56 protein-coding genes and 2 tRNA genes are annotated in these 51,245 nt (G+C 67.5%); 36 read left to right on the forward strand and 22 right to left on the reverse strand.

Annotation, left to right across the window (positions count from 1 at the left end):
* From ACM9NP_RS10630 to ACM9NP_RS10640, 3 genes are all read right to left on the reverse strand, one after another.
* Nucleotides 1–1,309, reverse strand: a 1,309-nt coding sequence (locus ACM9NP_RS10630) for an MFS transporter (protein ID WP_415646483.1), incomplete at its 3' end; no start/stop codon positions are given.
* Nucleotides 1,310–1,404: 95 nt separating this feature from the next.
* The gene (locus ACM9NP_RS10635) at nucleotides 1,405–1,878 is read right to left on the reverse strand and encodes a VOC family protein (RefSeq protein WP_415646484.1); all 474 of its coding nucleotides are present in this window, start codon (nucleotides 1,876–1,878) and stop codon (nucleotides 1,405–1,407) included.
* A 24-nt stretch (nucleotides 1,879–1,902) separates the two neighbouring features.
* Nucleotides 1,903–2,310: a DoxX family protein gene (locus tag ACM9NP_RS10640; RefSeq protein WP_415646485.1), complete on the reverse strand. Its 408-nt coding sequence runs from the start codon at nucleotides 2,308–2,310 to the stop codon at nucleotides 1,903–1,905.
* A gap of 81 nt (nucleotides 2,311–2,391) precedes the next feature.
* On the opposite strand from ACM9NP_RS10640, the gene ACM9NP_RS10645 reads away from it, so the two are divergent.
* Nucleotides 2,392–2,877 carry a MarR family winged helix-turn-helix transcriptional regulator gene (locus ACM9NP_RS10645; RefSeq protein ID WP_415646486.1) on the forward strand — a complete coding sequence of 162 codons (486 nt, stop codon included), beginning with the start codon at nucleotides 2,392–2,394 and terminating at the stop codon, nucleotides 2,875–2,877.
* A gap of 82 nt (nucleotides 2,878–2,959) precedes the next feature.
* On the opposite strand, the gene ACM9NP_RS10650 is transcribed toward ACM9NP_RS10645, so the two are convergent.
* Nucleotides 2,960–3,799: a siderophore-interacting protein gene (locus ACM9NP_RS10650; RefSeq protein ID WP_415646487.1), complete on the reverse strand. Its 840-nt coding sequence runs from the start codon at nucleotides 3,797–3,799 to the stop codon at nucleotides 2,960–2,962.
* Nucleotides 3,800–3,883: 84 nt separating this feature from the next.
* Nucleotides 3,884–4,690, reverse strand: coding sequence for a nucleotidyltransferase domain-containing protein (locus tag ACM9NP_RS10655; protein WP_415646488.1), 807 nt, complete (start codon nucleotides 4,688–4,690; stop codon nucleotides 3,884–3,886).
* A 311-nt stretch (nucleotides 4,691–5,001) separates the two neighbouring features.
* On the opposite strand from ACM9NP_RS10655, the gene tsaD reads away from it, so the two are divergent.
* The 3 genes from tsaD (at nucleotide 5,002) to proC (ending at nucleotide 8,289) form a co-directional block, all read left to right on the forward strand.
* Nucleotides 5,002–6,015, forward strand: coding sequence for a tRNA (adenosine(37)-N6)-threonylcarbamoyltransferase complex transferase subunit TsaD (gene tsaD, locus ACM9NP_RS10660; protein WP_415646489.1), 1,014 nt, complete (start codon nucleotides 5,002–5,004; stop codon nucleotides 6,013–6,015).
* 21 nt (nucleotides 6,016–6,036) lie between these two features.
* Nucleotides 6,037–7,245 carry an ornithine--oxo-acid transaminase gene (gene rocD / locus ACM9NP_RS10665; RefSeq protein WP_415646490.1) on the forward strand — a complete coding sequence of 403 codons (1,209 nt, stop codon included), beginning with the start codon at nucleotides 6,037–6,039 and terminating at the stop codon, nucleotides 7,243–7,245.
* 237 nt (nucleotides 7,246–7,482) lie between these two features.
* Nucleotides 7,483–8,289, forward strand: coding sequence for a pyrroline-5-carboxylate reductase (gene proC / locus ACM9NP_RS10670; protein ID WP_415646491.1), 807 nt, complete (start codon nucleotides 7,483–7,485; stop codon nucleotides 8,287–8,289).
* 34 nt (nucleotides 8,290–8,323) lie between these two features.
* Here the strand turns inward: proC and ACM9NP_RS10675 are convergent, their stop codons facing one another.
* Nucleotides 8,324–8,683 carry an MmcQ/YjbR family DNA-binding protein gene (locus ACM9NP_RS10675; protein WP_415646492.1) on the reverse strand — a complete coding sequence of 120 codons (360 nt, stop codon included), beginning with the start codon at nucleotides 8,681–8,683 and terminating at the stop codon, nucleotides 8,324–8,326.
* Between the two features lie 249 nt (nucleotides 8,684–8,932).
* Here ACM9NP_RS10675 and ACM9NP_RS10680 point away from each other — a divergent pair, with 249 nt between their 5' ends.
* Nucleotides 8,933–9,304, forward strand: coding sequence for a VOC family protein (locus tag ACM9NP_RS10680; RefSeq protein ID WP_415646493.1), 372 nt, complete (start codon nucleotides 8,933–8,935; stop codon nucleotides 9,302–9,304).
* Between the two features lie 8 nt (nucleotides 9,305–9,312).
* On the opposite strand, the gene ACM9NP_RS10685 is transcribed toward ACM9NP_RS10680, so the two are convergent.
* The 3 genes from ACM9NP_RS10685 to ACM9NP_RS10695 all read right to left on the reverse strand — a co-directional run bounded on the left by ACM9NP_RS10685 (nucleotide 9,313) and on the right by ACM9NP_RS10695 (nucleotide 12,059).
* Nucleotides 9,313–10,107, reverse strand: coding sequence for a nucleotidyltransferase domain-containing protein (locus tag ACM9NP_RS10685; protein ID WP_415646494.1), 795 nt, complete (start codon nucleotides 10,105–10,107; stop codon nucleotides 9,313–9,315).
* Between the two features lie 103 nt (nucleotides 10,108–10,210).
* Nucleotides 10,211–11,023 carry a DUF3097 domain-containing protein gene (locus tag ACM9NP_RS10690; protein ID WP_415646495.1) on the reverse strand — a complete coding sequence of 271 codons (813 nt, stop codon included), beginning with the start codon at nucleotides 11,021–11,023 and terminating at the stop codon, nucleotides 10,211–10,213.
* 34 nt (nucleotides 11,024–11,057) lie between these two features.
* Complete coding sequence (locus tag ACM9NP_RS10695; protein ID WP_415646496.1) at nucleotides 11,058–12,059, reverse strand: GNAT family N-acetyltransferase; 1,002 nt, start codon at nucleotides 12,057–12,059, stop codon at nucleotides 11,058–11,060.
* Between the two features lie 71 nt (nucleotides 12,060–12,130).
* Here ACM9NP_RS10695 and ACM9NP_RS10700 point away from each other — a divergent pair, with 71 nt between their 5' ends.
* Nucleotides 12,131–12,382 carry a hypothetical protein gene (locus ACM9NP_RS10700; RefSeq protein ID WP_415646497.1) on the forward strand — a complete coding sequence of 84 codons (252 nt, stop codon included), beginning with the start codon at nucleotides 12,131–12,133 and terminating at the stop codon, nucleotides 12,380–12,382.
* Here the strand turns inward: ACM9NP_RS10700 and ACM9NP_RS10705 are convergent.
* The gene (locus ACM9NP_RS10705; protein WP_415646498.1) at nucleotides 12,379–13,383 is read right to left on the reverse strand and encodes a hypothetical protein; all 1,005 of its coding nucleotides are present in this window, start codon (nucleotides 13,381–13,383) and stop codon (nucleotides 12,379–12,381) included. The genes ACM9NP_RS10700 and ACM9NP_RS10705 overlap by 4 nt on opposite strands.
* 165 nt (nucleotides 13,384–13,548) lie before the next feature.
* On the opposite strand from ACM9NP_RS10705, the gene ACM9NP_RS10710 reads away from it, so the two are divergent.
* The 3 genes from ACM9NP_RS10710 (at nucleotide 13,549) to ACM9NP_RS10720 (ending at nucleotide 15,912) form a co-directional block, all read left to right on the forward strand.
* Entirely contained in the window at nucleotides 13,549–14,328 is a 780-nt protein-coding gene (locus ACM9NP_RS10710; protein WP_415646499.1) for a YaaA family protein, read from the forward strand.
* Nucleotides 14,329–14,450: 122 nt separating this feature from the next.
* On the forward strand, nucleotides 14,451–15,728 hold the full coding sequence (locus ACM9NP_RS10715; RefSeq protein WP_415646500.1) for a cytochrome P450: 1,278 nt from the start codon (nucleotides 14,451–14,453) through the stop codon (nucleotides 15,726–15,728).
* Between the two features lie 108 nt (nucleotides 15,729–15,836).
* Nucleotides 15,837–15,912: transfer RNA gene (locus tag ACM9NP_RS10720), tRNA-His, on the forward strand.
* 524 nt (nucleotides 15,913–16,436) lie between these two features.
* Here ACM9NP_RS10720 and ACM9NP_RS10725 read toward each other — a convergent pair.
* Complete coding sequence (locus tag ACM9NP_RS10725) at nucleotides 16,437–16,838, reverse strand: VOC family protein (RefSeq protein WP_415646501.1); 402 nt, start codon at nucleotides 16,836–16,838, stop codon at nucleotides 16,437–16,439.
* A 67-nt stretch (nucleotides 16,839–16,905) separates the two neighbouring features.
* On the opposite strand from ACM9NP_RS10725, the gene ACM9NP_RS10730 reads away from it, so the two are divergent.
* Together ACM9NP_RS10730 and ACM9NP_RS10735 are read left to right on the forward strand one after the other, a co-directional pair.
* Nucleotides 16,906–17,664, forward strand: coding sequence for a TetR/AcrR family transcriptional regulator (locus ACM9NP_RS10730; protein WP_415646502.1), 759 nt, complete (start codon nucleotides 16,906–16,908; stop codon nucleotides 17,662–17,664).
* Nucleotides 17,665–17,748: 84 nt separating this feature from the next.
* Nucleotides 17,749–18,432 carry a DUF6333 family protein gene (locus tag ACM9NP_RS10735; protein WP_415646503.1) on the forward strand — a complete coding sequence of 228 codons (684 nt, stop codon included), beginning with the start codon at nucleotides 17,749–17,751 and terminating at the stop codon, nucleotides 18,430–18,432.
* 102 nt (nucleotides 18,433–18,534) lie between these two features.
* Here the strand turns inward: ACM9NP_RS10735 and orn are convergent, their stop codons facing one another.
* Entirely contained in the window at nucleotides 18,535–19,146 is a 612-nt protein-coding gene (gene orn / locus ACM9NP_RS10740) for an oligoribonuclease (RefSeq protein WP_415646504.1), read from the reverse strand.
* An 83-nt stretch (nucleotides 19,147–19,229) separates the two neighbouring features.
* Here orn and ACM9NP_RS10745 point away from each other — a divergent pair, with 83 nt between their 5' ends.
* Both ACM9NP_RS10745 and ACM9NP_RS10750 read left to right on the forward strand, forming a co-directional pair.
* Nucleotides 19,230–20,108, forward strand: coding sequence for a MurR/RpiR family transcriptional regulator (locus ACM9NP_RS10745; RefSeq protein WP_415646505.1), 879 nt, complete (start codon nucleotides 19,230–19,232; stop codon nucleotides 20,106–20,108).
* A 288-nt stretch (nucleotides 20,109–20,396) separates the two neighbouring features.
* A complete protein-coding gene (locus ACM9NP_RS10750) occupies nucleotides 20,397–21,368 on the forward strand; it encodes a sigma-70 family RNA polymerase sigma factor (RefSeq protein ID WP_415646506.1) in 972 nt (323 codons plus the stop codon).
* Nucleotides 21,369–21,453: 85 nt separating this feature from the next.
* On the opposite strand, the gene ACM9NP_RS10755 is transcribed toward ACM9NP_RS10750, so the two are convergent.
* Nucleotides 21,454–22,305, reverse strand: coding sequence for a C40 family peptidase (locus ACM9NP_RS10755; protein WP_415646507.1), 852 nt, complete (start codon nucleotides 22,303–22,305; stop codon nucleotides 21,454–21,456).
* Between the two features lie 458 nt (nucleotides 22,306–22,763).
* Here ACM9NP_RS10755 and mscL point away from each other — a divergent pair, with 458 nt between their 5' ends.
* A complete protein-coding gene (mscL, locus tag ACM9NP_RS10760; protein WP_415646508.1) occupies nucleotides 22,764–23,153 on the forward strand; it encodes a large conductance mechanosensitive channel protein MscL in 390 nt (129 codons plus the stop codon).
* Nucleotides 23,154–23,159: 6 nt separating this feature from the next.
* Here the strand turns inward: mscL and ACM9NP_RS10765 are convergent, their stop codons facing one another.
* Together ACM9NP_RS10765 and ACM9NP_RS10770 are read right to left on the reverse strand one after the other, a co-directional pair.
* Nucleotides 23,160–23,996 carry a spermidine synthase gene (locus ACM9NP_RS10765; protein ID WP_415646509.1) on the reverse strand — a complete coding sequence of 279 codons (837 nt, stop codon included), beginning with the start codon at nucleotides 23,994–23,996 and terminating at the stop codon, nucleotides 23,160–23,162.
* Nucleotides 23,993–24,643 (reverse strand): MerR family transcriptional regulator, encoded by a 651-nt coding sequence (locus tag ACM9NP_RS10770; RefSeq protein ID WP_415646510.1) that lies wholly within the window; start codon nucleotides 24,641–24,643, stop codon nucleotides 23,993–23,995. Before ACM9NP_RS10770 ends, ACM9NP_RS10765 begins: the two co-directional genes overlap by 4 nt.
* Before the next feature lie 353 nt (nucleotides 24,644–24,996).
* Here ACM9NP_RS10770 and ACM9NP_RS10775 point away from each other — a divergent pair.
* From ACM9NP_RS10775 to ACM9NP_RS10785, 3 genes are all read left to right on the forward strand, one after another.
* Nucleotides 24,997–25,072 (forward strand) — tRNA-Arg (locus tag ACM9NP_RS10775).
* Nucleotides 25,073–25,406: 334 nt separating this feature from the next.
* The gene (locus ACM9NP_RS10780; protein WP_415646578.1) at nucleotides 25,407–26,258 is read left to right on the forward strand and encodes an oxidoreductase; all 852 of its coding nucleotides are present in this window, start codon (nucleotides 25,407–25,409) and stop codon (nucleotides 26,256–26,258) included.
* 23 nt (nucleotides 26,259–26,281) lie between these two features.
* The gene (locus ACM9NP_RS10785; RefSeq protein ID WP_415646511.1) at nucleotides 26,282–26,827 is read left to right on the forward strand and encodes a GNAT family N-acetyltransferase; all 546 of its coding nucleotides are present in this window, start codon (nucleotides 26,282–26,284) and stop codon (nucleotides 26,825–26,827) included.
* Here ACM9NP_RS10785 and ACM9NP_RS10790 read toward each other — a convergent pair.
* Nucleotides 26,824–27,318 carry a hypothetical protein gene (locus ACM9NP_RS10790; RefSeq protein ID WP_415646512.1) on the reverse strand — a complete coding sequence of 165 codons (495 nt, stop codon included), beginning with the start codon at nucleotides 27,316–27,318 and terminating at the stop codon, nucleotides 26,824–26,826. The two genes, ACM9NP_RS10785 and ACM9NP_RS10790, sit on opposite strands and share 4 nt — an antisense overlap.
* Before the next feature lie 47 nt (nucleotides 27,319–27,365).
* Between ACM9NP_RS10790 and ACM9NP_RS10795 the strand changes: the two genes are divergently transcribed.
* The 6 genes from ACM9NP_RS10795 to ACM9NP_RS10820 all read left to right on the forward strand — a co-directional run bounded on the left by ACM9NP_RS10795 (nucleotide 27,366) and on the right by ACM9NP_RS10820 (nucleotide 33,175).
* Nucleotides 27,366–28,364, forward strand: coding sequence for a hypothetical protein (locus ACM9NP_RS10795; RefSeq protein ID WP_415646513.1), 999 nt, complete (start codon nucleotides 27,366–27,368; stop codon nucleotides 28,362–28,364).
* Between the two features lie 116 nt (nucleotides 28,365–28,480).
* Nucleotides 28,481–29,494, forward strand: coding sequence for an Rv2578c family radical SAM protein (locus ACM9NP_RS10800; RefSeq protein ID WP_415646514.1), 1,014 nt, complete (start codon nucleotides 28,481–28,483; stop codon nucleotides 29,492–29,494).
* Between the two features lie 103 nt (nucleotides 29,495–29,597).
* Entirely contained in the window at nucleotides 29,598–30,245 is a 648-nt protein-coding gene (locus tag ACM9NP_RS10805; RefSeq protein ID WP_415646515.1) for an ABC transporter permease, read from the forward strand.
* Nucleotides 30,238–31,401 (forward strand): ABC transporter ATP-binding protein, encoded by a 1,164-nt coding sequence (locus tag ACM9NP_RS10810; protein WP_415646516.1) that lies wholly within the window; start codon nucleotides 30,238–30,240, stop codon nucleotides 31,399–31,401. Before ACM9NP_RS10805 ends, ACM9NP_RS10810 begins: the two co-directional genes overlap by 8 nt.
* Nucleotides 31,398–32,180, forward strand: coding sequence for an ABC transporter permease (locus ACM9NP_RS10815; RefSeq protein ID WP_415646517.1), 783 nt, complete (start codon nucleotides 31,398–31,400; stop codon nucleotides 32,178–32,180). Before ACM9NP_RS10810 ends, ACM9NP_RS10815 begins: the two co-directional genes overlap by 4 nt.
* Nucleotides 32,180–33,175, forward strand: a complete 996-nt coding sequence (locus ACM9NP_RS10820) for a glycine betaine ABC transporter substrate-binding protein (protein ID WP_415646518.1) — start codon at nucleotides 32,180–32,182, stop codon at nucleotides 33,173–33,175. Before ACM9NP_RS10815 ends, ACM9NP_RS10820 begins: the two co-directional genes overlap by 1 nt.
* A gap of 381 nt (nucleotides 33,176–33,556) precedes the next feature.
* On the opposite strand, the gene ACM9NP_RS10825 is transcribed toward ACM9NP_RS10820, so the two are convergent.
* Nucleotides 33,557–34,225 carry a helix-turn-helix domain-containing protein gene (locus tag ACM9NP_RS10825; protein WP_415646519.1) on the reverse strand — a complete coding sequence of 223 codons (669 nt, stop codon included), beginning with the start codon at nucleotides 34,223–34,225 and terminating at the stop codon, nucleotides 33,557–33,559.
* Nucleotides 34,226–34,385: 160 nt separating this feature from the next.
* Here ACM9NP_RS10825 and ACM9NP_RS10830 point away from each other — a divergent pair, with 160 nt between their 5' ends.
* Entirely contained in the window at nucleotides 34,386–35,456 is a 1,071-nt protein-coding gene (locus ACM9NP_RS10830) for a hypothetical protein (protein WP_415646520.1), read from the forward strand.
* Nucleotides 35,457–35,787: 331 nt separating this feature from the next.
* Nucleotides 35,788–36,330, forward strand: coding sequence for a hypothetical protein (locus tag ACM9NP_RS10835; protein ID WP_415646521.1), 543 nt, complete (start codon nucleotides 35,788–35,790; stop codon nucleotides 36,328–36,330).
* A gap of 19 nt (nucleotides 36,331–36,349) precedes the next feature.
* Here ACM9NP_RS10835 and ACM9NP_RS10840 read toward each other — a convergent pair whose 3' ends face one another.
* From ACM9NP_RS10840 to ACM9NP_RS10850, 3 genes are all read right to left on the reverse strand, one after another.
* Complete coding sequence (locus ACM9NP_RS10840; protein WP_415646522.1) at nucleotides 36,350–37,825, reverse strand: sensor histidine kinase; 1,476 nt, start codon at nucleotides 37,823–37,825, stop codon at nucleotides 36,350–36,352.
* A 125-nt stretch (nucleotides 37,826–37,950) separates the two neighbouring features.
* Nucleotides 37,951–38,610: a lysoplasmalogenase gene (locus tag ACM9NP_RS10845; RefSeq protein ID WP_415646523.1), complete on the reverse strand. Its 660-nt coding sequence runs from the start codon at nucleotides 38,608–38,610 to the stop codon at nucleotides 37,951–37,953.
* Nucleotides 38,607–39,476 carry a sterol desaturase family protein gene (locus ACM9NP_RS10850; protein WP_415646524.1) on the reverse strand — a complete coding sequence of 290 codons (870 nt, stop codon included), beginning with the start codon at nucleotides 39,474–39,476 and terminating at the stop codon, nucleotides 38,607–38,609. Before ACM9NP_RS10850 ends, ACM9NP_RS10845 begins: the two co-directional genes overlap by 4 nt.
* Before the next feature lie 636 nt (nucleotides 39,477–40,112).
* Between ACM9NP_RS10850 and ACM9NP_RS10855 the strand changes: the two genes are divergently transcribed.
* Genes ACM9NP_RS10855 through ACM9NP_RS10870 form a run of 4 tightly spaced genes read left to right on the forward strand, consistent with a single transcriptional unit; the run spans nucleotide 40,113 to nucleotide 43,304 of the window.
* Nucleotides 40,113–41,762 carry a nitrite/sulfite reductase gene (locus ACM9NP_RS10855; RefSeq protein WP_415646525.1) on the forward strand — a complete coding sequence of 550 codons (1,650 nt, stop codon included), beginning with the start codon at nucleotides 40,113–40,115 and terminating at the stop codon, nucleotides 41,760–41,762.
* Complete coding sequence (locus ACM9NP_RS10860; protein WP_415646526.1) at nucleotides 41,759–41,899, forward strand: eL43 family ribosomal protein; 141 nt, start codon at nucleotides 41,759–41,761, stop codon at nucleotides 41,897–41,899. Before ACM9NP_RS10855 ends, ACM9NP_RS10860 begins: the two co-directional genes overlap by 4 nt.
* Entirely contained in the window at nucleotides 41,896–42,588 is a 693-nt protein-coding gene (locus ACM9NP_RS10865) for a phosphoadenylyl-sulfate reductase (RefSeq protein WP_415646527.1), read from the forward strand. Before ACM9NP_RS10860 ends, ACM9NP_RS10865 begins: the two co-directional genes overlap by 4 nt.
* The gene (locus tag ACM9NP_RS10870; protein WP_415646528.1) at nucleotides 42,570–43,304 is read left to right on the forward strand and encodes a sirohydrochlorin chelatase; all 735 of its coding nucleotides are present in this window, start codon (nucleotides 42,570–42,572) and stop codon (nucleotides 43,302–43,304) included. The genes ACM9NP_RS10865 and ACM9NP_RS10870 overlap by 19 nt, the downstream gene beginning before the upstream one ends.
* On the opposite strand, the gene ACM9NP_RS10875 is transcribed toward ACM9NP_RS10870, so the two are convergent.
* Nucleotides 43,231–43,653 (reverse strand): hypothetical protein, encoded by a 423-nt coding sequence (locus tag ACM9NP_RS10875; protein WP_415646529.1) that lies wholly within the window; start codon nucleotides 43,651–43,653, stop codon nucleotides 43,231–43,233. The two genes, ACM9NP_RS10870 and ACM9NP_RS10875, sit on opposite strands and share 74 nt — an antisense overlap.
* Before the next feature lie 34 nt (nucleotides 43,654–43,687).
* Here ACM9NP_RS10875 and ACM9NP_RS10880 point away from each other — a divergent pair, with 34 nt between their 5' ends.
* Together ACM9NP_RS10880 and ACM9NP_RS10885 are read left to right on the forward strand one after the other, a co-directional pair.
* Complete coding sequence (locus ACM9NP_RS10880) at nucleotides 43,688–44,614, forward strand: diacylglycerol/lipid kinase family protein (protein WP_415646579.1); 927 nt, start codon at nucleotides 43,688–43,690, stop codon at nucleotides 44,612–44,614.
* A gap of 270 nt (nucleotides 44,615–44,884) precedes the next feature.
* Entirely contained in the window at nucleotides 44,885–45,142 is a 258-nt protein-coding gene (locus tag ACM9NP_RS10885; protein WP_415646530.1) for a WhiB family transcriptional regulator, read from the forward strand.
* Nucleotides 45,143–45,336: 194 nt separating this feature from the next.
* On the opposite strand, the gene ACM9NP_RS10890 is transcribed toward ACM9NP_RS10885, so the two are convergent.
* Nucleotides 45,337–45,723: an anti-sigma regulatory factor gene (locus tag ACM9NP_RS10890; RefSeq protein WP_415646531.1), complete on the reverse strand. Its 387-nt coding sequence runs from the start codon at nucleotides 45,721–45,723 to the stop codon at nucleotides 45,337–45,339.
* 413 nt (nucleotides 45,724–46,136) lie between these two features.
* On the opposite strand from ACM9NP_RS10890, the gene ACM9NP_RS10895 reads away from it, so the two are divergent.
* The 5 genes from ACM9NP_RS10895 (at nucleotide 46,137) to ACM9NP_RS10915 (ending at nucleotide 51,223) form a co-directional block, all read left to right on the forward strand.
* Nucleotides 46,137–47,315 carry an NAD(P)-dependent malic enzyme gene (locus ACM9NP_RS10895; RefSeq protein WP_415646532.1) on the forward strand — a complete coding sequence of 393 codons (1,179 nt, stop codon included), beginning with the start codon at nucleotides 46,137–46,139 and terminating at the stop codon, nucleotides 47,313–47,315.
* A gap of 169 nt (nucleotides 47,316–47,484) precedes the next feature.
* The gene (locus ACM9NP_RS10900) at nucleotides 47,485–48,540 is read left to right on the forward strand and encodes a hypothetical protein (RefSeq protein WP_415646533.1); all 1,056 of its coding nucleotides are present in this window, start codon (nucleotides 47,485–47,487) and stop codon (nucleotides 48,538–48,540) included.
* 50 nt (nucleotides 48,541–48,590) lie between these two features.
* On the forward strand, nucleotides 48,591–48,857 hold the full coding sequence (locus tag ACM9NP_RS10905) for an antibiotic biosynthesis monooxygenase family protein (protein WP_415646534.1): 267 nt from the start codon (nucleotides 48,591–48,593) through the stop codon (nucleotides 48,855–48,857).
* A 206-nt stretch (nucleotides 48,858–49,063) separates the two neighbouring features.
* A complete protein-coding gene (locus tag ACM9NP_RS10910; protein ID WP_415646535.1) occupies nucleotides 49,064–50,029 on the forward strand; it encodes a zinc-binding dehydrogenase in 966 nt (321 codons plus the stop codon).
* Between the two features lie 204 nt (nucleotides 50,030–50,233).
* Nucleotides 50,234–51,223, forward strand: coding sequence for a Gfo/Idh/MocA family protein (locus ACM9NP_RS10915; RefSeq protein WP_415646536.1), 990 nt, complete (start codon nucleotides 50,234–50,236; stop codon nucleotides 51,221–51,223).
* Nucleotides 51,224–51,245: the final 22 nt, after the last annotated feature.

The following is a 51,245-nucleotide window of genomic DNA, read 5'->3' on the forward strand; positions in this document are numbered from 1 at the left end:
CCGGTTGGGCGTCGGCGACGGGTGGGGCGGCGGGCTTGGTCGTCGTCGGTGTCGAACTGTGTCCCCGCAGGAGGACCAGGACGGCCAGTCCGGCGAGGGCGGCGGTCGCGCCGTGGATGTTGAGCATGGTGATGACGTCGACGGTTCCGGCGGTCGCGCCGGCGAGCGTCACGCCCGCCAGAAGGCACACCGCCAGGACGGCGGTCAGGAGCGCGAAGACCCTGCCGCGCAGACGATCGGGCACTTCGGTCTGCATGATCGTCAGGAACGCCGCCATCGACACGGCGCTCGGAACGCCGACGACGATCATGAGGACGATCGCGGGCGACAGACCCTGGTACCACTGTGGGTAGTTGAAGATCACGAGGTCGATGAAACCGAACAGGATCAATCCGAAGCCGGTCAGTATCCGTGGCGACAGGCGGGCGCCGAACCAGCCGGCCGTCAGCCCACCGAGGACGCCGCCGACGGCTTGGGCCGAGTTGAGCCAGCCGAACTCGACGGACCCGCCGCCGAGCGCGTCGCTGACGAAGACGACGTACAGGGTGCTGAATATGCCCTCTCCGACCTGGGTGATCGCGAGGACCGCGAAGACGATGAGGACGACGCGATTGGATGTCACGGTGGTGACGCCTTCGCGAAGTTCGCGCAGCACCCGCGTGACGGGGTGGCCGGTGGTGTCGCCCTCTACTTCGGCGCGATGCCGTCCGGTGACGAGAAGGACGAGCCCGGCGGCGATGGCGAAGGTCGCGACGTCGATGAGGACGACGCCGAACAGTCCGCCGGTGACGGCGACGGCACCGCCGAGGAGCGGCCCGGTGAAGCGGGCGAGGTTGTTGTTCGCGGAGTTCAGCGCGTTCGCCGTCAGCAGGTGTTCCTCGTCGACGACGCGGGGGAGTAGCGCGTTCTCGGCGGAGTTCGACAGTGTGCTGATCGCGGAGGTCGCGAAGGCGACGGCGATGACGATCCACAGGTCAGCGGCGGAGCGGACGAGCAGGAGGGGGAGGAGGGCCACGGCCTGGGCGATGTTGGTGCCGATCATGACTCGGCGCCGGTCGAGCCGGTCGACCATGACGCCGGCCCACGGGCCGAGGAGCAGCCAGGGGACGTAGGTCGCGGCGGTCGTGCCCGCGAGGGCCGTCGCCGATCCGGTCAGTTCGTAGACGGTGACGGGCAACGCGATGCGGAGCATCCAGCTGCCGCTCAACGAGATCAGCCCCGCCCACCAGAGCAGCCCGAAGTCTCGCTGTCGAAGTAGTGCCATTGCGCCCGCTCTGGCGGCACCCTTATGGCGTCTTTCTGATGTCATGTTGGGATCGTAGTGTCACCGCGCAAGGCATGCAAGCGCCCGACCGCCCGTACCGCGCGGTAATCGCGGTGGGCGGTCGGGCGTTCAGAGTGACGTCACAGTCGCAAGGGTTTGGGGGGCGCCAGGACCAGACTCGGGTCGGACCTCCAGTCGACGCCCGGGACGTCCACGTACAACTCGATCTCGTTGCCGTCCGGGTCGGCGATGTACAGGCTGTGCGACACGTGATGGTCGGTCGCGCCGAGGATCGGCACGCCCGCCTCGCGCAGCCGCTGGACGGCCTCACGCAGTTCGTCGTCGCTGTCGCCGATCTTCAATCCGAAGTGGTACAGGCCGAGTCGACGGCCGGCCGGGATCGGCGCGGCGCGCTCCCCCACCTCGATGAGCAGGAGTTCGTGGTGCGTACGGCCCGAGTCGGCGGCGAACAGCGCGATGCCCGCGCCGCCAAGGCTTTCGCCCCCGGTCGGCGGCGCGATCCGCCGCCAGCCGAGGACCTCCCCGTAGAAGTGCGCGGAGGCGGCGATGTCCTTGACGTACAGGACGAGGTGTCCGAGCTCCTTGATTTCCATGGCGTCTCCCGTGTGTCTGTGGTGTTACGCCGGGGCGGGTTCGCCCTCGGCGGTGGATTCGGTGGCCGCGCGCAGCCGGAACCGGCCCCACGCGATGAGCGCGGCGGCGACGGTGAGCACGATGGTCATCGCGGCGCCGGGCCATTCGGCGCGGACGGCGTGCGTGATCGTCGCGCCGACCATGACGACGACGAGACCGACGGCGGCCAGCGGAGTGAGGATGTCCAGGATGCCGAACGCGGCGGGCAGGATCAGCCCGATCGCGGCGAGGAGCTCGAGTCCGCCCAACACGGGAACGAACCAGACCGGGAAGGAGTCGATCCAACCCATCGTCTCCCGCAGGCTGTCCACGGGCTGGGTGAGCTTGGTGAATCCGGCACTGCCGAAGAACAGCGCCAGCGCGACCTGTCCGACCCACAAGACGATCTTCATAGATTTCTCCGTATCGATTGAATATTCAACTGTTCGAACGCTAGCACGGTTGAATATTCAAGTAAAGAGTAGGATGGCACCATGACGACTCCGCGCTGGCTCACCGACGACGAACAGGCCACCTGGCGTGCCTATCTGTGGTCGACCCAGCTGTTTCACGAGGCGCTCGATCGTCAACTTCAGCACGACTCGGGTATGCCGCACGCGTACTACATGATCCTGGCGATGCTGTCCGAGGCGCCGTCACACGCGCTCACGATGTCCGAGCTCGCCGAACGAACCCGCTTCTCACCGAGCAGACTGTCGCACGCCATGCGCAAGCTCGAAGGCAACGACTGGGTGACGAGGGGCCGAAACCCGCACTGCGGTCGGACCATCGTGGCGACGCTGACCGACGCCGGTCATGACGCGCTCGCCGCGGCCGCCCCGGGGCACGTCGCCGAGGTTCGCAAACTCCTGCTCGACAGGCTGACCCCGCAGGAGGCGCACGCGCTGCGCGACATCTCCATCAAGATCCTCAAGGGTCTCGGCGGTTGTGCGCAGCCCTCGCGAGACGACAATGGATAGTCCGATAAGGACGTAACTCCCTGGGGAGATCGCGGGATCGACCGATCCGCGCAACCCGCCGAAGTGCGGGCGGCGCCGAGGCTCAACCGCCGTTGACGGCGGTCGCCTTCTCCTTCGCCTTCCACGACCGGAACGCCTCGTCGGTGTCCCCGAGCCGCCAATAGCCCGACAGCGACAGCTGCGACTTGTCGATGCCGCGTTCCTTGATCAGGATCGGGCGAATCCGCTTCATGACCGTCTCGGCCTCGCCGTGAACGAAGAAATGGCCGACTCCGGGCGGGAACTCCACGAGCCGCACCGCGTCGACGAGTTCGTCGCGCGGGTTCGAGGTCTCCGCGTCATCGCGGTAGAGCCACGTGAAGTCCGCGTGCGGACAACCGCTGAGCTTCTGCTCCTCGTCCTCGTTGTCGACCTGGATGATGACCTTGACGATCGAGTCGTCCGGCATCCGCTCCAGGGCGGCTCCGATGGCGGGGATCGCGCTCTCGTCGCCGACGAGCAGGTGCCAGTCGGCGTCTTCTCGGGGTGCGTACGCTCCGCCGGGACCGAGCATCCGAAGGACGTCACCCGGTTTCGCCGCCGCCGCCCACGGCCCGGCGATGCCCGCGTCACCGTGGTGGACGAAGTCGATGTGCATCTCGTCCAGCACGCGATCGAAGCGCCGGACCGTGTAGGTGCGCCGCACCGGCCACTGGTCACGCGGACGATCGCGCTGGATGTCGTCCAGGCAGAACGGTTCGGGGTACTCGACACCCGGGGGCGCGAACAGCAACTTGACGTAGCGGTCGGTGAAACCGTTGTCGCGGAAGTCGTCGAGGCCGGGACCGGTCAACACGACCCGGATCATGTGCGGCGTCAGGCGCTCGGTGCGCGCGACGGTCAACTCGATGACACCCGATGGCTTGCGAGTCTGATTCGACACGACCTCAACCTCTTCCACGCGAATTTGGTTAGGCAACCCTAACACTTGATTCGGCGTTCGATCATACCCTTCCCGTGTCGCGCCTCACGTCGTCTCACCTGGGGGACGTGGGGCGTCCGCGATGACCATGTCGCAGAAGCCGAGCATCTCATCGCGTCGTGTCTCGGCCTTCGCGAACCGTGAAGGCGGGTCGCCGCCGCGACGGATCGCCAGGGCCTCCTCGACGATCGGATGCCAGCGCTCGTCGAAGACCTTCAGCGCGTACTGCCCGGCGCCGGTCTTGGACGTGATGTGTCCCGTCGTGAGCGTGTAGTGCAGGCGGGTCACCCCGAGAACGGTCCACGCCGTCAGCTCCGGCTTCAGCGCCTGGTCCCGCTCAGGCGAACCCGGAACCGACGCGGCCCGGCAACCCTCCCGCCAGTAGCCGTCGAGATTTCCGCGAACCCAGGCGGACAGCGCCGCCAGATTCGTCCCGACTGTGACGCTCCTCAGTGGTGGACCGGCGATCGTCACGCCGCCTTGGACGAGCCCGTGCCAGGTGACCCACAGGCGTTCGAAGGTCCCGACGCCGACGACCCCCTCGTGCGCGTGAACACCCGTCTCATATGGACCATTGGCGAGTTCGGCAGCGGTGGAGTAGATCCCGTCGACGTGTGTCTCCGGGAATCGCCCGGCGAGTCGCCGATGAGCCGAGGCCAATGCCTCCGTCTCCGCGGCGCTCGGTGCCTCGTCGAGGATCGTCACGAAATCGATGTCGCTCGTTCCGGGCCGAAAATCGTCGAGCGCGACCGAACCGTACAGGTACAGAGCCGATGGCGGTCGACCCAGCGCCGTCACCACCTCGCTCCGCAGGTGCTGCGTGATCTCGGTGACCAGGGGAGGAAGGTCCATGCCGGCCAAGCGTAGAGGTTTCCTCGCGGTTCCGGGGGGCGCGCGGCGGACGGTCGGCTCCCGCCGGCACCGGCCGTCCTCCCGTGTCGGCCCCGCGTCCCCCGCGTGGTCGATCACCGGGTTCGGTCAGGAGCGTCGGCTGGTCCGCCGGGCAACGGAACCGAGTGGTGGCGGCGCACTCGTCGCCCGGGCGGCGGAGGCCGGGCCGGTGGGTCGGTGTGCTGCAATAAGACCCGTTCGGCGCTCGTTCGCTCGGACTTCATGCGATTGACGCGACGCGCGGCGAAGCCGCGAACAGACGGGAGCGGCTGATGAGTCTGGTACTCGGTATCGAATCGTCATGCGATGAGACCGGTGTCGGTCTCGTTCGTGACGGCGTGCTGGTCGGCGAGGCCCTGTCGTCCAGTATGGAGGAACATGTCCGGTTCGGCGGTGTCGTGCCGGAGGTGGCCGCGCGAGCGCACCTGCACGCCCTCGTCCCGACGGCGCGGGCGGCGCTCGACTCGGCCGGGCTCAAGTTGTCCGACGTCGACTATGTGGCGGTGACGGCCGGCCCCGGACTGGCCACGGCCCTTCAGGTCGGCTTGGCCGCGGGGAAGGCATATGCCCTGTCGCTGGGCGTTCCGCTGTTCGGCGTGCATCATCTCGCCGGGCACATCGCCGCCGACACCCTCGCGAATGGACCTCTGCCGCCGCACAGCATCGGCCTGGTCGTGTCCGGCGGTCACACCTCGCTCTTGAAGCTCGGTGACCTCGCCCGCGACCCGATCATCCATTTGGGAGACACGGCGGACGACGCCGCGGGCGAGGCCTTCGACAAGGTCGCCCGCATCCTCGACCTCGGTTATCCCGGCGGTCCCGCGATCCAGCGCGCCGCCGAGGGCGGCGACCCGACCGCGATCACCTTCCCTCGCCCGACGACCGGCCGATACGGCTTCTCGTTCTCCGGTTTGAAGACCGCCGTCGCCCGCTGGCACGCCAAGCACAGCGCGGGCGTGCCCATTGCGGACATCGCGGCGTCCTTTCAGGAGGCCGTCGTGGATGTGTTGACCGCCAAGGCGGTCCTGGCCTGCACCGACCACGGCATCGACACACTGGTCATGGCCGGTGGGGTCGCCGCGAACTCGCGTCTGCGGGCCGTCGCCGAGGAACGCTGTGCCGCAGCCGGAATCACGCTGCGAGTGCCGCCGCCCCGGCTGTGCACCGACAATGGGGCCATGATCGCGGCGGTCGGTAGCCTGTTGGTGGCCGCGGGCGGAGAGGTGTCGCCGTTGACTCTGTCCGCCAACCCCTCGGCCGTTTTGACCAGCGCATACATCACGTGAACCGACTCAAAGGTGAGGACCATGTCGACAGTACCCACCAAGGCCATTTTGGACCTTGAAGACCAGCACGGCGCGCACAACTACCACCCGCTCCCGGTGGTCCTGCGCGAAGGCGAGGGCGCGTGGGTGACCGACGCCGACGGCCGCCGATACCTCGACCTGCTGTCGGCGTACTCGGCGATGAACTTCGGCCACCGGCACCCGCGCCTCGTCGCCGCCGCCCACAAGCAACTCGACCAGCTGACGCTCACCAGCCGCGCGTTCCACAACGACCAGCTCGGTTACTTCTGCGCCGAGCTCGCCGAACTCGCCGGCATGGACGCCGTCCTGCCGATGAACACCGGCGCCGAAGCCGTCGAGACGGCGATCAAGGCCGCCCGCAAATGGGGTTACCAGAAGAAGGGCGTCGCCGCCGAATCCGCGCGGATCATCGTCTTCGATGGCAACTTCCACGGCCGCACCACGACGATCATCAGCTTCTCCACGGACGCGACCGCCCGCGACGACTTCGGCCCCTACACGCCGGGCTTCGACATCGTCGCCTATGGGGACGCCGACGCCGTCCGGAACGCGATCACCGACAACACGGTCGCCGTCCTCGTCGAGCCCGTGCAGGGCGAGGCGGGTGTGCTGCTTCCGCCGGATGGTTGGCTCACCGAACTGCGTCAGATCTGCGATGACAACAACATGCTGTTCATCGCCGACGAGATCCAGTCGGGCCTCGGCCGGACCGGCCACACCTTCGCCTGCGACCACGAGGGCGTCCGCCCCGACATCTACATCCTCGGCAAGGCCCTCGGCGGCGGCATTCTCCCGCTGTCGGCGATCGTCGCCGACCGTGCCGTCATGGACGTCTTCAAGCCCGGCCAGCACGGCAGCACCTTCGGCGGAAACCCGCTGGCGTGCGCCGTCGGTCGTGAGGTCATCGCGATGTTGAAGACCGGCGAATGGCAGGACCGGGCTCTCGAACTCGAGAAGCACCTCATCGAGAGGCTCGAATCCCTCGACCCGTCGATGATCAAGGAGCTGCGGGTTCGCGGCCTGTGGGCCGGCGTCGAACTGTCCGACAAGGCCCCGTCGGCTCGCCTCGTGTGTGAGCGGATGGCCGCCGAAGGCGTGCTGTGCAAGGAGACCCACGTGACGACGGTCCGCATCGCGCCGCCGCTGACCATCACGCCGGCGGAGCTCGACCACGCGGTCGAGGTCTTCGCGCGGGCGCTGGCCGCCTGACGTTCGTTCCGTCCGCGGCGGAGCGCTCGCGGCGGCGGACCGGTCCCGCCCGACCGAGCGGGATCGTTTCACACGGCCCGAGACGACGGGACGATTCAGCATGACGGCTCGGAGCCGAACCGGCTCCGAGCCGTTCTAACGCACCGGTCGCGGCTCACCGGCCGTTTCGCCACGGGCACCGCCGTGCCGTCGCGCTTCGTCGGGCCCTAACCTTGAGTGGTCGTTAGGAGTGACACCATGACCACGGTAGCTGTCCTGGGGGCCGGGAAGATCGGCCTGACCGTCCTGTCAGGACTATTGCGCTCCGGCTGGGAAGCCGGTTCCCTGATCGCCACCGCGCGGCGGCCGAGCCGCGCCGCCGAACTCGAGGCCGCGCTCGGCATCCGGGTTCTGCCGACCACCGAGGCCGTCGCGGCGGCCGACATCACCGTCGTCGCCGTCAAGCCCCAGGACGCCGGGGCGCTGCTGGAGGAGCTGTTGGGCTCCTACCCACCCGGTCAGCTGCTCGTCTCGTTGTGCGCCGGTCTGCCCACATCGTTCTTCGAGAAGCGGCTACCCACCGACACTCCCGTGATCCGGGCCATGACGAACACGCCCGCCCTTGTGGACGAGGCCATGACGGTCCTGTCGGCCGGCACCTCCGCGACGAGCGATCACCTGGCGCTCGCCGAATCCCTGTTCGCGCCGCTCGGGAAGACGATGAGGCTCGACGAGAGCCACCAGGACGCCGTGACCGCGCTGTCGGGCTCCGGTCCCGCGTACTTCTACTACCTGGTCGAAGCCATGACGGACGCCGCGATCCTGCTCGGTCTGCCGCGCACGATCGCGTCCGAACTCATCACCCAGACCGCCGTCGGTGCCGCCGCGATGCTCAAGGAGGCGGGCAGCCACCCCGTCCAACTGCGCGAGGCGGTCACGTCCCCGGCGGGGACCACCATCAACGCCGTTCGGGAACTGGAACGACACCGCGTCCGCGCCGCGCTCGCCGACGCCGTCGAGGCCGCCCGAGACCGCGCGCGCGACATCGCCGCCGAACAGTCCTGACGCGCGGGCGGGCGCCGTCTCGGCCCCGCCCGTCTCAATCGTCCAGGGTCGCGGCCAGCCGCTTCGGCGCGACCGCACGGTAGGCGTCGGTGACGATCTCGGTGATCTCGTCCCAGTCGATCCCGGGGACGTCGAGGTACACGCCCAGCCACCCGCGTGTGCCCACATAGGGCGGTACGAAGAAGCGCCGAGGATCCGCCGCCACCGCGGCTGCGGCCTCGCCTTCGGGTGCGGCGCACCAGAACCCGACCCGGTCGTCGTGGTGGTTCTGGGCCGCGGTGACGAACATCCGCTTGCCCCGGACGAACCACGCCGGTTCACCATGGCTCACCCGCTCGACGACCTCGGGCAGGGTCGCGCACCGTCGACGAAGAAGCTCGATCACGTCGGTCATCCCGCCATTGTCGCCCTCGGCGCGCCGCCTTCGTCGACACCACTGGAATCCGGCACCACAGGTTCATCACCCCCGAAGCGGTGACTGACGAGACTTGACCGACCCCGGCGTCTCCTCCCGTCGTCCAACCGTCCGAAAGCCGCCCCACGTGACGAATCTCGGTTCCTTCGCCGCGATCGGGTTGCGATGATCAAGTCACGCCCACGACTCGTCGACGATAGACGGGACATCGAACCCCCGAGGAGACATATGTCCACTGTGATTCACAACATCGCGATCGACTGCGCCGATCCGTATCGGCTCGCCCAGTTCTGGAGCGCCGTCCTCGACCGCCCGCTGGTCGACGCCGAACCCGGCGATCCCGAGCTCTCCCTGCCGTTGACGGACTCCCAGAATCTGTACTTCCAGGCCGTCCCGGAACCCAAGAACGGCAAGAACCGCCTGCACGTGTGTCTCTGCCCCGACCGGCCCCGCGACGAGGAGGTCGAGCGGTTGCTCGCGCTCGGCGCGACCCTCTCGGAAGACCACCGGCGGTCGGACGGTTCCGGGTGGGCGGTCCTTCTCGACATCGAGGGCAACGAGTTCTGCGTACTGCGCTCGGCCGCGGAGCGGCACGCCTGACGTCGGCCCTACGAGATCAACTCGATGTCGAGTGTGGCCCGCAGGTGTTCGGCGAGCGCGACGTGCATGCCGTCCGGCCAAGCCAACCCGCATTGCCCGTAAAGCATGCGCGACAACGGGAAGAACAACCGCGCGCACGTCACGTTGTAGGCGACGACGGAGCCGGAGTCGCTGTGCAGGGGCGGCAGCGCGCGCAGCTGTTCGTAGTGCCGATCGGGCAGGACCCGTCTGGCCGACAGCATGCCGCCCCTGTCCACGACCACGGCGTCCTGCTTCATCAGTTCAATGAGGAGATTGCGGACCAGCGCCGCCCCGGACACACCGGTCGCGATGTCGTCGCGACCCACGACGACGGGCAGGAGCCCGAGCACCCGCATGAACTCGATGGTGAGACGTTCGACGGTGGCCGCGTCCGCGCCGAGCTCGTGCGTCGCGTCCGACAGGAGCGCGTCGAGGTCGTCGCTGCCGTGCACCAACTGGGCGCCGTCCCTGCGATACCGCGACAGGGCCTCGGTGCCGCACAGGGAGATGTCGAAACGGAGCCATTCCTTGGTGATGAAGTTGAATATCGGGGCGGCGCCCAACTGCTGCGAGTAGACGAGCGGGAACGCCGCGGAGACGAGGTCGATGACGCTGCCGCTGAGCTTGTCGACGTCGTCCGACGCGGCGGCGACCAGCAGGTCGACATCGCTGTGCTCATCGGATTCACCGCGCCCACGGCTGCCCACGAGCCAGATGCCCGCGACACGGGAATCCGCGGCCAACGTGTCGCGGAGCCGGGCGACGAGAGTGGGGTATTCCATGCGCCTCACGATACGGTCCGGCGCTCCTGTCACCGGCGGAAGGCCGCGCGACAGGAGATCGACTCCGCCCCAATGGTTTCGGCTCCGGCGCAGATCGGCGCGGCTATCGCGCGCCGGGTTCCGTCACGAAGTCGATGAGTTCCTCGACGCCGCCGAGGAGCGCGGGTTCCAGGTCGGTGTAGTCGTTGACGGAACCGAGGATGCGCCGCCACGCGTCGGCGGGCGCGCAGTTCCAGCCGAGGGCGTCGATCACGCCCTCCTTCCACGGGCGTCCCGGCGGTACGACGGGCCACTCCGGAATGCCCACGCTCGCGGGCTTCACCGCCTGCCAGATGTCGATGAACGGGTGTCCGCAGACGAGAACGTGTGCGCTGGTGACCCGAGCGGCGATCCGGCTCTCCTTCGAGCCGTCGACGAGGTGGTCGACGAGCACGCCGAGGCGACGGTCCGCCCGGGGGTCGAATTCATCCACAATGGCGGGAAGGTCGTCGATTCCCTCCAGGTATTCGACGACGACTCCTTCGACACGAAGATCGTGCCCCCACACCCGTTCGACGAGTGCCGCGTCGTGGACGCCCTCGACGTAGATCCGGCTCGCCTTGGCGACCTTCGCCCTGTCGTCACCGAGGACCGAACCGGACGCGCTGCGACGGGGGGCCGTCGCGGCGCGGCGGGGTCGCACCAGGGTGACCGGGGCGCCGTCGATGAGGAAACCGGCGCGCAGCAACGGGAACACCCGGTGCTTGCCGTGCCGGTCCTCGAGCGTCACATGGTCGGGGGCACAGCCGACGACGGCGCCGCAGAAGCCGCTGCCCGGTTCCTCCACGACGACACCGGGTGCGGCCTCGACCTCCGGGACGGGCAGCCGTTTCGGGTGTCGCCAGTCTCCGGACAGGACGTCGTTGCCGTATCGCATCGGTCCATTGTCGCAAAACCCGCTCGTGGCGGCGTCAGTCGGCGCTGCCGCTCTGCCACTCCTCGAAGTGCTCCACGGTCTCGAATCCGAGCTCGTCGTTGATCGCGTTCATGTGGTCGTTCTGTAGGGCGTTCCACGTCTCGATGCGATCCCGGTCGCGGAACTCCGCCAGTCGGCGCAGGTTGATGAGTTTCAGCAGCGCGCCGAGTCGGTGTCCACGATGGTCCGGCAGCACCAGCGTGTCCCACTGGTAGGCCTTGTGCGCCTCCAGGCCGGGAATCGCGATCTGGGTGTGCCCGGCGAGCGTCCCGTCCGGGGCGACCGCGACGGCCGTCAGGATCGTCCGGCGTTGCTCGGCGGTGACGCGCTCCTCGGCGCGCAGCCGCTCGACGTCCCAGTGCTCCAGCTCGTAGTCGAGCTCGCCGAGGGGCGCCTGCACCGACAGCAGCGCCTTCAACTGGGCGTACTGCTCCGCGTATTCGTCGGGGCAGCTGTCCCGCCAGGTCGTGATCCGGTAGCCGCCGGACCTCTCCAGCGCCCTCCGTTCCATGCGGTCCAACAGGGACGGTTCGACCGGCAGGCGCAGGACCCGTCGCGCCTCGGTGTTGCGGCGAGTGAGGCCCCGTTTCGTCAGGAACGCGACGCCCGGTTCCTCTGGGGCGTTCACCGGCTGATTCACGGCGGTGCCGATGACGGGGCGGCCGAGCTCGGTGATCCGCGCCGCGACCGCGTCGTACAGGGCGGAGCCGATGCCGCGACGGCGATGTTCGGCCGGGACGGCGATCCCGAACTCGGCGAGGTTCTGGTTGTCCCGCAGCGGATATTCGACCTCGGCGGCCCCGACGACGACGCCGTCCTCGACGGCCGCGAACAGCTCGTGTTCCCAGCTGCGATCGGGGTCGCGATAGGACACGAGGAGTTCGGCGACGGTCCAGATAGGCGGATCGACGCGGCCCACGCGATAGCCGGCGTCGAAGACCGCGTGCCACGCGGCGAAATCATCGTCGTCGAGCACATCGACCATGCGGATATCCATGCGGTGACGCTAACATCGGGTCGGGTCGGTGGCACACCGCTTTTCCGGCCCGCCAGATGGAAAGGGACGCCATGGCGAGCTTCTACGTCGTCGTCGGAATCGCGCTCGTCGTCGGCTCGATCGCGTGGATGATCTCGCCGCGAGCACGACATCGCATGAAGCGATACGCGCTCATGGCCGCCGTGGTCGCGTTGATCCTCGCGGTGCTGTACAACTACGGCCAGCGCGACGATCTCGGTGGTGCGAGTGCGACGTCCACGGTGGAGTCGGTGTTAACTGCCGTCCGTGAACCGACCACGAGCGGCGGGCGCGACGAGTCCTAGATCCACGGCCCCGGCAGCGGCTCGCCCGCGTACTCGCGGTACCAGAGACCGCGATAGCAGCGCCACGGTTGCGGTTTCAGCTGAGTGGGCTCGAAGATCCGTTCCAGCATCGTCCGCGCCTGGAGGAAGAAGTCGAGTCGGTCCGCCGGCTCGGCGATGTGCTCGACGTCGTCGGTGTCCGGGCTGGGCGTCGGGAGGATGAACAGGGACGGCCACACGGTCGTGTACTGCGCCAACTGAAGCAGGTGGTCGCGGAGCACGTCGAGGGTGTCGTTGCCGATCGTGTGCGTGAACGACGTCTCGTGTCCGGCGGCGCGCGCCGCCGCGAGCATCCCGACGAGTTCGTCGGTGGGGGCCTCGGCGTCGGCGAACAGCGTGAACGGCGCGACCCGTTCCGCCAACGCCTCCATGCCCTCGGGGGTGCGCACGACGGACGACAGCAGGCCGATCCGCGCCGTCATGTCCAAACGCGACATCGCGGTGCGCAGGGTCGCGAGGTCCGCGATCGCGGCCTCCTCGCTCTCGTAGCCCGCGCCGGTGACCGTGACTTCCTGCAGATCGGCGAGCGTGTTCCCGACTGGAAGTGAGATCGCCAGATCGGCGAGCAGCCGCGCGTAGCCGTCCTCCGCCGAGGCCTCATCCGAGCCGGGGTGGATGGTCGCGGCGGTACCGGCGGCCCGCAGGTAACCGCTCACGGCGTTGTCGGCGCGGACGTCGACCACCGCCGCCACCGGCGTGCCGTCGACGCACAGCTGGTTGTCGGTGATCGTGAACGGCGAGGTCGGCTGCCCCGACGGGACGACGAGCTGGTACACCTCGTCCTCGGGAGGCTGGACTTTCAACCGGATCTTCTGTCGCCCCTCGATGGGGGTGCGGACGCCGTGGATGTTCAGCGCGATCAGGAGCGTCTCTCCCCAACCGACCTGATGACGGTGCGCGAGATGGCGCCACTGGTGCACCGTCGTCGACGTCGCCGATGACGTGCTCCCGGCAGAGTTCATTACGTCGACTCCTCGTGTGCGATGACTGCCCGTCTGCGTGGGTCTTTTTTCGATGGTGCGCAGACCGAAGCGACTATACGTCCCCGTTTCCACGGCGCCAGCGTACTTGGCCCCGATATGACCGCGACTATGCTGACCTGCCATGAACACGCGAGGAGGGGCGCCGTGCTGATCCTGTTGCCGCCGTCGGAAGGCAAGACGGCGCCGGACGACGGCCCCCCGATCGACTGGGCCCGTTTGTCTCTGCCGCAACTGAACCCGACCCGCGAACGCGTGCTCGGCTCCTTGGCGCGACTGTGCGCGGGCGACGCCGACCATGCCGCCGACGTGCTGAAACTCGGCCCGACGCAGCGCGCCGACCTCGCGCGCAACGTGGCCTTGCGTTCGGCCGCAACGGCTCCCGCCGCCTCGGTGTACACGGGGGTCCTCTACGACGCGCTCGCTATCAACACAATGGACGAAACGGTGCGGCGGCGCTGCGACGAGCGGGTGTTGATCTTCTCCGGCCTGTGGGGTGCCGTCCGACCGGATGACCCGATTCCGGCCTATCGGTGCTCCGCGAACGTCAAGCTGCCACACCTGGCCGACGATCGGTCGATCGTCGCCGCCACGCACTGGCGGGCCCCACTGCGGACCGTCCTCGACCCGATCGGGCAGGGAGAGTTCGTCGTCGACCTGCGTTCCGGGCCGTACCGGTCGATGTGGCGGCCGTCCGGGAAGTCGGCCACTATCCGCGTCCTGAGCGAACGCGTCGACGCCGGGGTCGTGAAACGGACGATCGTCAGCCACTTCAACAAGGCGACCAAGGGCCGACTGTGCGCCGACCTGCTGCGCGCCGACGTCGACTGTGGTGACCGGAGCGGACTCGCCTCCGCGCTGATCGACCTCGGATACCGCGTCGAAGAATCGGGCACCGACCAGCTGGACATCGTCATCGACGGCTGAACCGACTCCCCGTCGCGGGCGATCGACCCTCTACAGTCGAAAATCCACCCCCGCCCGATATGGTCGATATACGCTGATTCGTGGCCAATTCAGTGTTCTCGATCTCGCGTGAGGGTGATCTCATGACGGGCGAACTCGATGACTCGGGCGCGTCGATGCGCAACCCCGCGCGGGCGACGATGCGCGACAGCCTGAGCGCTCGCACCTATCTGTCGGCGTGGCCGACGGCCCAGGGCCTGTTCCACGCGCGCCCGCGCGTTCGCCAGGTCGCCCGGCAACTCGACGTCGCGTTGCAGACGATCCTCCTGTGCGACCGGCTGCGGCGGGAACACGACGAGTCGCCCGTCTGGTTGCGCACCGGCAACGTCGGCACGCTCCTGATCATCCACCGCGACGACATCGCGTCGATCCTCTATGGCGCCCCGGAGCCGTTCACGGCGGACACCGCCGTCAAACACGCGGGCATGAGCCAATATCAGCCCGGCGCGGTCTCGCTGTGTCGTGGCGCGCAGTGGCGTCGCGTTCGCGACCTCATCGACACGGTCCTGTCGGAAGCCGCCGACGACCCCGCGCACGCCGCCACCGCGCGGACGATGGCGCGGAACGTCGTCGACACGCACCACGAGTGGGACTTCCGCACGTGGTTGGAGCTGCATCGGCGGCTCGCCCGTCACGTCGTCCTCGGCGAGCGGGCGGCGGGGGACCAGGCCGTGACGGACCTGCTGGCGTCCATGACGGCCAGCGCCAACCGGGTCTCGGGTCGGCCGGACCCGTCGATACCGGCCTTCAACGTCATGATCGAGAGCTACCTGCGCGACCCGCAGCCGGGCAGCGTCGCGGCGAACCTCGTCGAACTCGAGACCCCGCAGGCGCCCGCGGCCCCGCAGTTGGCGCACCTGCTGACGAAGCTCGGCGACACCTTGGCGCTCAACACCTTTCACGCGCTGCAACTGCTCGCGGCGCGGCCGCCGACGACCACGGGGCCGATCTACATGACCGCCGCGTTGCAGGAGGCGGCTCGGCTGTGGCCGACGTCGGGGGTGCTCACGCGTGAGTCGACGCACGACACCCGTTGGGGGGAGGAGCTCGTCCCCGCCGGCACCCAGTTCCTGATCGTCAACACCTTCGGCCACCGGGATCGTCGTCGCGTCGACTACGCCGACGACTTCCTGCCCACCGAATGGCTGGACGGCGGCAGCGCCCAGTCCGAGATGCTGTTCAACGGTTTCGGGCACGGCCCGCAGGACTGTCCAGGGGAGGAGCTCGCGCTGTCGTGCGGCTCCGCGATCCTGGCGGCGGTAACCGAGGCCGTCGAGATCGAACCGCCGTCGGGGGTGCTGCGTGACGACGGCCGTGTCGCCTACTCCTCGCAGGCGCTGGCCCCGATCCGTCGGCGCTGAGCGTCGCAGGCGTGGCAGGTGACGGGTTCCTGTTGTAACCGCAAACCCGGTTGCGGCGGCGGTGGACGCCATGTTTATCATTGAGCGTCGCCGACTCCGGCGAACATGGTGGTCGTAGCTCAGTTGGTAGAGCACCTGGTTGTGGTCCAGGATGTCGCGGGTTCGAGTCCCGTCGGTCACCCCATTGTGAACGGTCGTCGGATCGGCGGAAACGCTGATCGGGCGGCCGTTTCGCTTTTCCTCCGATGTGCCGGTACAGGGACACCGCCTCACGCCGTTCGGTCGGAGCCTCGAATGCCGACGACTCTCGAACGCCCTGCCCGTCGCCACGACGGGAGGGACAGGGTCGGGCGTGAAGCCGTCGCGGAAGTGTCGGGCTTGCGTGGCCCGTATCGCCCGGTGTACATAGGCGCGAAACGGCATGGCGACGAGTCGGACGGCACGGCCCGGGACCCGATCGCAACCTCGCTCGGCGCAGGGGGCGCAGCGTGGACGTCGACCCGTGTCGACATCGCCGGACCATGGTGGGATCGCCATCTGCCGAGTCGTCGCGGCCAAGACGGCGATGACCATGTCATCTCGTATGGAACGTCGGGTGGTCGCGCAGAACGGGATTCGCGACCCGTTCTCGGTGGCTTTCGGCACGGCGACTCGTCGAACCTTCCGAGTCGACGGGCGCCCGGCGTTCCAGCCGGGCACCCGAATTGTCTACTGTGTTTGATCGGCTTCGGCCTCGACCCACTGAACGAGCTGGATCACGATTCCGTTCGGGTCCATCACCTGGAAGTAACGCTCTCCCCAGGGTTCCGTCTCGATCGGGGTGGGGATCGAGAGGTCGAGCGCGCTCAGTCGCTTCCACTCGGCGTCGATGTCGTCGACGACGAAGGCGATGAGCGTGCCCTGGCCCGAGCTCCCGGCGATCGACGTCGGTTTGAACGTTTCCAGGCCGGTCCGCAGGTAGATGACGTTGAAGCCCGCGTCCGGCCGGGACAGGGACACGAAGCCGTCCGCCGACATGTCGACCGTGAAACCGAAGTGGTCGCGAAGGAAGCCCGCGGAGGCGTCGACGTCGGGAACGTTGAGGGAGATGGCGGAGGCGGTGATACGCAAAGGTGATCCTCTCGTCTGACGGTCAGCAATCACCGTACATAGTACGGCAATTGCTAGAATCGGCCACATGACAGTGACCGACGCCTCCGAACCGGCATGCCTCCTGCGTTTGTTGTGGCGGTCCCGCCTAGCGGTACCCGCCCGGCGCGGACCGAAGGCGCGCGTCTCGATCGACCAGATCGTGGCGGCGGGAATCGCGCTCGCCGACCGGGACGGGGCCGAGGCCCCGACGATCCGCGCCGTCGCGGCGTCGGTCGGCGTCGCGCCGATGACCATCTACTCGCACGTGCCGGACAAGGCCACGCTCGTCGCGCTCATGGTCGACCAGGCGCTGCGCGACATGCCCACGACGCCGATCGCCACCGACCCGATCGAGCGGCTGGGGAACGTTCTCGACGACAACCACCGTCTGTACCTCGCGCACCCGTGGCTCATCGCCGCGTACACCGAACGACCCCCGATGGGGCCGGGTGTCATCGGGAAGTACGAGCGGGAACTCGCGGCCTTCGACGGAATGCGCCTGTCCGCACTCGACGTCGACTCGGCGCTGACCTTTCTGCTGAACTTCGCCCGATCCGCCGCCGCCGACGTGGTCGCGGCGCGCGCCGAAGCGGAGCGCGGTTCGGCGGGGGACTGGTGGGCCGCGCTCGAACCCGAGCTGACCGCGTTGATCTCCGCGGCGGACTATCCATTGGCGACGGCAATCGGAACGCAGGCGGGCGAGGCGCTCGGTGGTGCCTACAACGCCGACCACGCGTACCGTTTCGGTCGTGCCCGCGTCCTCACCGCGATCGCCGAACTCGCCGATCCCGGTGCCTCCGAATGACCGCGTAACAGTCGCCTCCGGTTGACGCGGAAGCGCTTGAGCGCCGACGTTCCGCTGTCGCACCTCGCGGTTATCGTTTCGCGGGTGACCGATACCGATGAGCTCTACGTGCGTGAATCAGTGACGACTCTGACCGTCATGCTGGCGGTCCCGGTGCAAGGCGCGGACGTGGCAGTCCATGATTCGGCGCGCGCCAGGGAGTTCGTTCAGAATATGACTACTGTGGACGAAATTCTGGAGCAACTGCCCGATTGCGCGATGGACGCGTTGCAACCCACGAGTCGCTCCGATCTGGACTATGTTCGCGTGGGGTGCTGGGGTCGAGTGACGCACGTGGTGGATCCGGGGCTGGCCTCGGACTTTCTGCACATGCCGTTGACGGAGGAGATCTCCAATCAGGAGACACGATTCCCCGGCGCCCGTGTCGTCGGAGAGGTGTACCTGGACATGGGCGGCGAGTACGCCGAGAGTGTCGTTTCGTTGCCCGGAGTACCACGCCTCGTCGTCAGGCAGTGGGACGACGGGACGGAGGCGACCGGCGATCTGCGTCAGGTCCTCGACGCGCTGGGGATGGTGCCCGCCGACGTCGACGAGGACTTCGACCCGGAGACCTTGGAGGACTGGGACCCGGAACCGGTTCTGCGGCGGGCTCTCGACGGATTCGACGCCGACCCCTGGACCGAGCCGAGTCGGAACTGGTCGGTGTTCCGAGTGCGCCGACCGGACGGCTTCGTCAGTGGGATGGAGGAGGTGTGGTTCGGCAGGTGACCCATGCCGACCTGTCGTGACGGCCGACCGCGTCGGGACTCGGCGCGATGTTCGGAGGCGGTGGTCGGTGAAACCGAGTCCGACCACCGCGCCTCCGTCGTCTCAGGCGCCCTTGGCCTCCTCGGCCACCTTGCGGCCGATCGCCGCCGCCTCCTCGACGTCCGGTCCGGGCAGCGGGATGAAGACCGCGCGCCGGTAGTACTCGAGCTCCTGGATGCTCTCGTGGATGTCGGCGAGCGCGCGGTGCGCCATGCCCTTCGGAGGTTGTCCGAAGTAGACTCGCGGATACCAGCGCCGAACGAGTTCCTTGATGGACGACACGTCCACCATCCGGTAGTGCAGATGCTCGTTCAGCGCGGGCATGTCGCGCGCGATGAAGCTCCGATCGGTCGCGATCGAGTTGCCGCACAGCGGCGCCGCGCGCACCTCGGGCACATGCTTGCGCACGTAGTCGAGCACCTGCCGTTCCGCTTCGGCGACCGTCGTGGTGGCGGACCGGACGAGCTCCGTCAGCCCGGACTTCTCGTGCATGTCCCTGACCACGGGCACCATCGAGTCGAGTAGGGCGTCATCGGTTCCGATGACGATGTCGAGGCCCTCGTCGATGATGTTCAAGTTCGCGTCGGTGACGAGCACCGCGATTTCGATGAGCGTGTCGCGGGTCAAGTCCAGACCCGTCATTTCGCAGTCGATCCATACCAAACGATCAGTCACCCGCAATACGATACGCACCACCGGACCGGGCCCGACCGGATGCTGTATTGACGGCGGTCGGCGCCGACACGTACGGTCGTTTCGTGTCCACTCAACGACAGTCTCCCGCGAGCCTCTCCGCGATCATCAACGGTGTACTGCCGTCGTTGACCGCCGCCGAGGCGCGCGTCGCCCAAGTGGTGATCAAAGACCCGGCCGCCGTCGCCGAGCTGACGATCACCGCGCTCGCCGAGGCCGCGTCGACGTCGGAGGCGACCGTGATCCGCTTCTGTCGCGCGCTTGGCATGCGGGGCCACCGTCAGCTGCGGCTTCGTGCCGCGCAGGCGGCGGCAGCTGGAGAGGACGCCCCGGACAAGCAGGTCGCGGGCGGCGACATCCCCGTCGGCGCCGACATGCGCCGGGTGATCGACACGGTGGCATACGCCGATTCGCACGCGGTGGCGGACACCGCGAAATCCCTCGACGCCGACGTGTGCGACGAGGTGGTCGCGGCTCTGAGCGCGGCGGGTCGCATCGACGTCTTCGGTGTCGGCGCCTCCGGTTTCGTCGCCGCCGACCTCGCTCAGAAGCTGCACCGGATCGGTTTGATCGTCTTCTGTTGGCCGGACGTGCACGCGGCGTTGACCGGGGCGGCGCTGCTCGGACCGGGAGACGTCGCCGTCGGCATCTCGCACTCCGGTGCGACGTCGGACGTGGTCGACACGCTCGGCGTCGCGCGCGACGGAGGCGCGACGACCGTGTGCCTCACGAACCATCCCCGGTCGCCGATCACCGCCGTGTCCGACCATGTGTTGACGACGGCCGCCCGCGAGACGACGTTCCGCTCCGGCGCCACGGCCAGCCGTATAGCGCAACTCACAGTCATCGACTGTCTGTTCGTCGGAGTGGCCGCCTCACGTCGGGTCGAGGCGACGAATGCCCTGGCCACGACCGCGGTCGCCGTAGCCGGCCGTCGCACGTGACGCGGTCACGTAACGCCGTGACGTGTCTCCTACCTTTATCGTCCCTCAACCTTTGCGCCCGTCAGCGCGTGTACTCCTATGTAAGAACGTCCGCAACGTCGCGGCCAAATCAGTGACGGTGCTGTCGACCGTCATCTTCACCAGTACGCGCTTCGGCACCCCAGCCGGTGGCGACAGCCTGGTATTGGTGGCAGATACGACACGGGTCATGGAATCAATGAGCCGCTCGCGCTGTTGTGACTCTTGTAGCCGCCGGTGTGGTGGGGGACGAGAAGGGTGGAGGAAACCTTGAGCGTGGAAACGACGACTGCGATCAGGACGGACGAGGTCGCGGAGGAACGCGACCTGGTTGGCGTCTACCTACACGAAATCTCGAAGACCCCGCTGCTCGACGCGGCGGCCGAGGTCGACCTGGCGAAGGCAGTCGAAGCCGGGTTGTACGCGCAGCGTCTGGTCGAGGACGACAGTATCCCCGCCGGCATCGGCGCCGACGAGCTCGAACGCGTCATCTTCGACGGTAAGAAGGCCAAAGAACAGTTCATCAAGGCCAACCTGCGGTTGGTCGTGTCGATCGCGCGCCGATACGTGCGCAGCGGTATGCCGATGCTGGACTTGATCCAGGAGGGGAACACCGGTCTCGTCCGCGCGGTCGAGAAGTTCGACTACCAGCGCGGCTTCAAGTTCTCCACGTACGCGACCTGGTGGATCCGCCAGGCGATCAGCCGGGCCATCGCGCAGCAGGAACGAACCGTCCGACTCCCCGTGCACCTCGTGGAGGACGTCAACCGCATGCGCAACACCGCGCGTCAACTGACGCGTGAACTCGGGGCGGACCCGGAGCCGGAGCAGATCGCGAACGCCCTCGGCGTGACCGTCGAACGCGTCAACGAGCTGATCCGCTGGTCGCAGGACACGGTATCGCTGGACACCCCGATCGGGGACGACGGCGACACCAACCTGGGCGATCTGGTGGCCGACTCCGACGAACCGACTCCCGAGGACGTCGTCATCGCGGGTCTCGAGCGGGAACGCATCGACACGATGCTGGGCCACCTCGACGAGCGGTCCGCCGGCATCGTCAAGGCCCGCTACGGGCTGGAGGATGGTCGCGAGCACTCGCTGACGGAGGTCGCGCACCGCTTCGCGTTGTCGAGGGAGCGGATCCGCCAGCTGGAGATCCAGGCGCTGGCGCGGCTGAAGGAGCTCGCCAACGACGGCTTCTCATCGAAGAGCAACAGCAGGATGGGCGCCGCGGCTTAAACAGCCGTCACGAACCACCCGAAACGGGCCGGACACTTGGTGTCCGNCCCGTTTCCGTGTCGCCAGGCCCGCTCGGGTCTCGCGGTCAGAGTCGTCCGTAACCTTCGATGGCCATCATGTCGATCGGTGCGTACCGGACGACGTCGCCGGTGGTCGGTGCGTGGATGACCTGGCCGTCGCCGGCGTAGATCGCGACGTGCCCGAGCCCGTTGTAGAACACGAGGTCGCCGGGCCGCAGTTCGTCGGCGCCGATGCGCGCGGTCTCGTCCCATTGCGCGTACGTGCTGTGGCTCAAGCTGCCGCCCGCGGCGGCCCAAGCTGCCGAGGTGAGACCGGAGCAGTCCCAGCCGTCCGGCCCGGCGGCTCCGTAGACGTACGGGTCGCCCAGCTGAGAGACCGCGAACGCGACGGCGCCCGCCCCGTCCGCGGAGACGGTCGTGCTGGTCGTGCCGACCGGAGCGGGAGAGCTCGCCAGGTCGGCCGCCAGTTCGTCGCGCTGTACGGCGAGCTCCTTCACGGCTGCCCGCTGAGCCTTGACGTCCGCGCGGAGTTCAGCGAGGAGCGTCGCGGCCGTGTCCTGCGCCGTCACGGCGTCGGCGAGTTGCTCGGACGTCGCGACACCGTACAGAGTCACGGCGCTCAGGCGCGCCAGTGGTGATTCGTCGCGCGGCACCGCGCGGGTGGCGTCGGTGACGGTCTCCGGTGCGATTGCCACGTCGGGAGTGGCGTCCGTCGCCTCCTCCTCGGCCTCGGCGAGTTGGTCCTCGAGGTCGGCCAAGAGGTCTTCCGCCGCCTCGTGTTCGGCGATGATCGCGTCGAGGCGATCGGAGTCGGTGGGCTCGGCCCAACCGGTCGCCGGGGCGAGCGCGACGGTGGCCGCGATCGCCGTGAGAGTGATTGTTCGAATGACCGCCGTTACCGGACGGGTCGGGGACATGGGGAGGGGTCCTTCCGTCAGCCGTCGCCCGTGACAATCCGGTTTCGATGGTCGTTCGCGGTGGCAGTTCGTGCCCGCCTTCGGCGTCGTGATCGATAGTCCGACATGGACAATTGACGCACGGCATCGGCGACGAGACGACGGCGCTCACCGAGTGGTGATCGGGTGGACACCAGGAGGCTCGGTGGAGCCCGCGACACGCTACGTCCCCGACGCGGCGCCGCCAAGGGTTGCGTGGAGAGTCCCACAGCCCATAACGGACAATCCCTCCGCCGCGCCACAACCGTTGTGCGCCAGTGATCATGAGTTCGCGCACGGTAATGGTCGATATGTCACGTACGGTTCTCGATCGACCCCTCAACGTAGGCAAGATTTATCAATGCGTAACCGTTCGACCTCAATCTATATGGGGCGGGGTTCGTGTTGTCATCGATACGTTGTGTGAGAGTCTGGCGGGCATGATTAAGGGATTCAGAGACTTCCTCATGCGCGGAAACGTCGTCGACCTGGCCGTCGCCGTCGTCATGGGAGCGGCGATGACGGCGCTCGTCGTGTCGTTCACGGGCGCGTTCATCGAGCCGGCGATCAAGCTCGTCACCGGTGGCGGCGACGTCGGCGGTCAGGTCACGATCAACGGGGTCGTCTTCCCGTACTCCGAGTTCATCAACGGGGTCATCAGCTTCGTCATGACCGGTGCGGTCGTGTACTTCGCGATCGTCCTGCCCGTCAAGAAGCTCAGCGAGCGCTTCCGCCGCGAGGCCGAGGAGCCCACGCCCGTGGAAGCCGAGGAGATCGCCCTGCTGCGCGAGATCCGCGACGAGTTGCGGTCCAACCGCGTCAGTTCCTGACGCCGTTCAACGAAAGCGCATCGTCGGCGGTGGGAGAGAGGTGCTCGCCGTGTCGTCCGTCGTGGGGCGGACACCGCCGACGAATCGGACGAGATCGTTCCCGTGTACGACCCGGCACGGGAACGCGGTCCCCGCGACGCGACGTCGCAACTCCACCAGTGGCAGCTTCTCCTTGGCGCAGAGCATGATCAGGTTCCCGTATCGATGTCCGTTGAGAATGGACGAATCCGCGATCACGCAGACGTCGCCGAACATTTCGACGGCGGCGGCCACGATGCCCTTGCTGAACGCGAGCCCTCCGCCGTCGCACAGGTTCGCCGCGTAGAAACCTCCCGGTCTCAGCACCCGCCCGACCTGGTTCAGGAACTCGACGCTCGTAACGTGAGCCGGCGTCGTGAAGCCCGAGAACATGTCGCCGATGATGAGCTCGTAGCACGCGTCCGGCGCCGCCGACAGTTCCTCGCGAGCGTCCCCGATGCGCACCTTGACCTTGGTTCCCTTGGCCAGCGGCGCTTCTCTGCGCACCAGCTCGATCAGGTCACGGTCGATGTCGACGGCCTGCTGGTACGACCGGGGTCTGGTCGCCGCGACGTACCGTGCCATCGCCAACGCGCCCGCGCCCAGGTGCAGCGCTCGAACGGGCTCCTTCGGCGGTGCCATCGCGTCGATCAGGAAACCCAGGTGCTGGCAGTACTCGTCGATGAGGTGCGAGGGGTCGTCGAGGTCGATCGTGCTCTGCACGACGCCGTCGACGGTCAGCACGACTGACGCGGGGTGGTATTCGTACGGTTGGATGCGGGTCTCCACGGTCACACAGTCTGCCCGAGTGGAGATGACGGTCATCGATGGGAGGGTCTGCCCGGACGGTCGCGGCTCAGCTTTGCGGCCGCGTTCTCGTGGGCGACCCGGCGCATCGCCGAGATGACCGCGCCGCCGATCACGGTGCCGACGACGGCCGACTCGACGACCTCGTCGACCTCCGTCGATTCGAGGGCCCAGGCGACCTCCCTGTCCGCGAGGCGCTCCAACTGCTCGGCGTAGATCTCGACCAGGTTCGTGATGTCTCGGCGGCTGACCCGGCGCATCGTCGCGATGGCCGCGATGAGGCTGGACGCCGCGTGCGAGTCGGGGGCGATTCTCCAGCCTCTTCGGGCGATCACGGCGGCGACGAGCTTCCGAGCCCTGCCCCACTCCGGGTCGTCCTCGTCGGGCGAGTGCGGGAAGGTCGCGTGCATCGCGGCGTCCAGGGCCGCGTTGGCGTCGTCGGTTTCGGCATCGATCGCGGCGAGCACCTCGCCGGTGGCCGCGATGGTCAAACCGCCGACGTCGATCAGCGCGCGGATGAGCCGCAGCCGTCTCAAGTGCCGGTCGCCGTACTCGGCCTGGTTGACTGCCGTCCGCTCTCCCGATGGGAGGAGACCCGTGCGCAGGTAGTACTTGATACTCGGTGCGGACACTCCCGATACCCGGCTGAGTTCGGCGATGCGCATGGCTTTCCTTTCACCCGATCGAATGATTCCTTCGCCGTTGATGATAACGTCGCCGATAGTGCAACTATCCGTAACATTCGCAGTGCTGGAGTCTCCGTGAACTGGAGGTTCGGTCGTTGCTTGGAAAACTGTCATCGACCTCACATTAGGCCCCGCAAGGGATCCAGACGCCTTCACGAACTGGGCGATACGTCGCTTTCATGCCATGATGGGTCGTTCCGCGACCTCGCGGGGCCGGTCGAGGCATCGGACAGATGTTCGCTTCCGCGCGGTCGGAGCGCTTAACCGGCTGCACGACCGCGACGCCGAACGATAATCTTGCATGGGCACACATAACTACGTGCCTAGGTTTCGCGCCCGTAGCTCAGCGGATAGAGCAGCAGACTTCTAATCTGACGGTCGCAGGTTCGATCCCTGCCGGGCGCGCCACTATGCACTGTCGCGAATGTCCACGCGGCCTCTGGGAACGCTTGTCACTCAGGCGTTCCCCAAGGTGACACACGAGGCACAGTGGATCGTGAATCGCTGACTGTGGCGGCGTCGGCTCGAAACCTCTGATGCTGAGGCTCGCCGACGCGACGCCTCGAACGCGAATCCGGGGCGTTGTCGCTCGTGTTCGCGCCCCGGTTCAGTGTGGCATCACTATTGGTAGACATGTCGATCTTTGCTCCTGTGGCGGCATCCATCGCCGATCGGCCGCTTCCCTGTCGCCTTGGTGCGGTGGGATCGTGGTCGGCCCCTAGAGTGGGCGATCGTGACGACGATGGAACGGTGGGAGTTGGGCGGCGACCTGAGCATCGCGAGGGTCGGATACGGCGCGATGCGGCTCGTCGGTTGGCCGCAGGGGAACCGGCCAAGCCGGGAGGCGGCTCTCGGCATCCTGCGTCGGGCCGTCGAACTAGGGGTGAATCACATCGACACCTCGAACTACTACTCCCGCGACGGGGTGGCCGCCAACGAGCTGATCCGCGAGGCGCTGTACCCCTACCCGGAGGACCTGGCGATCGTGACGAAGCTGGGTGCGCTCGTCGAAGGCTCCGACCTCGAACTGCCTCCGGCGGACCTCACCGGCCTCACTCCCGACAACCTGCGTCGTGGCGTTGAGGCGAATCTCCGTTCGCTCGGCGTGGACCGTCTGGACGTGGTGAACCTCCGGATGGGCGAGCTCGAGCGCTCCACGACACCGCTGCCAGTCGCCCTGGAGACGCTGGCGGTGCTGCGCGAGGAGGGGCTGATCCGGCACCTCGGGGTCTCCAACGTCACTGTCGCCGAATTCGACCAGGCTCGCGCGGTCACACCGATCGTTTGCGTCCAGAACCACTACAACCTGGCCAGACGGGAGGACGACCCGCTTGTCGACGCGAGCGCGGAGGCCGGGATCGCCTACGTCCCGTTCTTCCCAGTCGGCGGGTTTCAGCCGCTCACGGGTGAGCGCCTGCGAACGGTCGCCGATCGGCACGGCGCGACCGTGCCGCAGGTGGCCCTCGCTTGGCTGTTGGCTCGGTCGCCGAACATCCTGCTGATTCCCGGCACCGGTTCCCTGGGACATTTGGAGGAGAACGTCGCCGCCGGGGCGCTGAGTTTGACCGCCGAGGACATTGCCGAGCTCGGCTGACGGCCCAGGTCGACGGTCCACACGTGGTCCGGTCCGCGTTCTGCGCCGGGTGGAACCGTTCCCTCGACACGGCGCGGGTCCCGCGCCCCGTTCGTCCATTGTGTTGGACACTGTCGAGTTTTATATGGACCTCGCGGGCCGGATACGCTGGCGCGCAGGATCCAGTACATGTCGAGGGGGAAGACGGTCCCGCGCCCGTGGCGGCCGACCACTTCGTCGGATGGGGGCGACGTCTCGACCAGCGCCAGTTCGCCGCCGCGCTCGCGGGCAGCAGCGCGGTCGAGTTCGCGGTCGAGGACGGCACGGTCGTCGGCTTCGTGACCGCGATCAGCGACGGTGTGCTGACCGCGTTCATTCCATGGCTCGAGGTGTTGCCCGCGTATCAGGGCCGGGGGATCGGCGACGAACTGTTGCGCCACGTCACCGCCGCGTTGTCGCACATGTACTCCATCGACCTGGTTTGCGATGCCAACCTCGTCGACTACTACCGTCGGCACGGCATGATCGCGTTGTCGGGAATGGGATTGCGGCATCCGGAGGTGTTGGCGGAGCCGCCCCGTGCTCCCTAGCCGGGGAGAAAGACCGGCCTCCCGTCGATCATCAGGTCGAACAGGGCGCGGTGATCGAAACCGTTGGCGTCGAAGACGTCCGGTGTCAGCAACTTTCGCAGTCTCCGGACGACCTCGCCGTCGGCCGACAGGTCATCGGCGGCGACGTCGACGTGCGTCGCGTCGCCGAGGCGGGATCGCCATCGTCGGTAGTCGTCCTCCATGATCAGTCGAGAGTGGATCACGCCGGTCTTCGGGGTGGTGTCCGGGATCGCCGCGCAGTACAGCACTTCCGCGCGGATGTCGCCGGTCACGTGCAGATCGCCGTCGACGAAGACACCCGCCGCCGTCAGTTCGCCGCCGACCGTGATCCGGCAGTCCGGGCCCTCATCGAACAGGACGCCGTAGACCGTGAGCGAACCCGTCACCGTCAACTTCCCGGGCACGCGGGCATGCCCGTTCACCAGCAGATCGCCCTCGTGCGTCGGGCGTACGGTGTGGATGGACGTCATCGCGGCCTCCGGCGATCGATGTCGGTGAGCGCGCCTACTGTACTGGAATGACGAGCTCTTCGGACCACATAGGCGTTTCCGTGCGGCTGATGAGCGCCGACGACGCCGACCGCCATTTCGGGTTTCGCGCGTCGTTCGACGGCAAGGCCGCCAACGACGACATGGTCCTCGTCGTCGACGGCGACCTGACCGTCGACGAACTCGAACTCGACTTCTTCCGGCTGGATCGTTCGCTCGGTGTCGAGCGTCCCGACGAACCTGCCGCGCTCGGCCTGATCGTCGACGGTTCACTGACGGTCTCCGGGTGCGTCTCCAACTGGGAGAGTGACTTCGGGCCGTTCCTGTGGGTGCGTGGCGATCTGCGGGCCGCCAATGTCGGAACGGGTGGCAGCGCGATTCTGGTGGACGGCTCCGCCGTCATCGACGGTGCCCTGTACGGCTACTACAACCATGGTTGGACGCGGATCCGCGGCGACGTGACGGCCGAGGTCGTCATCGTGGAGGAACACCTCATGCGCTTTCACTCGGGTTTGACGGCCGAGCTCGCCGTGGCGGAGAACTTCCTCGTGGTGGATCATCCCGACCGGGTCCAGGTGAATCAGTGGGCCGGCCGACCCCTGCTGCCGGACGACAGACCCAGCGACCTCGGTACTCGGTCCCGCCGGGCCGTCAGTCTGCTGGACGAGTCCTTTTGGGATCTCAATCGGCGAGCGATCCTGGTCGCGCTGACCGAGGGACGCTCTCTGCTCTCCCGCTCCGAGCAGGCCGAGGCACAGGAACCCGTGACCGACGCCGATCGGGCGCGCGCGGCACTCGTCGCCGCCGGAATCACGCCGCACGGCCGCTTTCACTCCGGCTTCGTCGTCTCCGGCGGGGATGGTCACATCGAGGTCTTCCATTGCGAGGCGGACGACGGCTTCGAGGACGAGGAGATCGACATGCCGGAGGAACTGCGCCGATACACGGAGGCGTTGACCGGCGCGGGTTTCGGCGTCGACCAGGACCCGAACGACGTCGACGTCCTCAGGGTCGTCGCGCGCGACTGAGTGTCCAGGCGTCAATGGCGCGCTGGAACTCGGTGGATCGCTTGCGTCCCAAGGGGGTGAAAGCGAACGTCATCCCTGGTCAGGCAACAATCGAACAGGTGTTCTAGGCTGACGTCATGCGCTGGGAGCCCCTCCGATTGTTCGACGACGAGTCGGCGGCGCCGCCGCTCATCGCGCGCGGCGCCGTCACCCGGACCTTCGACACCCCCGAGTTCGCCGGCTTGACCTTCTACGAGATCCACGCCAAGTCGATCATCAACACGGTCTCGGCGGCGTCGGCCGTCCCGTTCGGACACACCATCAATCCGTATCGCGGGTGCAGTCACGCCTGCGTCTACTGCTTCGCCCGGAAGACCCACGAGTATCTCGATCTCGGCTACGGAGAGGACTTCGACTCGAAGATCATCGTCAAGGTCAACGCCGCCCAACGCCTGCGCGCCGAGCTCGCGCGCCCGTCCTGGTCCGGCGCCCCGATCGCGATGGGCACCAATGTCGACTGTTATCAGCGCGCTGAGGGTCGGTACCGCCTCATGCCCGGCATCATCTCCGCGCTCACCGATCACGCCAATCCCTTCTCCATCCTCACCAAGGGCACGCTGATCCTGCGTGACCTCGAACTGCTCGCGCACGCGGCGACGGTCACCGACGTCAGCGCCGCCGTTTCGGTCGGTTTCCTCGATCCGGCGTTGTGGCGCGCGGTCGAACCCGGCACGCCCCGTCCGTCGTCCCGGCTCGACGTGTGCGCCCGCCTCAACGACAGTGGCATCGATTGTGGAGTGTTGATGGCGCCGATCCTGCCGTATCTGACGGACTCACCGGAGGCGTTGCGTTCGGCGGTCTCGGCCTGCGCCGACGCGGGCGCCGTCAGCGTGACCGGGATCGTGCTGCACCTTCGACCAGGCGCGCGCGAGTGGTACTCCGACTGGCTGCGCCGGGAACACCCACATCTCGTCGAGCCCTATCGGCGCCTCTACGGCACCGGCTCCTACGCCCGCCGCGACTACCGCGACCACGTCTCGGCGTTGATCCGGCAGTACACCCGTGAGTTCGGTGTGGACGGCCGCCGTCGGCACCGCACTCCGCCGCCGACCCCACCACCCGAGCCGGAGGCCCCGCCGACCCTGTTCTGACCAGCCGTCCTTTCCCGGGCAATGTCCCGTGTGGCGCCCTCGAAACCTCGATCGCGGCGATACCCTCGACGGCGGACGGTCGACACGGCGAATGGGGGGCGCGGTGGGGTTCTTGTCGTACGTCGCCGAGAACGCCGGTCTGCTGCTGTTCGAGTTCTACCAGCAGGCCAGCATGGTGTTCCAATGCGTGCTGCTGGCCGCGATCATCGGCATCACGCTCGCGATCGTGTCCTACCGGACGCCCTGGCTCGCCGGGCTCACGACCGGCACGGCCAGCGTCATCTTCACGATTCCGTCGCTCGCCCTGTTCGGCCTCATGATCCCGGTCTTCGGTCTCGGCGTCACCCCATCGGTCATCGCCCTGACGATCTACGCCCTCCTGCCGATCGTGCGCAACGCGATCGTCGGACTGTCCACCGTCGACCCCTCCATGGTGGATGCCGCGCGCGGCATGGGCATGAACCGCGTCGCGATCCTCACGCGCGTCGAGCTTCCGCTGGCATGGCCCGTGGTGCTCACCGGCATCCGGGTCGCGACCCAGCTGACCGTCGGCGTCGGAGCGATCGCCGCCTACGTCTCCGGGCCCGGGCTCGGCGACCAGATCTTCTCCGGGCTCGCCCGCCTCGGCGGAGCGAACTCGCTGAACGCGATCCTGGCCGGAACGATCGGGATCATCATTCTGGCGCTCCTGTTCGACGCCGCTTTCGTCGTCATCGGACGCTTCACGACCGCGAGGGGACTGCGTGTCTGATTCCACCACCGGCGCCGGTGTCGCCATCGAACTGAGGGGCGTCACCAAGCGTTTCGCGGGCCAGCGGGTGCCCGCCGTCGACAATGTCGATCTGACGATCCCGGCGGGGGAGATCGTCATGCTCGTCGGACCATCCGGCTGCGGCAAGACCACCACCATGCGGATGATCAACCGACTCATCGAACCGACCAGTGGGGAGATCCTCATCGGCGGGGAGGACGTCCGCAAGAAGGAACCGAACGCGCTGCGCCGTCACATCGGCTACGTCATCCAGGCCGGCGGCCTGTTCCCGCACATGAGCGTCGCCGAGAACATCGGGCTCGTCCCGCGCATGCTCAAGTGGGGTCCCACCAAGACCGCCGAGCGTGTCAAGGCGATGCTCGATCTCGTCGGCCTCGAGCCCGGCCAGTATGCCGACCGGTATCCCCGTCAACTGTCCGGCGGTCAGCAACAGCGCGTCGGCGTCGCCCGCGCGCTCGCGGCCGATCCGCCCGTCCTCCTCATGGACGAGCCGTTCGGCGCCGTCGATCCGATCACCCGAGCACACCTCCAGGACGAACTACTGTCCCTTCAGGATGAACTGAGCAAGACCATCGTCTTCGTCACGCACGACTTCGACGAGGCCGTCAAGCTCGGCGACCGGATCGCGATCCTCACCACCGGATCGACCATCGTCCAGTACGACGAACCGGCCGCGATCCTGGCCAACCCCGCCAACGACTTCGTGCGCGGCTTCATCGGCGCGGGCGGTGCGATGAAACTCCTCAACGTCACCCGGCTCGCCGACATCGAACTCGCCGACATCGTCGTCGCCAGCCGCGACGAACCCGCCGAGGAGGTGCGCCGTCGCGTGGCCCGCTCGCACACGCCGTGGGCCGTCGTCCTCGACGCGAACCAGCGACCCGACCGCTGGCTGTCCGCTGAGACTCTCGAAGACCTGCGCGGCGAGATCGGTGACGCCGGAGACAAGGTCCACACCACCATCAACGGCCGTGCCACCGTCAGGGAGGCGCTTGAGGCGCTGCTGAAATCCGACGCGAACTGGGTTCCCGTCACCGTCCGGCGAAAGTACGTCGGCAGCGTCACGCTGGAGACCGTCCAGCAGGCGATTGGGCGGTTGCGCGAACGCGCGAAGGGCCTCGGGAGGCCCCGGTGACGTCCACACTCGCCGAGAACGAGGTCCAAGCGGTCGGCGCGACCCCCGCCGACCCGAAACAGAAGCCGTGGGCGCTGCTCGCCTCGCCCGCCGTGATCCTCGCGGCGTTCGTCGCCCTCCTCATCTACCTCAACGGGGCCGACCTCAACGAGAGCGAACAGGCGTCCATCAACGTCACGTCGCTCGCCGAGGAGATCCTGGCCCACCTCCAATTGACGGTCGTCTCCACCGTGATCGTGCTCGCGATCGCGATTCCCCTCGGCATCGTGCTGTCCCGCAAGGGATCTCGTGGCGCGTTGCCGGTCGTCCTCGCGCTCGCCAACATCGGCCAGGGCGCACCGGCGATCGGGGTCATCGCGCTGCTGGCGGTGTGGCTCGGCATCGGGTTCTGGGTCGCGATCATCGCGCTCGTCGCCTACAGCATCCTTCCCGCGCTGCGGAACACGCTCGTCGGGCTGCAACAGGTCGACCCGGCGCTCATCGACGCCGGTCGAGGGATCGGCATGTCCGCCCCCGCCGTTCTGTTTCGCGTGGAAGTACCGCTGGCGGTACCCGTCATCCTCGCCGGAATCCGCACGACGCTCGTCCTCAACGTCGGCGTCGCCGCGCTCGCCGCGTTCATCAACGGCGGAGGACTCGGCGGACTCATCATCACCGGCGTCAAGCTGTACCAGCTCCCGGTGCTGATCACGGGCAGCGTCCTCATCGCGATCCTGGCGTTGACGGTGGACTGGCTCGCCGCGATCGCCGAACGGTATCTGCACCCGAAGGGAATGTGATGAGGTTCGCGCGTGCGCTCGCCGCCGGGATCGCGTCGTTGGCCTTGGCCGCGTGCGGGCTGCAACCGGCGTCGCAGTACATCCCCGAGGTCAAGCCCGGCCCGGAGCTCGAACGCTTCGACTCCCTGGACGGCGCCCGCGTCGTCACCACCGGCAAGGACTTCACCGAGCAGTTGATCCTCGGCAAGATGCTGTCGCTCGTGCTGTCGGCGGCGGGCGCGGAGGTCGTCGACAACACCAACACCAAGGGCAGCACCAACGCGCGGGAGTCACTACTGCGGGGCGACGCCGACGTGATGTGGGAGTACACCGGCACCGGCTGGGTCGTCTACTTGGGACATACTGACGGCGATCGCGGGCCGGACGGTGAACCGGTCGACCTGGCGGACAAGGCCGCCGTGCTGGCCGCGCTGTCCGCGCAGGACCTCGAGCAGAACCAGCTCGTCTGGGGAACGAAGCCCGCTCCGTTCAACAACACTTACGCGATCGCCGTCACCGAGGAGGCCGCCGCCGAGCACGACCTGAAGAACCTGAGCGACATCGCCTCCCTGCCCCCGGATGAACAGACCTTCTGCCTGGAGAACGAGTTCGCCGCGCGCGGCGACGGCTGGCCCGGAATGAAGGAGGCGTACGGACTCGACATCCCGGCGGGCCAAGTGTCGATCATGGATGCCGGGATCGTCTACGGCGAGATCGGCACCACTTGCGTCTTCGGGGAGGTGTTCGGCACCGACGGGCGCATTCCCGCCAACAACCTCGTCACGCTCGTCGACGACGAGATGTACTTCCCGTTGTACGAACCGGTCGTCGTCGTCCGCGAACCCATCGCGAAGCGGTATCCACAGATCATCGAGATGTTCGACGAGCTTGGCCAGCAGCTCGACACCGACACCATGCGCGAGCTCAACGGTCGGGTTGACGTCTACGGCGAGAACCCCACCGCGGTGGCCCAGGACTGGCTCGTGCAGGTCGGCTTTCTCGCGCCGGAGCGTTGACACACGGTGGACTTCGCCACCGGCCGACCGTTTCAACGGAGCCGACGCCGATTCCGATGAGGACGCCGATCCCGAGGTCGGTCCAGGGTGATCCCCGGCCGAACAGGGCCCCGAGACCGATGCCGACGAGACGCGCCGGGAGCGTCCTTGGGGGCCTCAAAGTCGTTGGCGAGCAAGGCTTCTGATGCAATCGCCTTGCCGCTGTCCCGACCACCGCGACTGAATACCCGATTGCGGCATGCCCGTGCTCGTGTTGTGGTGGGCCGCATGGGAACCGAGGTACATGGAGTTTCGTTACGCGGGTCGAACAGGGCCTCGTGGGCGTTGAATCAGCCAATTGAACCGAAGCTTGACGTCCGGAGCACTACCCCTGCGGACTGATCACGGCGGGAGGTCGCGCCAGCGTTCGGCCGACGCCAGAACGTCCAGGCTGATCCGTTCCAGGAACGCACCGCCCCTGGCCAGCCGGCGTCCCACGGGCGTGTCGAGCCCGAGCGTCTGCCCCGCCGCCTTCGTGATCTCCGCCGCCGCGAGCGTCTGCCGCGAGCTGATCACCGTCGAGTGGTACCAGGCGTCGTCGTCGACCACGTAAACGTCGCGCCGCCGCTGCGGATCCCGTTCGCGCCTGATCAGCCCCTGCCGGGTCAGGTAGCCGACCGCCATGGAGATCGAGGCGGGACTGACTTTCAGCCCACGCGACAGTTCGGCCGCAGTGAGTCTGCCGTCCTCGCTCAGCCACAGACCGATGAGCACGCGCGCCACCATTTTCGGCAGGCCCATCCCGATCGCCATCTCGACTGCGCCCTCTTCCACCTCGAGGAGCTTTCGGTCCTTGGGTTCGGTCGCGGGCGAACGTGCCGCGGCGCCGCGCTGCGCCCGCCGCGCTGTCGCCTGGTGCGCACGTTCGGGGCGGTAGTTTCTGGGGCCGCCGTTGCGGCCGACCTCACGACTGATTGTCGAGGTCGGCCGGTCCAGGCGCCTGGCGATTTCTGCGTAGGAGCGGCCTTCGGCGAGGCCGGTCGCGATGCGCCGGCGGTCCTGCAGGGTCAACCTTCCTTCTGGCATGAGACCACTATTGCATTCGATGCCATACAATGCAATGTTTCATTGCATTCAGTTCCACCGTCAGTGCATCAATATATTGGTCTTTAGCTGCGATTACGCACATTCGTGAATTGTAGAATTTATGAAAGCAACGTAGCTTTCAATCATGATGAACACGTACTACGGCGACAAGTCGGTCACTCCGTCCCTCGACCGCGCACCCGCCTTCCAACGAGTTCTTCCGGCACTCGGACTGCTGGTTCTCGCGCCGCTGGTCGGCGAGTACTTGCTCGGCAACATAGCCATCAATGCCCTACCGATGATCATCGGGATGATTCCGCTCTATGGTGGCGGCGCGCTGCTCATCCGTGAGGTCGCTCGCCGGTGGCGGCTGGGGTGGCCGGGGATCATCCTGCTCGGGCTCGCCTATGCCGTGATCGAGGAGGGCCTGCTCACCCGGTCGCTGTTCAATCCCGACTATGTCGGGCTGCGGTTGCTCGACTACGGATTCATTCCGGCGCTCGGCATCGGTGCCTACTGGACCGTGTTCGTTCTGGCCATCCATGGGGTGTGGAGCATCGCGGTGCCGATCTCGATGGTGGAGGCGGGTTCACGCCGGCCGGACACGCCGTGGCTCGGCAAGGTCGGGTTCACCGTGTCAGCCGTCCTATTCGTGCTAGGTGGCGCGGTGCCCATCGCCCTTGCGGGTCCGGCCATCTACCCGTTGTCGGCCGCTCAGATCACCTGGACGCTGATCACGGCCGTCGCCCTAATCGTCGCCGCTTTCCTGTCCGCTCGATTCCGCCGTCCCCTCCTCCAAGCCTCGCCACCTGGCCCGTGGACCGTCTTCGCGATCACCATCGTGGCCGGGCTGGCGTTCTGGCTCCCCGGCTTGCTCGCCATGGTGGGGATCAAGCTGGAGTCCATCGTGCCCGCGTGGATCACGGTCGGCTTCTACCTCGCTCTCTACGCCACGATGACGCTGCTCATCCTGCGCTGGGCACGGCGCATGGGCTGGGGACCCTGGCACAGGTTCGCACTGGGCGCTGCCGGCTTGGTCACCTACGCGTGGCACGGCTTCCCTCAGCCGCCGAGTTTTCCAGCGCCGCCGAATGTGGACCTCATGGGTAACGCGGTCTTCGCGCTGGCCGCGCTCGGGTTGCTCGTCTTTGTGGCGGTACGGCTCCGTACGTCCACACCCAACATCACACCCGCGACCGGGCCCGCCTCGCCGTGACGCCGAGGTTTCCGTTTCCGCGGTTGACTGGCTGGTATCCGCAAGATAGCCATCGCCGTGCCGTAGCTGCCGCGTCGCGTCACCGCGACGGCCGGACCGAGATTCGGCTCTCCAGTGCCACACTGGGCGTTGCAGAGGCGTGTTCGGCTTTGCCCCCGTAGCCCGTCCATTCTGCGACAACGCGGGGCACCATCGCGTTCACGACGAGACGAGGATGATCCCGAGTCCAGAGTGATCCTCCGCCGAACGAGCCCCGAAATCGATCCTGTCCTGACCACCGCGACTGAATACCCGATTGCGGCATGCCCGTGCTCGTGTTGTGGTGGGCCGCATGGGAACCGACATACATGGACACATCGAATGTCGGCCTGAGTTCATGGACTGGACCCGGGCGATCGACATCGAGCTGTTGTACGAGGGTCGCGGCTACGACGAGTTCGCGATGCTCTTCGGGGTCCGAAACGACGCCGACCACGTTCCAGTCGCCGAGGGGCGTGGTCTTCCGTCCGATGTGTCCGACGAGATCTCCGTCGACGTCGACGGCTGTCACGGCGCGACCTGGATCGGGTGGGACGAGATCCTGACGGTCGACTGGGCCGCCTCGGCCGGTGAACCCGTGCGGCGACGCGAGCCGACGCCAATGTCGACTTTCGATCGGGTGATTCACCCCGGTCGCGCCCTAGGCGGGGAACAGACACGGGAGGCGGGTGTCAACATCCTGCCCCCGTGGCTGCGCGGCACCGAGGACGACGCCCTGCCCGTTCCGCAGCGCTCACACCTGCTGGGCAACATCCTGCGGACCTTCGATGTCATGTCGGTGCTGGCCAAGCAGCACGGAGCGGCCAACGTCCGGCTCGTCGTCTGGTTCGACTGACGCGCAACGGGTCGCGCGTTCAGCCGATCAGGAACTCCAGCCGTGCCTCGGTGCCGCCGTCGGGGTGGTTGCGCAGGTCGATGTCGCCGCGGAGTTCGCCGGTGGCGAGTGTCCGCACGATCTGAAGCCCGAGCCGGTGAGTCGCGTCGATACGGAACGTGTCGGGAAGTCCCCGTCCGAAGTCGCGCACCGTGACCCACAGTCGGTCGTCCTCGCGGCGCACTCCGACGACGACCTCGCCGGCCTCGCCCGGTCGGTATGCGTGCTCGACGGCGTTCTGCACCAGTTCGTTGACGACCATCACCAGTGGTGTCGCGATCTCGGACGGCAGCACCCCGAAGGAACCGTCGCGCCGCAGTGTGACGCGCGATTCGGCCGCCGCGACCTCGGCCGCCATGGAGGAGACTCGGTCCACGATCGCGTCGAAGGCCACGGACTCGTCGCTGGACCGCGACAGGGTCTCGTGGACGAGGGCGATGGAGGTGACCCGCCGGACCGACTCCTCTAGGGCGGCACGGGCTTGCGGAACCCCGACACGCCGGGCCTGGAGTCGCAGGAGCGCGGCGACCGTCTGGAGATTGTTCTTGACCCGGTGGTGGATCTCGCGGATCGTCGCCTCCTTCGTGACGAGTTCGCGGTCGAGCCGGCGCACCTCCGTCACATCGCGGACGAGGACGAGAGCGCCCGCGCCCTCACCGTCGGGCCTCAACGGCAGTGCCCGCATGAGCACGACGGCGCCGCGCGCCTCCATCTCCTTGCGGCGCGGGGTTCCGCCGGCGAGGGCGGAGGCGATGCGCCGCGCCGCGTCGTCGGCCTCGGAGGCGTCGTTGACGAGCTTGCGAGTCAGCTCGACCAGGTTCTCTCCTGATAGGACTCCGGTGACTCCCATGCGGCGGTACGCGGACAGTGCGTTGGGCGACGCGTATCGGACGAGGCCGTCGCGGCCGATGCGGATGAGCCCGTCGCCGACACGCGGGGCCGTCGTCGGTTCGCCGGGTAGCAGCGGCGGCGGAAAGCCACCGTCGGTGAGCATCTGCACGAGGTAGTCGGCGGTCTTGAGGTAGTTCAGTTCGAGGTGACTGGGGCTGCGTGTGCCGGAGAGGTTCGTGTCGCGCGCGACGACGGCGACGACCTTGCTGCGGTCGCGGCGTCGCACCGGTACCGCCTCGTGCCGGGCGGGTGTGGCTCCGTGCCACACCGGGTCGCCCTCCCGGAAGATGCGGCCCTGGGTGAACGCGACGGTGAGGTGTTCGGCGTCGGCCCCGGAGATGACGCGGCCGACCTGGTCGTCGTCGTAGGCCGTGGGGCCCGTCGTCGGCCGGACCTGGGCGAGGCAGATGAACCCTTCGCCGTCCTTGGCCGGGGCCCACAGCAGCAGGTCCGCGAACGACAGGTCGGCGAGCAGCTGCCACTCGGCGGCGAGCCGGTGCAGGTGTTCGCTGGTGCCGGACGACAGGTCGGTCCGGGACGCGATCAGATCACGAAGCGTTGACATCGCGGCAAGCCTAGATCCCGTCCGACCTCCCGGCAAACGCCTCGGGCCGTCCGTGTCGTCAGGTCCTGGGTGGTGTGGACGACCGGCGCCCCGCTCGGGCTCGGCGCCGGCTCGGCTCTCGCGCATCAGGACGTGGCGCGGCGCCAGCCCGTGACGAGCAGGTACTGGGCGGCGATGTACGTCGTCATGATCGCGATATTCCGGCCGGTGAAGTCGAGGTCGACGATGCCGAGCGCGATCATCGAGTCCGAGACGAGGAACAGCGTTCCGCCGATTCCGGCGCGCGCCGACAGGCCGACGGAGATCGTCGCCATGGTCGTCAGCGCCAGGCTGTACACGGCGATCGGGACGGCCAGCTCCGCGAAGTCCGCCCAGAACGCGACGAGGAAAGCGACCCAGAAGACGCCGAAGACGATCGGGGCCCAAGGCTTGGATCGCAGCCCGCCGAGGGCGCCGAGCCGCACGAAGACGGTGATGTAACTCAACTGCATCACCAGGAAGAAGCCCATGCCGATCAGGAAGGCGATCGTCCCCGGTACCAGCAACGCCACGTCGGCGACGGTGGCGCACACCAGACCGACCGCCATCAGCGCGGCACCGGGCAGGGACCGTCCCGAGAGGAGGATCACGATGAGCAGCAGCGGCATGAGCAGCGGCTTTGACGCCCATTCGAGCCACGTGACATCGGTGCCGACGGAGACGAGGTTGACGGCGGTGACGATGGCGTACGCGACGAACAGCGCCTTGACGGCCGTCGACGGGGTGGCCATGGGGGCACGGTTCATGAGCGGGTCTCCGTGTTCCATCCGGGTGGGTTGACGATGTAGCGCGCCGCGTCGCGGATGCCTCTGGCGCCGCGCACGTCGCGCCACAGCGCCGCGTACTCACCGAACGCGACCCGCACGGGATTATAGGTGTCGATGTTCGTGGTCAGTCCGTACCTGACGCGCTCGCCCTCGGGTTCGAAGGTGCCGAACATGCGGTCCCAGATGATGAGGATGCCGCCGTAGTTGCGGTCGAGGTAGACGTCGTTGGAACCATGATGGACGCGGTGATGGGACGGCGTGTTCATGACCCATTCGACCGGGCGGGGCAGTCGATCGACGCGCTCGGTGTGCAGGAAGAACTGGTAGATGAGGCTGATCGACTGCTGGAGGAAGATCATCCACGGCGGGAAGCCGATCAGCGCCAACGGAAGCCAGAACGGTAGCGACGTCATCGGCGTCCAACTTTGTCGAAGCGCCGTCGTGAAGTTGTAGTACTGGCTGGAGTGGTGCACGATGTGGCTCGCCCACAGCACTCGGATCCGGTGATGCCCCCTGTGGAACAGGTAGTAGGCGAGATCGTCGGCGAAGAACAGGCCCGCCATGACCGCGACGATCAGCCAGGGGTCGTTCGCGATCGTCGCGTTCGTCACTATGTCGAAATTGAACGGTGCTATATAGACGAATGCGGCGGCGAGAATCGCGACGTTGGCGAACTTCCACACGAAGCCCACCACCTGGGAGCCGGCGCCCATCGTCAGGGACGTCGCCGAGTCGCGCAACTCGTAGCCGCGCTCGTCCTCATCGGGAGCGAAGTGGAACGACGCCGCCTCGACCACGACGAACAGCACGAACGCCGGAATGGCGTACATGATCGCGTTGACCATGGGATTTCCGATCGGTGAGGTGGGGGCTGATCTCCCGCACAGTCTCGGATACCGGCGGGTAGGTGTCAAGGCCGCGGTCGTGACCGTGGGGTTCCGCCTCGTCATCGGGAGGTTCGACCCCAGGGGCCGCACCCCGTTCATGACCGAACGGGCCTGGGACCGATCGACGCCCGTTGCGTCGTGGCCGGTTCACGTCCGACGCGCCGGAAGCCTTGGGAGCACCGGGATGTGGGCGCTGCTCCGTTCCGTCGAGCGCCGCCCCACCCTCGCGACTCGTGGACCGGTCCAACGGCGCGACCTCCTTTCGGGCGTCTCCGGCCGTGGTGCTTCGACGTGGTGTGTGGCATGCTTGCCCCATGCCAGCCGCGTACCGTTTTCGTCTCGTGATGCGACGTCACGTTGACTTCGGTCGTGTTCGCAGCGCCATCTGTAGCACCGTCTCCCACTAGCGGCCGCTCGGTTCGTCGCGCTCCCATCGCGCGACCACAGGTGTACTCACACCGTTTCCTCCGCTTCGGCCAGCGCTAGTTCGCCGCCCTGCCGTCATCCGTCGACGAACCCGCACCGGGCGCGCGAGTCGCGGCCGGTGCCGTCCGCCTCCTCGCGCGCGGTCGTTTCCCATTCGCGAGGAGCACCGTGTCCACTGTCATCCGAGGTAAGGCGAAGGGCCAGGGCCAATGGGCTCTCGGTCATCGCGAACCCCTCAACGCCAACGAACAATTCAAAAAGGACGACGACGGGCTGAACGTGCGCGCCCGCGTCGAGAACATCTACGCTCACAAGGGTTTCGCCTCGATCGACCCGTCCGACCTGCGGGGCCGCCTCCGTTGGTGGGGCCTGTACACACAGCGCCGCCAGGGCATCGACGGCGGACGCACAGCCGTCCTGGAACCGCACGAACTCGACGATGAGCACTTCATGCTGAGGATTCGCATGGACGGCGGTCAGCTCGATGCCGCCCAACTGCGGGCGGTCGCGGAAGTCTCGACCCGTTTCGCGCGCGACACCGCCGATGTGACGGATCGACAGAACGTCCAGCTGCACTGGGTGCGGATCGAGGACGTGCCGGAGATCTGGCGCACGCTCGAAGCCGTCGGACTGTCCACAACGGAAGCGTGCGGTGACACGCCCCGGGTGATCCTCGGCAGCCCCGTCTCCGGTCTCGTCGACGAACCCGTCGACGTCACCGCGATCATTGCCGAACTGACCGACCGCTACATCGGCGACCCCGCCTACTCCAACCTGCCTCGCAAGTTCAAGACGTCCATCTCGTGGCTGCCCGACGTCCCTTACGAGACGAACGATGTCGCCTTCCTCGGCGCCGTGCACCCGAGCCTCGGCCCCGGCTTCGACCTGTGGGTCGGCGGCGGCCTGTCGACGAACCCGGCCCTGGCGAAACGGCTCGGCGTGTGGGTGGCCCCCGACGAGGTGTCGACGGTGTGGGAGGGGGTCATCGGGATCTTCCGCGACTACGGCTATCGACGACTCCGCAACCGCGCGCGGCTGAAGTTCCTCGTCAACGATTGGGGCGTCGAACGGTTCCGGCAGGTACTCGAGAAGGAGTATCTCGGCGCGAGCCTTCCCGACCTGGCGGCGCCACCGGTGCCCGACGCGATCATCGACCACATCGGCGTCCACCCGCAGCGCGACGGCCGCCGGTACATCGGCGTCGCCCCAACCGTCGGGCGCGTCTCCGGGACGATTCTCGCGAAACTCGCCGACATCGCGCAGCGCTACGGCACCGGCCACGTCCGCACCACCCCGAACCAGAAACTCCTCGTGCCGAACGTCCGTGACGCCGACGTGCCCGCCGCCGTCGACGCGCTCGCCGACATCGGCCTCTACGCGAGCCCGTCACAGTGGCGCCGCACCACCATGGCGTGCACCGGTATCGAGTACTGCAAACTCGCCATCGTCGACACCAAGGACACGGCCGCCGCGCTCATCACGGAACTGGAACGGCGGGTGCCGACGCTCGACTCGCCGATCTCCATACACGTCAACGGCTGCCCGAACGCCTGCGCCCGAACCCAAACCGCCGATATTGGGCTCAAAGGACAGATCATCACGGTCGCCGGGAAACAGGTCCCCGGCTTCCAGGTGCACCTCGGCGGCGGCCTCGCCCTGCACGCGGGCTTCGGTCGCAAACTGCGCGGCCTCAAAGTCGCCGCGTCCGAACTGGACGACTATGTGGAGCGTCTCGCGATCCGCTACCTCGCCCAACGCGTCGACGCTGAGGCCTTCGCGGAATGGGTCCTGCGCGCCGACGAGGAGGACCTGCGATGAGCGAACGCGCCGTCCCCTACTTCTGCCCCTATTGCGGCGACGAGGACCTACGACCTCACGAAGGCGGCGGCTGGCACTGCCGCGCCTGCACCCGAGTCTTCGCCGTGACCATGAAAGGAATGGTGATCCCGTCGTGAACCTGTCCCAACTGCACAAGATCGCCGACGCCGCGAACCGTGAACTCGACGGCGCTCCCGCGCAGCGTGTCATCGAGTGGGCCGTCGACACCTTCGGCGAACGTTTCTGCATCACGTCCTCGTTCGCCGACGCCGTCGTCGCGCACCTCGCGTCCACCGTCGCCCCCGGCGTCGACATCGTGTTCCTCGACACGGGGCTGCACTTCCCGGAGACGCTCGACGTTCGCGATCGCGTCCGCGAGCTGCTGCCCGTGACGGTTCGGTCCGTCGACCCGCCGCTGACCGTCGGCCGGCAGGACGGCGAGTTCGGTCCCCGCCTGTGGGAGCGCGACCCCGACGAATGCTGCGCGCTGCGCAAGGTCGCGCCCCTGGCGCGCGCCCTCGACGACTACGACGCGTGGGCGACCGGCCTGCGTCGTGACGAGTCCCCGACCCGCGCCGACACCAAGCTCGTCGACGTCGACTCGGGGCGCGCGAAGATCAAGGTCTCCCCGATCGCGTCGTGGACCCAGGACGACGTCGACTCCTACGTCGCGCGCCACGACATTCCCGTCAACGCGCTGATCACCCAGGGCGATTACGGCAGCGTCGGATGCTGGCCGTGCACCCGACGCACCGCGCCGGGAGAGGACCCGCGCGCTGGCCGGTGGGCGATGTTCGACAAGACCGAGTGCGGTATCCACCGGTGACGCCGCGCCTGCTGGTCGCGCACGGCAGCCCCGACAAGCGATCCGCCGCCACCGTGCGGCGGATCGCCGAACGGGCGGGCGCGATCGCCACATTCCTCGACTTCGATCGCCCAGATCCGCGGTCGACGATTTCCGCGTTGGTCGCGGCGGGACACGACCGGATCACCATGGTGCCGCTGTTGCTGACCGACGCGCACCACCATCGCGTCGATCTCCCGGCGATCGTCGCCGCGTCGACGGAGCGGCATCCCGAACTGTCGATCGCCGTCGACGCCCCGATCGGAGGCGCGCATCTCGTGCCCGCGCTCGCTCGTGGGCTGCCGCCCGTGGACGCCGTGATCCTCGCGGCGGCCGGAACCCGGCACGGTCCGGCCCGTGACGCGATCGACGTCGTCGCGGCGGCGTTGGGGGAGCGGCTAGGCCTGCCGTGTTCGACCGCTTACGCGGCAGGAGAACCCGGTGTCGGGGACGAGGTCGCGCGGCTGCGCGGGGAGGGCTTCGGTCGCGTCGCGGTCGCGTCCTACTTCATCGCGCCGGGAGTCCTGCACGATCGCGCGCGCAACGCCGCGTTGGACGCCGGGGCGGTGGCGGTCACCCCGCCGTTGGGAACCTGCCCCGAGGTGCTCGCCGTGTGCCGACCGGTCAGTCCTCCGACGGTTCGACCCCGACTCCGAGGGCTTCTCGTGCCGACGGAGCCAATAGCGATCCCGCGGTGAGGAGGCCCCACGCCCACGCGGCGAAGGCGTAGCCCCAGGCGTCGGCTTGCGAGAGGTAGTAACCGGCGACCATGAGCAGCAGCTGAAGGAAGACCGCCAGTCCACGCATGCCCGGGCGGCCGAGGCTCATGGTGCGGGCGGCGGAGATCACCAGCGCGGCGACTCCGGCGGCGATGGCCGCTTCGGCGAAGCCCGCGCCCGCGGCCGATTGCTCTTCAGTCAGACTGAGCCAGACCAGCCACAACGCGACGCCGATCAGGCCGACGCCTTGCAGGAACAATGAACCGAGCGCGATCGCCAGCGGTGTCGAGCGGGTGATGGCCGACACGGTCGACGGTGAAGGATCCACGCTGACAACGTACAGGGCACTACAGTCGCAATCCGTGAGGGCGTTGCTGATCGTGAATCCCCGCGCGACGACGACGAGCGAACGCGCGCGGGACATCCTGACGCGTGCGCTCGGCAGCGCCGTCGATCTGCGGGTCGCGTACACCCAGTGGCGCGGACACGCGGCCGAGCTCGCCTCAGGGGCGTCCGACGCCGGGCTCGATCTCGTCGTCACCCTCGGCGGGGACGGAACCGTCAACGAGGTCGTCAACGGGCTGCTGGCCAAGGGCCGGAGCGCCGACCGGGCGCCCGCGTTGGCCGTCGTTCCCGGCGGATCGACCAACGTCTTCGCACGCGCACTCGGTCTGCCCGTCGATTGGGTCGACGGTACGGGTGCGATTCTGGAGGCGTTGCGTGACGGACGTTTCCGCCGTATCAGTCTCGGCAAAGCCAATGGTCGATATTTCACTTTTTGTGCCGGGATGGGATTGGACGCGGCCGTGATCCGCCGTGTCGAGGAGGCGCGTCACCGAGGCAACATCGCCACGCCCGCGTTGTATTTGCGACAGACCGTCGCCCAGTTGTTTTCGGATAGCGATCGTCGTCACCCGGCAATGACACTTCAAGTACCCGGAGAGAAGGACATTCCGGGCCTGGCGATGGCAATTGTGCAGAACACGACACCCTGGACCTACCTTGGCGGCCGGGCGGTGAGCCCCAACCCGGACGCGTCGTTCGATTCCGGGTTGGATTTGTTGTCACTCAAGGCTTTGAGTCTGCCGCTGACTGTTCGCGCCGCAGGTCAACTGCTGTTGGGGAAGCAACCGTCACACGACGGACAGGTCGTCGCCAGGCACGATTTGGAGAAATTCCGGCTATGTGCGCAAAGTCCGCAAGCATTTCAGCTCGATGGCGACTATCTTGGTGAGTGCGATGATGTGAAGTTGGAATCAGCGCCGGATGCGTTGCGCGTCGCGTGCTGAAGCAGGTATCCAATTTCACGACATCGCGAGAAAACTTGCCGAAACGCCACAACACTGGGTCCTGACGTACTAGATTCGCTTCAGGTCTTTCGCGTGTCGAGCGGGCCAGTAGATAAATCAGGGTAAATATCTCGTGAGGTTCCTCACGAGCCCCAAGATTTTTTAAGCTACCCCCTTGACATCGCGCCAGTTCGTGAAATCATTCACAAGGTTGCTGGTATTGAGGCCCGCCAACTGATGTACTTAATCCAATCAAGGAGTGTCGCACTAATGGACTGGCGCCACCACGCCATCTGCCGGGACGAGGATCCGGAGCTGTTCTTCCCAATCGGAGACAGCGGTCCCGCCTTGGTGCAGATCGAGCAGGCCAAAGGGGTCTGCCGGCGCTGCCCCGTAACCGAGGAATGCCTTAAGTGGGCATTGGAATCCGGTCAGGATGCCGGCGTCTGGGGCGGAATGAGCGAAGAGGAGCGACGCACTCTGAAGCGTCGCGGCGGCGTGCGTAGGCTCGCCGCACACACGGCTTAGACAGACGTGTCGCGAGGGGAGAAGTCGCGCTGCTACTCGGCGGCGGCTTCTCCCTCCTAATATCACCGAAACGGTGGTCGGCCCCACCCCCGCGTACACCCCAGTGATCGCGAACGACGGCCCCACCCCTCACCACCGTCCTACGGGATCTCTTGGCCGCCAAGGCCTTTCGGCTCTTCAGCCGTCATCAATCCTCAGTGGGCAGGACGCCGCTGAGTCACTCGGACCGTCGTCACACCGTCCACGGATTCGGTGCTGACCTCACCGGCGAGCGCGTCGAGTACGTGCCAGGGGAACGATCGACGCGGTGGCAGCGACGCCACACCGGTCGCCCCGATCGTGATGATCAGCTCGGTCTCGGTCACGTCGAAGCGACAATCCAATGTGTTCTCTTGACTCTTCGTGGCGCTGATGAGCAACCCCGCGGCCTCGTCGACGGCGACGCGCAGATCCTCGATCGCCCCGAGCCCGAAGTCGAGCCGCGTCGCCAGTCCCGCCGTCGCGGTTCTCAGGACCGGCAGGAAAGACTTCGCGGCGGGGATGTCCAGCAGCAGTACGTCCCCAGCGACGCTTCGACCCATGTTGACTCCCGGTGTGTGACGATGCCTGGCCGCGCCCGCGGTTCGATCGGTCGCGGCAACCTCCACCGAAAGCGTAAACCCACGACGTCACGGACAGATATTGATGGCCGAACGGGTCGTGTCGAGTGGCGCCGCGGGACGTCGAGCGGTTCGTGCGGCCCTCGCCCGGCCGCTCGGCGTGTTCCGGTCCCATACGGATCGAATCCAATCCGAGAGGCGTTCTCCGCCTTGCCATGCGCTCGCGTCGACCGCCTCCCTCGACGGACGGGAATCGCGGGCGGCGCCGACCGTCGATCGGGGAGCGGACGGCTAGACTTCGGTGCGGTCGTCGGCGATCCCGGCGGTCCAACCCCTCAACTCCCGGTATACCCACTGGCCGGATCCGTGACAGCGTTAGTTTTGTGGAGTGAGGCATGAGTTCGCACGTCGATCAGATCTTTCATGACCATCGGGGCGGCAAGCTCCAGACCGGGCTGCGCCGCCCGCTCGAGACGGCGGCGGATCTGTCCATCGCCTACACGCCTGGTGTGGCGAAGGTGTGCCAAGCGATCGCGGAGGACGCGTCGTTGGCGGCGACGTACACCTGGACCTCCCATCTCGTCGCCGTCGTCACCGACGGGAGCGCGGTGCTCGGTCTCGGCAACATCGGCCCGAAGGCCGCGATGCCGGTAATGGAGGGAAAGGCCGCGCTGTTCAAGCGTTTCGGCGGCCTGGACGCGGTCCCGATCTGTTTGGGTACAACGGATCCCGATGAGATCGTCGCGGCGGTGACGGCGATAGCGCCGTCGTTCGGCGGGATCAACCTGGAGGACATATCCGCGCCGCGTTGTTTCGACATCGAACGCCGGTTGGACGAGGCCCTCGACATCCCGGTGTTCCACGACGATCAGCACGGCACCGCGATCGTCGTTCTGGCCGCGCTGCGCAACGCGCTCGAACTGACCGGGCAGGACATCGAGGACCTCAAGATCGTCATCGTCGGGGCGGGTGCGGCGGGCATCGCCGTGGCCAAGATGTTGCACTCGGCGGGAGCGCGGGGGCTGATCGTCTGTGACTCCAAGGGGATCATCCACCCCGGGCGTGCTGACCTCACGCCGATCAAGACCGAGATCGCAGGAATGACGAATCTCGACGAGGTCAGCGGCGACGTCGGCGTCGCCCTCACGGACGCGAACGTCCTCATCGGAGTCTCTGGTGCGCGCGTCGACGAGGACGCCGTAGCGCGGATGGCCCCGGAGGCGATCGTGTTCGCGCTGGCCAACCCGACGCCCGAGATCGATCCGGACGTGGCGGCCAAGTACGCCCGCGTCGTCGCGACGGGCCGCAGTGACATGCCGAACCAGATCAACAACGTGTTGGCGTTCCCCGGGATCTTCCGGGGCGCGCTGGACGCGGGAGCCGAGAGCATCACCGAGGCGATGGCGCTGGCCGCCGCCGACGCGATCGCCGATTGCGTCGGAGACAAACTGACCGAGGACTTCATCGTCCCGTCGCCGCTCGATCCGCAGGTGTCCCTGGCGGTGGCGCGGGCGGTACGGCATGCGGCTGAGACGGCGGCGGGATCGGCGGCGGACACCTCCGTCACCGGTTGACGGTCCACGAAGGTTTGGATTCGGCATCATTGGTGTCATTGGGGCGTAACGGATATCGATGTCTGTTGGCCTAAATGGATGCCGAGTATGTTCGCAACCGGCTTCGTCGTGCCCACGTGTAACGGTTGGCGCGGTCGTCTCGACCGCGCCGATCACACGAGGAGAGATCATGTTTACACGTGGGACGCGTCGACGCCTGTCGACGCGGATCGCCGTGATCACCGTTTTCACGGGAGTCTTGTTCACGGGAACCCCCGCCGTCGCGGCCGACGTGCGCGGGGAGCAGGTGCCGGTCGTGCCGGTGGAGTTCACATTCGACTATCAGTATCCCGAGTCCCCGATCGAACTGCGCGCCCGCGCGAGCTTCGACGGAACCGGGCTCGCGATCGTCGTGACGGGGATCGACGGTAGCCGTGGTGTTCACGCGCCGTACAGCAACTGTGTTCGTCCAACACAGGGAGACGCCGATACGGTCGTCTGCGTCTTTCCCGACGCGGAGCTGGCCGAGGGCGACGTCGTCGGCCTCGCCCCGTCGACACCGATGACCCTGCTGCGGTACGCCGACGAGCGGTACCCCGGGCCGGTCGACATCTGCTCGCCCCAACGCGACGCCGCTCACCGAGGTTGTGGATACACCGCGTACCAGGTCGACGCCGTCGAAGCGGAACGCCTGATCGGGAATGGGGAACCGCTCGGCAACGCTCCCGCCCAACTGGCGAACCACACCGCGTCGGGAGAGGACTGGACGTACGACGGCGCCATCGTCGCGCGGACGACCCCACGGACGGCCGATCTGCTCGCCCACCCACAGAACCTCATCGGCGAGGTCGGCGACGAACGAACGATATGGGTGGAACTGTCCAATGTCGGCGAAGCGGACTGGCTGAGCCCCGACTACGTCAACGGGAACGCGGGCCTGACCGTCGTACTTCCGACGGGAGTCGAGGCGCTCGACCCCGGTCCGTACTGCGTCGAGAGCGCGCCCGGTGTCTACACCTGCGACATCCGGGACATCAGAAGCGGCGACAACTGCTTCCACGGCATCGACGTCCGCATCACCGACACTGGACCGCACGAGGACGGCTCGATCCACGCCGAGACCGCTCCGGGCCCGAACGCCTGGTACACCGTCGATCTCGACGCCGACCCGTCCAACAACGGCGCCACCGTCACCGTCAACAACGGCGACGAATACTGGCCGCCGCGCGAGTACTGCGACCGCTGACGCGAAGCCGTGTCGCCCACCCGGGCGGCACGGCCCCCGACCGTGACACGATGACCGACATGATCGCGCGCATGTGGGAGGTCAAGGGGCACGCCGAACGGATCGGCGAACTCGTCGCCTGGACCGACGGGGCCCTGTCCGGCATCGAGACGTCACCCGGTTGCCTTGGCGCGCAACTGTTCCGCTCCGAGGACCGGGTCGTCGTCATTACGACTTGGCGGGATAGGGACGCGGCGGTCGACCTTCCCGAGCCCGCCCCCGAGCTCATCGCCCGGCCACCGCACGCCTGGGACTTCACTCCCGTCGAACGCCACTAGGGCTCCCCAACCGCTCCCGGGATTTCACGGGGTGGCGGCGCGATCGTCGCGACGGAGTGGGTCCTCCGTCGAGTCGCGAGCGGGCGTTCCATCGTCGTCCGTGACCCGCCTCTGAGCGGACCGAGACGGGCGGCGCCGCCGTCGCGGCCTCCCAACCGTCGGTGTCGTCTCCGCCGAAGCGTCGCGCCTCGGTATATCGTCTGCGGATGTTCGCCGCATACGCCGCCACCACCGACCCCGCCGAACCGCTGTCCGCCTTGCGAGTCGGGGACATCGCGCCGCCACCGGCCCCCGACGGCTGGGTGGGGGTCACCGTCAAAGCCGCGACCCTCAACCGGCACGACCTGTGGTCGCTCGCGGGCGTTGGACTCGCGGCCGACTCCTGTCCGATGATCCTGGGGTGCGACGCGGCCGGAATCGACGACGACGGCAACGAGGTGATCGTCCACTCCGTCATCGGTGACCCCGAAGCCGGAGGTGGCGACGAGACCCTCGACCCACGCCGAACCCTCCTGTCCGAGAAGTACCCCGGCGCACTCGCCGAGCGCGTGTGGGTGCCGACGCGGAACCTCGTCGCCAAACCCGCGTCCCTGAGCTTCCCCGAGGCGGCCTGCCTGCCGACGGCCTACCTGACGGCCTTCCGCATGCTCACGACCCGAGGCAGGCTTCCCTCCGACGGTTCCGTGCTCATCCAGGGCGCCACCGGAGGCGTCTCGACCGCCGCGATCCTCATCGCCCACGCGCTCGGTGCCCGTGTGTACGTCACGAGCCGTTCCGAGGCGGGTCGGGAATCCGCGTCCGAGCTAGGCGCGACCGCTGTGGAGACCGGCGCACGGCTGCCCGAGCGCGTCGACGTGGTGATCGAGAGCGTTGGCGCGGCGACGATCGAGCACTCCCTGAAGTGCGCGAAGCCGGGTGGTCGCATCGTGGTGTGCGGCTCCACGTCCGGCCACATGGCCACGGTGGACCTTCGACGGCTCTTCTTTCTCCAATTGGAACTCGTCGGATCCACAATGGGGACCATTGAGGAACTACGGCGATTGACTCAGATGGTCGCCATGTCGGAGGTCAGGCCGCTCATCGACAGCACCTTCTCGCTCGCCGACGCCGCGGATGCCTTCGCCCGCCTCGATTCCGGGGACATCTTCGGCAAGATCGTCGTCGAGCCGTAGGGAGGTCCGATATGGATTGCTCACTTCCGTTGCGGTTCGCGTCCGGCCACGCGTCGACGCGTAGGCGGGCTCGAAACGATCGCACGCATGCCGTCGAATCGAGTCGCCAGGTCAGGACGATCCTGAAACCCGGTGCGGCACTGTCGATCCCGCTTCGGGTGGGGCGTGCGACGGCCGTTTTGCCCGGCGTGATCTGATCAGCGCATGGTTGACACGATTCGTTGGGGAGTATTCGCAACCGGTGGCATCGCCGCCACCTTCACCGAGGACCTTCGGCTGCTGCCGAACACGCACATCAGCGCGGTGGGTTCGCGCAGCGTGGAGTCGGCGCGGGCGTTCGCCGACCGTTACGGTGTCCCGTCGGCGTATGGAAGCGTCGACGAGCTCGCGGCGGCCGAGGATGTCGACATCGTGTACGTCGCCAACACCCCGAACGGGCACCACGACGCGGCGGCGACGCTGCTGAAGGCCGGTAAGCCGGTGTTGTGCGAGAAGCCGTTCACGTTGAACCACGGGCAGGCTCAATCCCTCGTGGACATCGCGGAGAAGTCGGGCGTCTTCCTCATGGAGGCGATGTGGATGAGCTGTAACCCGGCCATCGTCCGCATGCGGGAAGTGGTTCGGGCAGGGGCGATCGGGGCGGTGTCGATGGTGTCGGCGGACTTCTGGCTGCCGGGGTCGTTCGGCGCCGATCACCGACTGCGGGATCCGGAGCGGGGCGGCGGGGCGCTGCTCGACCTCGGGGTCTACCCGATCACCTTGGCGTACAACGTTCTCGGCATGCCGTCCGTGATCAACGCGATCGGCACGCTCACTCCGGAGGGCGTCGACGCGTCCTGCGCGATGACCTTCGGCTACGACAGCGGGGCCGTCGCGACATTGTCGTGCGGGTTGGGCGCGGACAGTCCGGTCTCCGCGGTCATCGCGGGGGACAAGGCTCGCATCGAGTTGCCGAACCCGTTCTTCTGTCCGGACCGTTTCCACCTGTGCCGTAAGGGTTCCAAACCACAGAGCTTCCACGCTCCGTTCACCGGCAAGGGAATGACGCATGAGGCCGCCGAGGCGATGCGTTGCCTGCGGTCGGGGCTGCTGGAGAGCCCGCTCGTGCCGTGGCGCGCGAGCCTCGACGTCATGACGATCATGGACGAGGTGCGCGAGCGGATCGGCGTCCGTTACCCGATCGAGATCGGCTGATACGACCACTGCCGGCCCGAAC

The sequence above is a fragment of the Stackebrandtia soli genome, assembly GCF_965137155.1.
GTDB lineage: Bacteria > Actinomycetota > Actinomycetes > Mycobacteriales > Micromonosporaceae > Stackebrandtia > Stackebrandtia soli.

Bases quoted from the DNA above. Each gene is read 5' to 3' on its own strand.
- ACM9NP_RS10655 (WP_415646488.1), bottom strand. From the start codon at position 4,690: ATGGACCTTCCTCCCCTGGTCACCGAGATCACGCAGCACCTGCGGAGC.
- ACM9NP_RS10910 (WP_415646535.1), top strand. From the start codon at position 49,064: ATGTTCGCCGCATACGCCGCCACCACCGACCCCGCCGAACCGCTGTCC.
- ACM9NP_RS10850 (WP_415646524.1), bottom strand. From the start codon at position 39,476: ATGGTCAACGCGATCATGTACGCCATTCCGGCGTTCGTGCTGTTCGTC.
- ACM9NP_RS10695 (WP_415646496.1), bottom strand. From the start codon at position 12,059: ATGGATATCCGCATGGTCGATGTGCTCGACGACGATGATTTCGCCGCG.
- ACM9NP_RS10640 (WP_415646485.1), bottom strand. From the start codon at position 2,310: ATGAAGATCGTCTTGTGGGTCGGACAGGTCGCGCTGGCGCTGTTCTTC.
- ACM9NP_RS10905 (WP_415646534.1), top strand. From the start codon at position 48,591: ATGACCGACATGATCGCGCGCATGTGGGAGGTCAAGGGGCACGCCGAA.
- ACM9NP_RS10915 (WP_415646536.1), top strand. From the start codon at position 50,234: ATGGTTGACACGATTCGTTGGGGAGTATTCGCAACCGGTGGCATCGCC.
- ACM9NP_RS10715 (WP_415646500.1), top strand. From the start codon at position 14,451: ATGACGGGCGAACTCGATGACTCGGGCGCGTCGATGCGCAACCCCGCG.
- mscL (WP_415646508.1), top strand. From the start codon at position 22,764: ATGATTAAGGGATTCAGAGACTTCCTCATGCGCGGAAACGTCGTCGAC.
- ACM9NP_RS10790 (WP_415646512.1), bottom strand. From the start codon at position 27,318: ATGACGTCCATCCACACCGTACGCCCGACGCACGAGGGCGATCTGCTG.
- ACM9NP_RS10900 (WP_415646533.1), top strand. From the start codon at position 47,485: ATGTTTACACGTGGGACGCGTCGACGCCTGTCGACGCGGATCGCCGTG.
- ACM9NP_RS10795 (WP_415646513.1), top strand. From the start codon at position 27,366: ATGACGAGCTCTTCGGACCACATAGGCGTTTCCGTGCGGCTGATGAGC.
- ACM9NP_RS10835 (WP_415646521.1), top strand. From the start codon at position 35,788: ATGGGAACCGACATACATGGACACATCGAATGTCGGCCTGAGTTCATG.
- ACM9NP_RS10690 (WP_415646495.1), bottom strand. From the start codon at position 11,023: ATGCGATACGGCAACGACGTCCTGTCCGGAGACTGGCGACACCCGAAA.
- rocD (WP_415646490.1), top strand. From the start codon at position 6,037: ATGTCGACAGTACCCACCAAGGCCATTTTGGACCTTGAAGACCAGCAC.
- ACM9NP_RS10635 (WP_415646484.1), bottom strand. From the start codon at position 1,878: ATGGAAATCAAGGAGCTCGGACACCTCGTCCTGTACGTCAAGGACATC.
- ACM9NP_RS10895 (WP_415646532.1), top strand. From the start codon at position 46,137: ATGAGTTCGCACGTCGATCAGATCTTTCATGACCATCGGGGCGGCAAG.
- proC (WP_415646491.1), top strand. From the start codon at position 7,483: ATGACCACGGTAGCTGTCCTGGGGGCCGGGAAGATCGGCCTGACCGTC.
- ACM9NP_RS10800 (WP_415646514.1), top strand. From the start codon at position 28,481: ATGCGCTGGGAGCCCCTCCGATTGTTCGACGACGAGTCGGCGGCGCCG.
- ACM9NP_RS10700 (WP_415646497.1), top strand. From the start codon at position 12,131: ATGGCGAGCTTCTACGTCGTCGTCGGAATCGCGCTCGTCGTCGGCTCG.
- ACM9NP_RS10830 (WP_415646520.1), top strand. From the start codon at position 34,386: ATGATGAACACGTACTACGGCGACAAGTCGGTCACTCCGTCCCTCGAC.
- ACM9NP_RS10780 (WP_415646578.1), top strand. From the start codon at position 25,407: ATGGAACGGTGGGAGTTGGGCGGCGACCTGAGCATCGCGAGGGTCGGA.
- ACM9NP_RS10860 (WP_415646526.1), top strand. From the start codon at position 41,759: ATGAGCGAACGCGCCGTCCCCTACTTCTGCCCCTATTGCGGCGACGAG.
- ACM9NP_RS10890 (WP_415646531.1), bottom strand. From the start codon at position 45,723: ATGGGTCGAAGCGTCGCTGGGGACGTACTGCTGCTGGACATCCCCGCC.
- ACM9NP_RS10765 (WP_415646509.1), bottom strand. From the start codon at position 23,996: ATGACCGTCATCTCCACTCGGGCAGACTGTGTGACCGTGGAGACCCGC.
- ACM9NP_RS10885 (WP_415646530.1), top strand. From the start codon at position 44,885: ATGGACTGGCGCCACCACGCCATCTGCCGGGACGAGGATCCGGAGCTG.
- ACM9NP_RS10845 (WP_415646523.1), bottom strand. From the start codon at position 38,610: ATGAACCGTGCCCCCATGGCCACCCCGTCGACGGCCGTCAAGGCGCTG.
- ACM9NP_RS10840 (WP_415646522.1), bottom strand. From the start codon at position 37,825: ATGTCAACGCTTCGTGATCTGATCGCGTCCCGGACCGACCTGTCGTCC.
- ACM9NP_RS10705 (WP_415646498.1), bottom strand. From the start codon at position 13,383: ATGAACTCTGCCGGGAGCACGTCATCGGCGACGTCGACGACGGTGCAC.
- tsaD (WP_415646489.1), top strand. From the start codon at position 5,002: ATGAGTCTGGTACTCGGTATCGAATCGTCATGCGATGAGACCGGTGTC.
- ACM9NP_RS10645 (WP_415646486.1), top strand. From the start codon at position 2,392: ATGACGACTCCGCGCTGGCTCACCGACGACGAACAGGCCACCTGGCGT.
- ACM9NP_RS10770 (WP_415646510.1), bottom strand. From the start codon at position 24,643: ATGCGCATCGCCGAACTCAGCCGGGTATCGGGAGTGTCCGCACCGAGT.
- ACM9NP_RS10820 (WP_415646518.1), top strand. From the start codon at position 32,180: ATGAGGTTCGCGCGTGCGCTCGCCGCCGGGATCGCGTCGTTGGCCTTG.
- ACM9NP_RS10755 (WP_415646507.1), bottom strand. From the start codon at position 22,305: ATGTCCCCGACCCGTCCGGTAACGGCGGTCATTCGAACAATCACTCTC.
- ACM9NP_RS10680 (WP_415646493.1), top strand. From the start codon at position 8,933: ATGTCCACTGTGATTCACAACATCGCGATCGACTGCGCCGATCCGTAT.
- ACM9NP_RS10675 (WP_415646492.1), bottom strand. From the start codon at position 8,683: ATGACCGACGTGATCGAGCTTCTTCGTCGACGGTGCGCGACCCTGCCC.
- ACM9NP_RS10685 (WP_415646494.1), bottom strand. From the start codon at position 10,107: ATGGAATACCCCACTCTCGTCGCCCGGCTCCGCGACACGTTGGCCGCG.
- ACM9NP_RS10730 (WP_415646502.1), top strand. From the start codon at position 16,906: ATGACAGTGACCGACGCCTCCGAACCGGCATGCCTCCTGCGTTTGTTG.